Annotated in this window: 57 protein-coding genes and 2 pseudogenes (1 of these 59 running past the window's edge); 31 read left to right on the plus strand and 28 right to left on the minus strand. The window is 63.6% G+C overall.

All coding sequences use genetic code 11. The features are described from left to right. Positions 1–245: 245 nt before the first annotated feature. Positions 246–2,144 carry an ATP-binding cassette domain-containing protein gene (locus KYG_RS08050; RefSeq protein WP_008904367.1) on the plus strand — a complete coding sequence of 633 codons (1,899 nt, stop codon included), beginning with the start codon at positions 246–248 and terminating at the stop codon, positions 2,142–2,144. 83 nt (positions 2,145–2,227) lie between these two features. Here KYG_RS08050 and KYG_RS08055 read toward each other — a convergent pair whose 3' ends face one another. From KYG_RS08055 to KYG_RS08085, 7 genes are all read right to left on the minus strand, one after another. After that, on the minus strand, positions 2,228–3,325 hold the full coding sequence (locus KYG_RS08055; protein WP_008904368.1) for a chemotaxis response regulator protein-glutamate methylesterase: 1,098 nt from the start codon (positions 3,323–3,325) through the stop codon (positions 2,228–2,230). Between the two features lie 19 nt (positions 3,326–3,344). Next, the gene (gene cheD, locus KYG_RS08060) at positions 3,345–4,094 is read right to left on the minus strand and encodes a chemoreceptor glutamine deamidase CheD (RefSeq protein ID WP_034693756.1); all 750 of its coding nucleotides are present in this window, start codon (positions 4,092–4,094) and stop codon (positions 3,345–3,347) included. Between the two features lie 29 nt (positions 4,095–4,123). Further along, positions 4,124–5,020: a CheR family methyltransferase gene (locus KYG_RS08065; protein ID WP_008904370.1), complete on the minus strand. Its 897-nt coding sequence runs from the start codon at positions 5,018–5,020 to the stop codon at positions 4,124–4,126. Positions 5,021–5,119: 99 nt separating this feature from the next. Next, positions 5,120–5,608, minus strand: a complete 489-nt coding sequence (locus KYG_RS08070) for a chemotaxis protein CheW (protein WP_008904371.1) — start codon at positions 5,606–5,608, stop codon at positions 5,120–5,122. Between the two features lie 53 nt (positions 5,609–5,661). Next, positions 5,662–7,842, minus strand: coding sequence for a chemotaxis protein CheW (locus KYG_RS08075; protein ID WP_008904372.1), 2,181 nt, complete (start codon positions 7,840–7,842; stop codon positions 5,662–5,664). A gap of 39 nt (positions 7,843–7,881) precedes the next feature. Continuing rightward, the gene (locus KYG_RS08080) at positions 7,882–8,244 is read right to left on the minus strand and encodes a response regulator (RefSeq protein WP_008904373.1); all 363 of its coding nucleotides are present in this window, start codon (positions 8,242–8,244) and stop codon (positions 7,882–7,884) included. Positions 8,245–8,293: 49 nt separating this feature from the next. Further along, a complete protein-coding gene (locus KYG_RS08085; RefSeq protein ID WP_008904374.1) occupies positions 8,294–8,740 on the minus strand; it encodes a hypothetical protein in 447 nt (148 codons plus the stop codon). 170 nt (positions 8,741–8,910) lie between these two features. Between KYG_RS08085 and KYG_RS08090 the strand changes: the two genes are divergently transcribed. Together KYG_RS08090 and KYG_RS08095 are read left to right on the plus strand one after the other, a co-directional pair. After that, positions 8,911–10,023 carry an ATP-binding protein gene (locus KYG_RS08090; RefSeq protein WP_008904375.1) on the plus strand — a complete coding sequence of 371 codons (1,113 nt, stop codon included), beginning with the start codon at positions 8,911–8,913 and terminating at the stop codon, positions 10,021–10,023. Beyond that, positions 10,020–10,649, plus strand: coding sequence for a response regulator transcription factor (locus tag KYG_RS08095; RefSeq protein ID WP_008904376.1), 630 nt, complete (start codon positions 10,020–10,022; stop codon positions 10,647–10,649). Before KYG_RS08090 ends, KYG_RS08095 begins: the two co-directional genes overlap by 4 nt. A gap of 25 nt (positions 10,650–10,674) precedes the next feature. On the opposite strand, the gene fliR is transcribed toward KYG_RS08095, so the two are convergent. From fliR to fliF, 14 genes are all read right to left on the minus strand, one after another. After that, complete coding sequence (fliR, locus tag KYG_RS08100; protein ID WP_008904377.1) at positions 10,675–11,445, minus strand: flagellar biosynthetic protein FliR; 771 nt, start codon at positions 11,443–11,445, stop codon at positions 10,675–10,677. 77 nt (positions 11,446–11,522) lie between these two features. Continuing rightward, positions 11,523–11,792 (minus strand): flagellar biosynthesis protein FliQ, encoded by a 270-nt coding sequence (fliQ, locus tag KYG_RS08105; protein ID WP_008904378.1) that lies wholly within the window; start codon positions 11,790–11,792, stop codon positions 11,523–11,525. An 11-nt stretch (positions 11,793–11,803) separates the two neighbouring features. Then, a complete protein-coding gene (gene fliP, locus KYG_RS08110) occupies positions 11,804–12,574 on the minus strand; it encodes a flagellar type III secretion system pore protein FliP (protein WP_008904379.1) in 771 nt (256 codons plus the stop codon). Then, positions 12,567–12,929 carry a flagellar biosynthetic protein FliO gene (locus tag KYG_RS23685; RefSeq protein WP_085942530.1) on the minus strand — a complete coding sequence of 121 codons (363 nt, stop codon included), beginning with the start codon at positions 12,927–12,929 and terminating at the stop codon, positions 12,567–12,569. Before KYG_RS23685 ends, fliP begins: the two co-directional genes overlap by 8 nt. A 7-nt stretch (positions 12,930–12,936) precedes the next feature. After that, complete coding sequence (gene fliN, locus KYG_RS08115) at positions 12,937–13,374, minus strand: flagellar motor switch protein FliN (protein WP_008904381.1); 438 nt, start codon at positions 13,372–13,374, stop codon at positions 12,937–12,939. Continuing rightward, positions 13,364–14,368 (minus strand): flagellar motor switch protein FliM, encoded by a 1,005-nt coding sequence (gene fliM / locus KYG_RS08120; RefSeq protein WP_008904382.1) that lies wholly within the window; start codon positions 14,366–14,368, stop codon positions 13,364–13,366. The genes fliN and fliM overlap by 11 nt, the downstream gene beginning before the upstream one ends. Before the next feature lie 18 nt (positions 14,369–14,386). After that, positions 14,387–14,956 carry a flagellar basal body-associated protein FliL gene (gene fliL, locus KYG_RS08125; RefSeq protein ID WP_008904383.1) on the minus strand — a complete coding sequence of 190 codons (570 nt, stop codon included), beginning with the start codon at positions 14,954–14,956 and terminating at the stop codon, positions 14,387–14,389. Positions 14,957–15,155: 199 nt separating this feature from the next. Further along, positions 15,156–15,581 (minus strand): flagellar hook-length control protein FliK, encoded by a 426-nt coding sequence (locus KYG_RS08130; RefSeq protein WP_008904384.1) that lies wholly within the window; start codon positions 15,579–15,581, stop codon positions 15,156–15,158. Positions 15,582–15,643: 62 nt separating this feature from the next. Continuing rightward, on the minus strand, positions 15,644–16,480 hold the full coding sequence (locus KYG_RS08135; RefSeq protein ID WP_139019335.1) for a hypothetical protein: 837 nt from the start codon (positions 16,478–16,480) through the stop codon (positions 15,644–15,646). Beyond that, positions 16,477–16,941, minus strand: coding sequence for a flagellar export protein FliJ (gene fliJ / locus KYG_RS08140; protein WP_008904386.1), 465 nt, complete (start codon positions 16,939–16,941; stop codon positions 16,477–16,479). The genes KYG_RS08135 and fliJ overlap by 4 nt, the downstream gene beginning before the upstream one ends. 17 nt (positions 16,942–16,958) lie before the next feature. Beyond that, positions 16,959–18,353, minus strand: a complete 1,395-nt coding sequence (gene fliI / locus KYG_RS08145) for a flagellar protein export ATPase FliI (RefSeq protein ID WP_008904387.1) — start codon at positions 18,351–18,353, stop codon at positions 16,959–16,961. Further along, positions 18,343–19,065: a flagellar assembly protein FliH gene (locus tag KYG_RS08150; RefSeq protein WP_008904388.1), complete on the minus strand. Its 723-nt coding sequence runs from the start codon at positions 19,063–19,065 to the stop codon at positions 18,343–18,345. The genes fliI and KYG_RS08150 overlap by 11 nt, the downstream gene beginning before the upstream one ends. Then, positions 19,049–20,044: a flagellar motor switch protein FliG gene (gene fliG / locus KYG_RS08155; protein WP_008904389.1), complete on the minus strand. Its 996-nt coding sequence runs from the start codon at positions 20,042–20,044 to the stop codon at positions 19,049–19,051. The genes KYG_RS08150 and fliG overlap by 17 nt, the downstream gene beginning before the upstream one ends. A gap of 24 nt (positions 20,045–20,068) precedes the next feature. Beyond that, the gene (gene fliF, locus KYG_RS08160) at positions 20,069–21,760 is read right to left on the minus strand and encodes a flagellar basal-body MS-ring/collar protein FliF (protein WP_008904390.1); all 1,692 of its coding nucleotides are present in this window, start codon (positions 21,758–21,760) and stop codon (positions 20,069–20,071) included. 172 nt (positions 21,761–21,932) lie between these two features. Here fliF and fliE point away from each other — a divergent pair, with 172 nt between their 5' ends. Beyond that, positions 21,933–22,244, plus strand: coding sequence for a flagellar hook-basal body complex protein FliE (gene fliE / locus KYG_RS08165; protein ID WP_008904391.1), 312 nt, complete (start codon positions 21,933–21,935; stop codon positions 22,242–22,244). A 191-nt stretch (positions 22,245–22,435) separates the two neighbouring features. On the opposite strand, the gene KYG_RS08170 is transcribed toward fliE, so the two are convergent. The 4 genes from KYG_RS08170 to KYG_RS08185 all read right to left on the minus strand — a co-directional run bounded on the left by KYG_RS08170 (position 22,436) and on the right by KYG_RS08185 (position 26,365). Then, a complete protein-coding gene (locus KYG_RS08170) occupies positions 22,436–22,735 on the minus strand; it encodes a flagellar protein FliT (RefSeq protein ID WP_008904392.1) in 300 nt (99 codons plus the stop codon). 2 nt (positions 22,736–22,737) lie between these two features. Beyond that, complete coding sequence (gene fliS, locus KYG_RS08175; RefSeq protein ID WP_008904393.1) at positions 22,738–23,193, minus strand: flagellar export chaperone FliS; 456 nt, start codon at positions 23,191–23,193, stop codon at positions 22,738–22,740. A gap of 61 nt (positions 23,194–23,254) precedes the next feature. After that, positions 23,255–24,691, minus strand: a complete 1,437-nt coding sequence (fliD, locus tag KYG_RS08180) for a flagellar filament capping protein FliD (protein WP_008904394.1) — start codon at positions 24,689–24,691, stop codon at positions 23,255–23,257. A gap of 198 nt (positions 24,692–24,889) precedes the next feature. Further along, entirely contained in the window at positions 24,890–26,365 is a 1,476-nt protein-coding gene (locus KYG_RS08185) for a flagellin (protein WP_008904395.1), read from the minus strand. Positions 26,366–26,687: 322 nt separating this feature from the next. Between KYG_RS08185 and KYG_RS08190 the strand changes: the two genes are divergently transcribed. The 18 genes and pseudogenes from KYG_RS08190 (at position 26,688) to KYG_RS08270 (ending at position 49,073) form a co-directional block, all read left to right on the plus strand. Further along, the gene (locus KYG_RS08190) at positions 26,688–28,166 is read left to right on the plus strand and encodes a flagellin (protein WP_008904396.1); all 1,479 of its coding nucleotides are present in this window, start codon (positions 26,688–26,690) and stop codon (positions 28,164–28,166) included. A 97-nt stretch (positions 28,167–28,263) separates the two neighbouring features. Next, the gene (locus tag KYG_RS08195; protein WP_008904397.1) at positions 28,264–28,974 is read left to right on the plus strand and encodes a WbqC family protein; all 711 of its coding nucleotides are present in this window, start codon (positions 28,264–28,266) and stop codon (positions 28,972–28,974) included. After that, complete coding sequence (locus tag KYG_RS08200) at positions 28,971–29,621, plus strand: class I SAM-dependent methyltransferase (protein ID WP_008904398.1); 651 nt, start codon at positions 28,971–28,973, stop codon at positions 29,619–29,621. The genes KYG_RS08195 and KYG_RS08200 overlap by 4 nt, the downstream gene beginning before the upstream one ends. An 11-nt stretch (positions 29,622–29,632) precedes the next feature. Continuing rightward, entirely contained in the window at positions 29,633–30,412 is a 780-nt protein-coding gene (locus KYG_RS08205) for a class I SAM-dependent methyltransferase (RefSeq protein ID WP_008904399.1), read from the plus strand. 115 nt (positions 30,413–30,527) lie between these two features. Next, a pseudogene (locus KYG_RS25465) lies at positions 30,528–31,028 on the plus strand (hypothetical protein); the annotation flags it as partial. Positions 31,029–31,227: 199 nt separating this feature from the next. After that, a complete protein-coding gene (locus KYG_RS08215; RefSeq protein ID WP_008904401.1) occupies positions 31,228–32,694 on the plus strand; it encodes an FAD-binding oxidoreductase in 1,467 nt (488 codons plus the stop codon). Between the two features lie 13 nt (positions 32,695–32,707). Then, complete coding sequence (gene rffA / locus KYG_RS08220; protein ID WP_034693786.1) at positions 32,708–33,862, plus strand: dTDP-4-amino-4,6-dideoxygalactose transaminase; 1,155 nt, start codon at positions 32,708–32,710, stop codon at positions 33,860–33,862. Further along, positions 33,846–38,735 carry a glycoside hydrolase family 99-like domain-containing protein gene (locus KYG_RS08225; protein ID WP_139019336.1) on the plus strand — a complete coding sequence of 1,630 codons (4,890 nt, stop codon included), beginning with the start codon at positions 33,846–33,848 and terminating at the stop codon, positions 38,733–38,735. Before rffA ends, KYG_RS08225 begins: the two co-directional genes overlap by 17 nt. After that, positions 38,648–39,109, plus strand: a complete 462-nt coding sequence (locus KYG_RS23235; RefSeq protein WP_050813821.1) for a hypothetical protein — start codon at positions 38,648–38,650, stop codon at positions 39,107–39,109. Before KYG_RS08225 ends, KYG_RS23235 begins: the two co-directional genes overlap by 88 nt. Positions 39,110–39,374: 265 nt before the next feature. Further along, positions 39,375–40,235 (plus strand): flagellar motor stator protein MotA, encoded by an 861-nt coding sequence (gene motA / locus KYG_RS08230; RefSeq protein ID WP_008904403.1) that lies wholly within the window; start codon positions 39,375–39,377, stop codon positions 40,233–40,235. A 33-nt stretch (positions 40,236–40,268) separates the two neighbouring features. Further along, positions 40,269–41,201, plus strand: coding sequence for a flagellar motor protein MotB (gene motB, locus KYG_RS08235; RefSeq protein WP_008904404.1), 933 nt, complete (start codon positions 40,269–40,271; stop codon positions 41,199–41,201). A gap of 72 nt (positions 41,202–41,273) precedes the next feature. Then, the gene (cheY, locus tag KYG_RS08240) at positions 41,274–41,660 is read left to right on the plus strand and encodes a chemotaxis response regulator CheY (protein ID WP_008904405.1); all 387 of its coding nucleotides are present in this window, start codon (positions 41,274–41,276) and stop codon (positions 41,658–41,660) included. A 4-nt stretch (positions 41,661–41,664) separates the two neighbouring features. Beyond that, positions 41,665–42,288: a protein phosphatase CheZ gene (locus KYG_RS08245; RefSeq protein ID WP_008904406.1), complete on the plus strand. Its 624-nt coding sequence runs from the start codon at positions 41,665–41,667 to the stop codon at positions 42,286–42,288. Between the two features lie 235 nt (positions 42,289–42,523). Beyond that, positions 42,524–43,678, plus strand: a complete 1,155-nt coding sequence (locus tag KYG_RS08250) for a flagellar biosynthesis protein FlhB (RefSeq protein ID WP_008904407.1) — start codon at positions 42,524–42,526, stop codon at positions 43,676–43,678. Continuing rightward, positions 43,675–45,756, plus strand: coding sequence for a flagellar biosynthesis protein FlhA (flhA, locus tag KYG_RS08255; protein WP_008904408.1), 2,082 nt, complete (start codon positions 43,675–43,677; stop codon positions 45,754–45,756). Before KYG_RS08250 ends, flhA begins: the two co-directional genes overlap by 4 nt. Continuing rightward, positions 45,753–47,264 carry a flagellar biosynthesis protein FlhF gene (gene flhF / locus KYG_RS08260; protein WP_008904409.1) on the plus strand — a complete coding sequence of 504 codons (1,512 nt, stop codon included), beginning with the start codon at positions 45,753–45,755 and terminating at the stop codon, positions 47,262–47,264. Before flhA ends, flhF begins: the two co-directional genes overlap by 4 nt. Further along, complete coding sequence (locus KYG_RS08265) at positions 47,257–48,063, plus strand: hypothetical protein (RefSeq protein ID WP_008904410.1); 807 nt, start codon at positions 47,257–47,259, stop codon at positions 48,061–48,063. The genes flhF and KYG_RS08265 overlap by 8 nt, the downstream gene beginning before the upstream one ends. Before the next feature lie 293 nt (positions 48,064–48,356). Then, positions 48,357–49,073, plus strand: a complete 717-nt coding sequence (locus KYG_RS08270; RefSeq protein WP_008904411.1) for an RNA polymerase sigma factor FliA — start codon at positions 48,357–48,359, stop codon at positions 49,071–49,073. A gap of 226 nt (positions 49,074–49,299) precedes the next feature. Here KYG_RS08270 and KYG_RS08275 read toward each other — a convergent pair whose 3' ends face one another. The 3 genes and pseudogenes from KYG_RS08275 to flgA form a co-directional block, all read right to left on the minus strand. Continuing rightward, positions 49,300–49,674, minus strand: a complete 375-nt coding sequence (locus tag KYG_RS08275; RefSeq protein ID WP_008904412.1) for a hypothetical protein — start codon at positions 49,672–49,674, stop codon at positions 49,300–49,302. 62 nt (positions 49,675–49,736) lie between these two features. Beyond that, positions 49,737–50,056 (minus strand): annotated as a pseudogene (gene flgM, locus KYG_RS08280) (flagellar biosynthesis anti-sigma factor FlgM). Between the two features lie 93 nt (positions 50,057–50,149). Continuing rightward, complete coding sequence (flgA, locus tag KYG_RS08285; RefSeq protein WP_008904414.1) at positions 50,150–50,908, minus strand: flagellar basal body P-ring formation chaperone FlgA; 759 nt, start codon at positions 50,906–50,908, stop codon at positions 50,150–50,152. Between the two features lie 214 nt (positions 50,909–51,122). On the opposite strand from flgA, the gene flgB reads away from it, so the two are divergent. The 9 genes in view from flgB to KYG_RS08325 are tightly spaced (at most 34 nt apart) and all read left to right on the plus strand, a layout consistent with a single transcriptional unit that may run on beyond the window. After that, positions 51,123–51,557: a flagellar basal body rod protein FlgB gene (gene flgB / locus KYG_RS08290; protein ID WP_008904415.1), complete on the plus strand. Its 435-nt coding sequence runs from the start codon at positions 51,123–51,125 to the stop codon at positions 51,555–51,557. A gap of 34 nt (positions 51,558–51,591) precedes the next feature. Continuing rightward, complete coding sequence (gene flgC / locus KYG_RS08295; protein WP_008904416.1) at positions 51,592–51,996, plus strand: flagellar basal body rod protein FlgC; 405 nt, start codon at positions 51,592–51,594, stop codon at positions 51,994–51,996. Between the two features lie 15 nt (positions 51,997–52,011). Next, positions 52,012–52,671: a flagellar hook assembly protein FlgD gene (locus KYG_RS08300; protein ID WP_008904417.1), complete on the plus strand. Its 660-nt coding sequence runs from the start codon at positions 52,012–52,014 to the stop codon at positions 52,669–52,671. Positions 52,672–52,696: 25 nt separating this feature from the next. Beyond that, the gene (gene flgE, locus KYG_RS08305) at positions 52,697–53,956 is read left to right on the plus strand and encodes a flagellar hook protein FlgE (RefSeq protein WP_008904418.1); all 1,260 of its coding nucleotides are present in this window, start codon (positions 52,697–52,699) and stop codon (positions 53,954–53,956) included. Further along, positions 53,953–54,126: a hypothetical protein gene (locus tag KYG_RS24325; protein WP_008904419.1), complete on the plus strand. Its 174-nt coding sequence runs from the start codon at positions 53,953–53,955 to the stop codon at positions 54,124–54,126. The genes flgE and KYG_RS24325 overlap by 4 nt, the downstream gene beginning before the upstream one ends. Positions 54,127–54,141: 15 nt before the next feature. Then, positions 54,142–54,882, plus strand: coding sequence for a flagellar basal-body rod protein FlgF (flgF, locus tag KYG_RS08310; RefSeq protein ID WP_008904420.1), 741 nt, complete (start codon positions 54,142–54,144; stop codon positions 54,880–54,882). Between the two features lie 18 nt (positions 54,883–54,900). Next, positions 54,901–55,674 carry a flagellar basal-body rod protein FlgG gene (gene flgG / locus KYG_RS08315; protein ID WP_008904421.1) on the plus strand — a complete coding sequence of 258 codons (774 nt, stop codon included), beginning with the start codon at positions 54,901–54,903 and terminating at the stop codon, positions 55,672–55,674. Positions 55,675–55,685: 11 nt separating this feature from the next. Next, a complete protein-coding gene (locus KYG_RS08320) occupies positions 55,686–56,402 on the plus strand; it encodes a flagellar basal body L-ring protein FlgH (protein ID WP_008904422.1) in 717 nt (238 codons plus the stop codon). Beyond that, positions 56,403–56,669, plus strand: partial view of a hypothetical protein gene (locus tag KYG_RS08325; RefSeq protein ID WP_008904423.1) — the beginning only. Its footprint extends 723 nt past the window's final position; the window shows 267 of its 990 coding nt (coding positions 1–267); it begins with the start codon at positions 56,403–56,405; its stop codon lies off the right edge, out of view.

A 56,669-nucleotide genomic window follows, 5' to 3' on the forward strand; every position in this document is an offset into this window, starting at 1 on the left:
ACAGCACTCGGCCCGTCACAGATCTGCGCCTTCAGCAACGCCGCGTTTTCTGCAGCATCGCATCGGTAGCGAAGCCCTCGACTATAGCACTGTTTTGGTGACAAGAAGGATGACCTCGCAGAAAAATCAAGGACGCCGCTGCCCTGACATGTACCCCATCAGCAGTACCCCATCAGCACGCTGCGTACTCTCACAGCGAGGGTAGTCGCAGCTTACCCTCCGGGGCGACTGATAATTCAGCCCCTATGGCACTTATCACCTTACTGGACGCCCAACTCGCATTTGGGCATGTTGCATTGCTGGACCACGCCGGCTTTTCTCTGGAATCTGCAGAACGTGTGGGTCTTATCGGCCGCAACGGAGCAGGCAAATCCTCGCTACTCAGGATTCTCGGCGGCCTTGCGAAGCCGGACGATGGTTCACTGCAGGTTCAACAAGGGGTGCGGATCGCTTTTGTGGCCCAGGAGCCTTCTCTGGACCCGGACTCGACCATATTCAAAGCGGCCTCGGAAGGACTGCAAAGGGTGATTGCGATCCGTGACCAGTACCTGTCGGGTGATGAAGGGCTCGACCTGAATGCGCTGCAGTCAGAGATTGAGGCCTACGATGCATGGAACTGGGAGCAAAGGGTTGAGGAGACGCTGCAGCGCCTGCACCTCGACCCGGACGCGGTGGTGGGCACGCTCTCGGGCGGGACCAAGAAACGCGTAGCTTTGGCACAGGCCCTGGTGGCCCGCCCCGATGTGCTGCTGCTGGATGAGCCCACCAACCATCTGGATCTGGATTCCATCGAATGGCTGGAGGACCTCCTGCTCGACTTCCCTGGCAGTGTGGTCACCATCACCCATGACCGCTCGTTCCTCGACCGGGTGGCCACGCGCATTGTGGAGCTCGATCGCGGGCAACTGCGCTCGTACCCGGGCAACTTTGCGCAATACCAGATCCAGAAAGAAGAACAGCTGGCACAGGAAGCCGTCATATCGGCCAAGGCCGATAAGCTTCTCGCGCAAGAAGAAGTCTGGATCCGGCGCGGCGTCGAAGCGCGACGCACCCGCAGTCAAAGCCGCATCACCCGCCTTGAGCATTTGCGGGCGCGGCGCGAAGCGCGGCGGGAGGTGGTCGGCAGCGTTCGCATGGATGTAGCAACCGGCGGCTCCAATGGCTATCAGGGCAAGATCGTGGCCGAGCTGACAGGCGTTGGCAAAACGTTCGGAGACAAGATCATTGTCCGTAACTTCACCGGAACCATCCTGCGCGGGGACAAGGTAGGCCTGATCGGCCCCAACGGGGCGGGCAAGACGACGCTGCTCAAGATGATTCTTGGTGAACTGGCGTCTGACGAGGGCACCATCCGCCAGGGAGCGAACCTGCAGGTTGCATATTTCGACCAGATGCGCCACGCCGTCAATCTGGATGCAACGCTGGAGGACTTCATCAGTCCAGGCAGCGAATGGATTGAAATCGGCAGCCAGCGCAAGCATGTCAAAAGCTACCTCAGCGATTTCCTCTTTTCGCCGGCTCGTGCGCACTCTCCCGTGCGTTCGCTGTCTGGCGGGGAGCGCAACCGGCTGCTGCTGGCACGCCTTTTCGCACGCCCGGCCAATGTGCTGGTGCTGGATGAACCCACCAACGATCTGGACATTGATACGCTGGATCTCCTGGAAGAACTGCTGGAAAACTATGAAGGCACCGTCTTCCTGGTAAGCCATGACCGCACGTTCCTCGACAACGTGGTTACCAGCACCATTGCGTTTGAAGGTGATGGGCTGTGGCGCGAGTACGAGGGCGGCGTACAGGACTGGTTGCTGCAGTCGAAACGCAGCCGCACCCTCGGCGCATCCGCAGGCACTCCCAAGAAAGCCGAGTCGGATAATGGCAACAAAAAAGCCCCTCAGGGCTTATCCAGCAAGCGCGAGCAGCTATCAAAAAAGAAGCTTAGCTACAAGGAGCAGCGCGAGCTGGAGCAACTGCCCGTGCAGATCGCCGCATTGGAGACCGAGCAACAGGCGCTGCAGGACGCGCTGGCTGATGGGAGTCTCTACAGCACCGACCCTGCCCGCGCCGCCGCCATGACAGCACGGGCGGGAGCGATCGAAGACGCGCTCATGACGGCCCTGGAGCGCTGGACAGCCCTCTCCGCCTGACCGACCGGGCCACGCGGTGAACTCCCTGCAGCCTGCCTTCGTCGTGGAGTACCCGCTGGCTTGGCAGGCTGAACCGCCGTGCGTCAGATGCGGTGGTGCAGGCGGTCTGTCGCACCGCGCAGGCGCGCTATCAAAGCGGGCGCAATCTGACCCAGAGGCAGTACTTCATCCGCGGCGCCATGGGCAATGGCCTCGCGCGGCATGCCAAAGACAATGCAGGATGCTTCGTCCTGCACGTAGTTGTAGCTGCCCGCATCTTTCATCTCCCGCATCGCAGCCGCGCCATCGTTGCCCATCCCGGTGAGCATGATGCCGAAGGCATTGCGCCCCACCACAGCAGCAGCGGACTTGAAGAGCACTTCCACCGAAGGTTTGTGGCGATTCACAGCTGGACTATCGTCGACCACAGCCACATAGTTCGCCCCACTGCGTGCGACCCGAAACTGGGTGCCTCCCGGTGCAATGTAGGCGTGGCCCGGCAGAATCCGCTCGCCATTGGCCGCTTCCTTGACCGTGATCTGGCACAGCCCGTTCAACCGCGCGGCAAAGCTGGTGGTGAAACCTGGGGGCATGTGCTGGGTGATGACAATGGCCGGCGAATCCGCGGGCATGTGCACGAGCACTTCCTTGATTGCCTCAGTGCCACCCGTCGAAGCCCCGATACAGATCAATTTTTCGGTAGACAAGCGCCCCAGGAGGGCTGAGGCAGGCGGGGCCACCGCCACGCCCGCGGCACTCGCGCCAGCGGTGGCCTCGCGCGCAGGCGCACGGCGCACCTGGGCCACAGCGGCCACCCGTATCTTCTCCACAATCTGCGTCGCAAGCTCGTTCAGACCGCTGGCCAGACCCACCCGAGGCTTGGCCACGAAATCCACCGCACCCAGTTCCAGCGCCTTCATGGTCACTTCAGCGCCGCGCTCCGTCAGGGTGGAAATCATCACCACAGGCATAGGACGCAGCCGCATCAGCCGCCCCAGAAAGTCGATCCCGTCCATGCGCGGCATCTCCACATCGAGGGTGATGACGTCGGGATTGAGCTCACGAATCATTTCGCGCGCCACCAGCGGATCGTTGGCCGTGCCGATGCACTCCATGTCCCGCTGCCGGTTGATGATCTCGGACAGCAGACTTCGGACCAATGCCGAATCGTCCACCACGATCACCCGGATTTTCCTGCTCATTTTTTAACCCACGCTTTCCTCAAAACAGATCCACAGAGCCGCCCGAGGTGGTTTTTGCCACGGTCACCGCATTGCCCCGCACCTCCTGGGCCACCAGGGCTTCGGGGTGCGCGTGGGCAAGCCGCTTGACCATGGCCTTGCCGGTTACCGGGAAAAACACCACCTTGCGCGGATAGATGTCCAGCACGTCCTCGGAAACGATAGGGATGCGCTCCGTGTGCAGGTAGTTCAGTACAAAGTTGGTATTGCGCTCGCCCACGTTCATCGTGGTGAAGTTGTGCATGACCTGCGCTCCACCAAAAATCTTGGCCTGCATCGTCTCGCGGCGAGCTCCCAGCTTGAGCATTTCATTGATCAACAACTCCATGGCGTACGAGCCATAGCGCCCCGATGCATCCGCCATATCGCCATCAGGAAGCATGAAATGGTTCATGCCACCTATTCGCGCACGGCTGTCCCACAGGCAGGCCGCAATGCATGACCCCAGCACGGTCATGATGATCATGTTCTCGTTGGCAACAAAGTACTCGCCAGGAAGTACCTTCACCGCGTTGTGCTGGAAGTGGTGGTCCAGATAGAAGAACGCAGCTTCTCCAGGCTTTCTGCTCCCGGCCTTGAGCTCCTGCAAGGAAGAATCGCGCGCGGGTCCGGAGCCGGCAGCATAGATGTCTGCACTCAAGGGGGCGATGCGCGGCGCTCGGCGGCGCTCGGGCGTGCCTGGCGAGGCATTGTCTTGGGGCGGGAAGGAGCCTGGAGGAGTTTGCGTCATGGATGCTAGGTGCTATGCGACATGGCAACTCAGCGGCGCTCGTAGACCGTTTTGCCGCGCAAGGTAAACAAGTCTCTGGATTCGCTAAAGTTTTCGGCATGACCCACAAACAGCATGCCGCCTGGCTTGAGGACTCGATGAATCCTTTCCAGCACGCGCCGCTGTGTGGGTGCGTCAAAGTAGATCATCACGTTGCGGCAGAACACAACGTCGAAAGGCTCCTTGAACGGCCAGTCGTCACGGATGAGATTCACACTCATGAAATCAATCACCCGGCGCAGCTCGGGCTTGACCCGCACCATGCCCAGGTTACCGGCTTTCCCACGCAAAAAAAACTTCTGGAGGCGTTCCGGACTCAGACCCTTGAGACTGTCCAGGCGATACACCCCCTGTGCCGCCGTCGCCAGCACCCGGGAATCAATGTCACTGGCCGTCAGCTTGAAAGACGTATTGGGGCCGAGGGCCTCGAACGCTGTCATGACAATGGAATAAGGCTCTTCCCCCGTCGACGCAGCGTTGCACCACACCCGCCAGCTGGCCGATGGCTTCGTTCGAAGATGCGACGCAAAGATCTCGAAGTGGTGCTGCTCCCGGAAAAAGGCCGTGAGGTTGGTGGTCAGTGCGTTGACAAACTCCTGCCACTCCGGGCCGTCATGTGTCTCCAGCCACCCCAGGTAGTCATGAAAACTGTTGTGCCCGGTGTCTCGCAGCCGACGGGACAGACGGCTGTACACCATCGCATGCTTGCCATCGTGCAGGCTGATGCCCGCGCGCTGATAGATCAGCGCCTGAACGCGGGCGAAATCCGCATTGGTCCAGACGAACTCGCGCCCCTGCGCCAGTGGCCCGGGGGGCGTGGGGCCATCCGCATCCGCACGCGAAGCGGAATTCCTGACAGTAGTTGATGCACTCGGGGGTTGGGCCATATTGATCGTACGACGGGATATCCTGTTCGCTCCTAGAGATCTTCAAGCCACACCTGCATATCTGCAGGCCGTGAATCCACCACGGTCGTCAAACAGGCCCTATTCGTTCGACGCCACCAATCCCATGTCGAGACCGGACATGAGTTTCTCGATGTCGAGCAGGATCAGCATGCGCTCGCCCACCGAACCCAGCCCCAAAATGCAGCTGTTATCAATGGCGCTTTCAATGTCGGGGGCGGAACGAATGCTTTCCGGCGTGAGCTCCATTACGTCACTGACGGAGTCCACCACGATGCCGACCACACGATTGCGAAGGTTCAGGATGATGACCACCGTAAAGCTGTTGTAGTCAGCCTGCGCACAGTTGAATTTGAGGCGCATATCCACAATGGGCACGATCGTTCCACGCAGATTGACCACCCCTTTGATGAAAGGAGGGGCGTTCGCAATCCGTGTAGGAGGCTCGTACCCCCGGATCTCCTGCACTTTCAGGATGTCGATCCCGTACTCTTCCTGATCGAGACGGAATGTCAGATATTCACGGGTGCCCGTGGGTACCGCTGCTGCGGTGTTGGCCATCACACTCATGGTGCATCTCCTTTCATGACAGCGCTGCGCTATGGAGCCGCAGGCGCCTAAACTCAATGGCGCGCACGACGCACCAGCCCGCCCGTATCGAGAATCAGCGCCACGGTCCCATCACCCAGTATGGTGGCGCCTGATACGTTGGGAACCTTGCGGTAATTCGACTCCAGGTTCTTGACCACCACCTGGTGCTGGCCCAGCAACTCATCGACCAGCAGCGCAACGCGGCTACCGTCGGCCTCCACCACCACCATGATGTTGCTGGACTTGTTGGGATCGAAGCGCGGCACCTGAAAAATCTTCTCCAGCGCAATCACCGGCATGTACTCGTCGCGGACTTTGACGAGCTGCGAGCCCTGCGCCACCGTGCTGACATCGTCGGCATTGACCTGGAACGATTCCACCACCGAAGACAGCGGAAGAATGTAGACCTCGTCACTGACGCCTACTGACATGCCGTCCATGATGGCAAGTGTCAGCGGCAGCCTGACGGACACTTTCATTCCGTAACCTTCCGCCGAATCTATCTCCACGGTGCCGTTCAGGGCAGCGATGTTGCGCTTGACGACGTCCATGCCGACGCCGCGTCCGGAAACATCGGTCACTTCGTCCGCCGTGGAGAAGCCCGGCGCAAAGATCAGCTGCCAGACTTCCGCATCGGTCATCTGCTCGGACACTTCGATGCCGCGCTCCTGCGCCTTGCTGAGAATTTTTTCGCGCGACAACCCCCGGCCGTCGTCGCGCACCTCGATCACGATGGAGCCGCCCTGGTGGGAGGCAGACAGTGTGATGGTTCCATGCTCGGATTTACCCTTGGCCAGTCGGTCCGCAGGCATTTCAATTCCGTGGTCGCAGCTGTTGCGCACGAGATGGGTGAGCGGGTCGGTGATTTTTTCAACCAGGCCCTTGTCGAGTTCGGTTGCTTCACCCAACGTCACGAGCTCCACCTTTTTGCCCAACTTGTTGGCCAGATCCCGCAGCATCCGAGGGAAGCGGCTGAAAACGATGGACATGGGGATCATTCGGATCGACATGACCGATTCCTGGAGGTCGCGGGTATTGCGATCGAGGTCGGCAAGCCCGGCCAGCAGCTGCTGGTAGGCGCCCGCGTCCAGGCCTCTGCTGTTCTGCGCCAGCATGGCCTGGGTGATGACGAGTTCACCCACCAGGTTGATGAGCTGATCCACTTTCTTGACGTCCACACGAATCGTCGTGGATTCCATCTGCGCCTGCATCGCGACCTTGGGCTCACCGGCCTTGGGTGCACTGGCGGTTTTCACCGCCTGGGCTGGGGCGTTGCCTGCGCCTTGCGGCCCGCCTGCACGTGGCGCACCCGGCGCCTCGCTGAAGAAGCCGTAAGCTTCTCCTTCAGGCACCACGGCGGCGGCGATACCCTCTTCCGGATCCACCGAAGCGCTTACAGCGTTTGCCGTGTCGCGGATGCGCACTTGCTCCTTGGATACGTGGAACGCAAACAGATCCAGCAGGTCATCGTCAGTAGATGTTGTTTCGACCCCAAACAGCCGGGTGTCCGGTTGCGCACACTCCATGTCCCGGATGGTGCCAAGGCCAGGGATATCGCGAAACAGTTCCTTGATGGCATCCGCCTGCGCAGGCCGCTCCAAAGGACCAATCTGGATCTCCAGCGTACGGGGCTGTCCCGCCACCGGTTTGGGTGTTGAAGGGGATGGCTGAATTGCCGGGGCCACTGCTGCCTGAGGGACTGGTGCAGATGGCGCGGGAGCCGGAGCCGGAGCCGGAGCCGGAGCCGGGGGCGGCGTTGACGCCGCAGCCTGATCTTCACCAGGTACACGCCCCGCGGCAAGTTCACTGATACGACGAACCAGCGAGGCAGTGGAGACAGCCTCGCCCTGACCGCCCGCCTGATGGCGCGCCAGCAAGCTGCGGGAAGCGTCTGCGGACTCCAGCAGCACGTCGACCATCTGAGGGATAGGTTGCAGCTCGTGGCGGCGCAGGCGGTCCAGCAGCGACTCCATCTGGTGCGTGAGTTCCGCAACATCCGCGAATCCGAAAGTCGCTGATCCGCCCTTGATCGAGTGCGCGCACCGGAAAATTCCGTTGAGCTCCTCGTCGTTGGCACTGCTCAAATCAAGATCCAGAAGCATTTGCTCCATCTGGTCCAGATTTTCGCCCGCTTCCTCGAAAAAGATCTGATAGAACTGGCTCAGGTCGAAGTCAGCGCCTGCACCTGATCCTTCTTGGTAGGTTTCCGCCATCGTGGGCTCCTGTGTATTGGTGGTCCCGAACAACCCGACTCAGCGGATCACTTTCTGGATGACTTCAATAAGCCGGTTGGGATCGAAAGGCTTGACCAGCCAGCCCGTCGCCCCTGCAGTTCGACCCGCCTGCTTCATCTGATCACTGGACTCGGTTGTGAGGATCAGGATGGGAATGGTCTTGAATTTGGGGTTTTCTCTCAGCTTGCGGGTGAGGCCGATACCATCGAGACGCGGCATGTTCTGGTCCGCCAGCACAAGATGGATCTCATGGCTCTCGGCCTTTTCCAGGGCGTCCTGCCCGTCCACCGCCTCCACCACGTGGTATCCGGCACCCGTGAGAGTGAATGACACCATTTTTCGCATGGACGGTGAATCATCTACGGCAAGGATCGATTGCATGTAAGGCTCCAACTGACTTGAATAGAGAGGTTAACCAGTTACTTGATGTTCAAAACAGGTCGATAGAGCCTGCATCCATCTCGCTTTGAGTGACGGGATTGGGCCGGTCGGGGGCCATTTCTGCAAATGGCGCGGCCTCTTCGCCATCTTCATTACCCATGGCCTCGGAGGCCAGCCGGAACGCGCACCCCTGCAATACCTTGGTGGTGTGCCATATCAACTGCGACGCCATGTCCTGGAACTGCAGTTCGGTCACCGCACTGCGCAGAGCCGCACGGGCGGCAATCAACTCGGGAGAATCGGCGACAACGGTATCAGTCAGCACGGCATTGGCTTCGCCAAAACGCTCCAGCAGATTGTCTGTAGCGTGGTTGAGCAAACCCTCGAGGCGATGCAGATCATGCATGACAACCAGCAACGAATCCTGCAGTTCTGCCGCCACCATGACAGGAACCTGGACAGCAGGTCCTCCAGATGTTGTTAGCGTAGATTGCATCGTTTCTCCATCGCAGCACGCAGCAGCAAAGCACGCAAAATTGACCCGCCCAAGATCCCCAGGCCCGTGTGCACCGTGGTGTCACCATCCATTGGACGCCGACGCCGAAACCCTCCCAATCGGACAAACACCCTTGTTTGTTCCAATTTGTATCCTATGATAGCGCTCCTATGGTCACCATAGCACCAGACCGGCATCTGAGAGTTCTGCATCTTGAAGATTCACCGGCAGACCACGAGCTGACCACACTGGTTCTCCGCAGGGCCGACCTGCGGTGTGATTTACGGCGTGTAGACACGCTCGCCGAGTTCCAGCATCTCATCGACGCTCATATTTTTGATGTCATCCTGGCAGACTACCGGCTGCCAGGCTTCACCGCGCTGGACGCTTGGGCGTATGTAGCGCAAAAGCCGCAACACCCACCCTTTATCCTGCTTTCGGGCGCGATCGGCGAAGCCGCAGCCGTTGATGCGATTCGCTTGGGTATTGCCGACTATCTGCTCAAAGACAACCTTCAGCGCCTGCCGCACGTAGTCGCGCGCGCGCTGGAGGTGCATGAGGCACGCCAGGCGCGGGAGCAAGCCTCGGCCGAGCTGGAGGCTTCCCAGCGCTGCCTGGCGGAACTGACGGAACACCTGCAAACATCGATTGAGCAGGAACGTGCATCCATCGCCCGCGAGATCCATGACGACATTGGAGGCGCGTTGACTGCCGTGAGGTTCGATGTAGCCTGGATCGGCCGTCACAGCACCGACCCGGAAATGCGGGAACACGCCGCTTCGGCGGCCGAGATGTTGCAACACGCCATTGGCGCCAGCCAGCGCATCATGATGAACCTGCGCCCCCCGATCCTGGAGCAAGGGCTGGTGGCAGCAGTGCAGTGGCTTGCTGCAGGATTCGAGCGCCGCTCGGGGGTCGCTGCACGCGTTATCAGTAGCAGCGAAACCATTGAAGCCACCGCCGCTGTCCAGCTCGTCGCGTACCGAACGGCGCAAGAGGCCCTGACCAACATTTCCAAGCACGCAGAATCGAGCGCGGTGCGCATTGATCTCTCGGACAGGGAGGGCGTGCTGACACTGGAAATTACCGATGACGGCAAGGGTATTGATCCCGCAATGCTCAATAAGCCCAAGGCCTTCGGGCTGAAGGGCCTGCAAGAGCGCGCCCGTACCGTCGGAGGCTGGCTCGATATCAGCAGCCGGCCCGGCCAAGGCACCTCCGTCATCCTTTCCATACCGCTAACATCAGCACCCACCCAACCCGTCTCTGGAGATGCACATTGATACATGTGGTCCTGTGCGATGACCATGCCGTGTTGCGGCGCGGGATACGCGACACGCTGGCCGACGCGCCTGATATCCAGGTGACCGGCGAGGCCGGGGGCTATTCCGAGCTGCGCGAAGTGCTGCGCTCTGCGCCGTGCGACGTCCTCCTCCTGGACCTGAACATGCCGGGCCGAAGCGGCCTGGAGGTGCTGACCAGCCTGCGCGAAACCCACTCGGCCATCAAGGTGCTCGTAGTATCGATGTACCCGGAAGACCAATACGCCTTGCGGTGCCTGAAGGCTGGTGCCCAAGGGTATGCCAACAAGGCGGGCGATCCCGTCGAGCTGATCTCCGCCGTGCGCACGGTCATGCAAGGGCGCAAGTACCTCACGGCGGAGGTGGCACAAATGCTGGCCGACAGCCTCGCGCAACCTGCGCTGGAGGCTCCACACACCGCCCTGTCCGAGCGGGAGCTTCAGACACTGGTGAAAATTGCGTCCGGACGCAGGTTGTCGGATATCGCGGAGGAGTTGATGCTCAGCCCCAAGACGGTCAGCGTGTACCGCGCGCGCGTTCTGGAAAAGCTCAAGCTCTCCAACAACGCAGAACTCACCGTTTACGCCATTCGCAACCAATTGGTCTGACTGCGCACCCTGATCCAGTCCCGGCTCAACGCTGGGCGGCAAACAGGTCAACGGCCTGCTGCATCAGCGCCAGCACCGGCTGTTCAAGCAAAGGCAGTGTGGCCGCAATGCCAAGCATTCCCACCGTCAGCGTCACCGGGAAGCCCACGGCATAGATGTTCATTTGTGGCGCTACGCGCGAAATGATGCCAAGGGTCAAATTGACAAACAGCAGCAAGGCAATCATCGGCAAGGCAATCCACAATGCACTGGAGAACAGTGACGAGCCCAGCTCGTGCAGACGCATTTGCCCAAGGGATTGTAAAAAGTTACCGTCGACCGGAAAACGATCAAAGCTCTTTACCACGGCCATCAGAATCAACAGGTGGCCATTGATCACGATGAACAGCAGCATGGCCATGTGCCCGAAAAATCGTGCGACCGCACTGATCTGGGCATTGGAGGATGGGTCGAAAAAGGACGCGAAGTTCAGGCCCATCTGCAAACCGATGATTTCCCCCGCCAGCTCCACCGCCGCGAACACAAGCCGGACAGAAAAGCCGATCGCAAGCCCCACTGCGACCTGCTGGGCCACCGCCCCGAACGCCTCGCGCCCATTGACACTGATCACAGGCTGGTCACCCAGAACCCCTTGCGCGCAAAGCGCCACCAGGAATGCCAAGCCGATCTTGAGGCGCATCGGGATGGTCCGCATGGAGAAGATCGGAGCGACCGAGAACACGGCGAGCACGCGCAAAAACGGCCAAAGGATGGGAGACAGCCAAGCCATGAGCTGGGCCTCAGAAAACGTGATCACGTCATCCTCACAGGTGCGCGGAATCCAAGCCGAGGGACCATCCGGCTGTAAAAACCCGTTGCTCCCCAGTCACGGTGCTAGCCGATCATCGAAGGGATGGATTCGATGGTCCTGCGGATGAAGTCCACCAGGGTACTGAGCATCCATGGCCCTGCAATGGCAAACACGACCATGGCAGCAATCAGCTTGGGGACAAAGGCAAGCGTCGCTTCATGGATCTGGGTGACGGCTTGAAATATGCTCACCAGCAACCCCACCGCCATGACAACCCCCAGCACGGGCATGGCGATCATTAGAAGCAATGTGAGCGCATCGCGCCCGATGGTCAGCACCATTTGTGCAGTCATTGACAGCTCCTTCAGGGTACAAAACTGGCCGCCAGCGAGCCGATCAACAAATTCCAGCCGTCTGCCAGCACAAAAAGCATGAGTTTGAACGGAAGTGCCACCAGCACAGGAGACAACATCATCATGCCCAGCGACATGAGAATGCTCGACACCACCATGTCGATCACCAGAAACGGAATGAAGATCATGAAGCCGATCTGAAATGCAGACTTCAGCTCGCTCGTGACAAATGCAGGCACCAGAACCCTCAGGGGTGCGGTTTCCGCAGTCACACTGGCATCCAGCCGGGCCAGTCTGGAGAAGAGTGCAAAGTCCGATTGGCGGGTCTGCTTGAGCATGAAGCTGCGCATCGGCGCCTCGGCCTTGTCCAGCGCCTCTTCAAAACTGATGGCGTTGTTGGTGTAAGGCACATACGCATCCTGGTACACACGGTCCAGGGTCGGGCCCATCACAAAAAAAGTGAGAAACAGCGACAGCCCGATGATGACCTGATTGGGGGGCGCTGACTGGGTGCCCAGCGCCTGGCGCAACAAGGACAAAACAATCACGATGCGGGTAAAGCCCGTCATCATGAGCAGCACTGCCGGGAGGAAAGAAAGCGCCGTGAAAAACAGCAGCGTCTGGATAGGCACCGAATAGCTGTTGCCCGAAGGCCCGCTCCCCACCACCAGTGGCAGGGTCCCCCCCGAGGCCTGCGCGATAGCGGGCCCATGCGCGGTGAAGCCAACAGCAGCCAGCACCCCCAGCAACGCCCAACGACGGATGAGCATCCATTCACCCATTGGCACGGCTTCCTGGAGCCCCCACAGCAGAGGCGATCTCCTGCGCAAAAGAAGGTGCAGTATCCAATTTGGGCGCTGCAAGCGAAGCACCTGAAGGACTTGCAGGCAGCACATGCAGACAACTGACCTGCTGTGCCGTAACGCCCAATACGAGCCATGTGCGCGCGTGCTCAGGACCCACCTCCACCGTCACCACGCGCTGGTGCGGGCCCACCGCCACCGCTGACAAGACCCTGGACGCTCCCCCCACTCCCGCACCACCTGCTGCCTGACGCTGCTGCAAGCGGCGAATGAGCCATGGCAGCAGAGCCATGGCCCCCACAAAAAGGACCACGACGACCAAGGTCTGGGTCATGCTGCCACTATCCACGGCTGACCCGCCGCAGGCGCTCCGAGGGCGTGACCACATCGGTGAGGCGAATACCAAATTTGTCGTTCACCACCACCACCTCACCTTGGGCAATGAGATATCCGTTCACCAGAACGTCCATGGGCTCCCCCGCAAGCGCGTCCAGCTCGACCACAGAGCCCTGGGCCAGTTGAAGGATGTATTTGATCGGCACCTTGGTGCGTCCCAGCTCCACGGACAACTGGACGGGAATGTCCAGCACCATATTGATGTCGTTGACCGTTCCGTCACTCCCGCCAGAGAAAGGTCGTACGGGCTCGCCGGACAGCGGCCCGCCCTGCTCCGCATCGCCAGGCTTCTCGTCGGTGCGTTTTTGCTCTTCCAGAGCCTCAGCCCAACCTGCAAACGGGTCATCCGCGCCGGCATCCTTGTTATCTTCTTCAGTTGACATCTTTTTCTCCCAGCCAGCTCATGTCGGCATTGCGCAGGCATTCTTCGATACGAATGGCGTACTTGGAATTGTGCGTTCCGTACTGGCATTCAAAAATGGGGACCCCTCCGATCGAGGCGCGAATCCGGGGCTCGCGGTCAAGTTCGATGAAGTCGCCGGGCTTCATGGCCAGCAATTGCTCCACGGTAGCATCAGCGCGCGCAAGCTCCGCCACCAGAGTCACTTCAGCAGCCTGGATCTCACGGGTGAGCACGCGGACCCAGCGCCGGTCCACCTCAATGGAATCGCCCTGGGTGGACGAATACAGCACATCACGAATGGGTTCCAGCGTCGCATACGGCATGCAGATATGGATAGCACCCGACAGATCGCCGATTTCGAGTTGAAACGCGGTGGAAACCACAATCTCGCTGGGTGTTGCGATGTTGGCAAACTGGGGTTGCATCTCCGAGCGCTGGTACTCGAGTTCCAGCGGGTAGATCCCTTGCCACGCTTTTTTGTATTCGGCGCAGATGACATCCACCATGCGGTTGATGACCCTTTGCTCCGTGGGCGAGAAATCCCGCCCTTCAATTCGCGTCTGGAATTTTCCGACTCCGCCATACAGGGTGTCGATGATGCCGAACACCAACGAGGGTTCGCACACGATCAGTCCGCTGCCGCGCAGCGGGCGAATGGCCACAATGTTGAAGTTCGTAGGCACCGCCAGCTCGCGCAGAAAGGCGCTATAGCGCTGCACAGACACAGTCCCCACCGAAATTTCGGGGCTGCGTCGGATAAAGTTGAAAAGCCCGATCCGGAAATTGCGCGCAAACCGCTCGTTGACGATTTCCATGGTCGGCATGCGCCCACGGACGATGCGTTCCTGGCTGGAAATGTCATAGTTGCGTACCGAACCCGCCTCCGCCACTTCCTCGACAGATTTCTGGCTCTCGCCCGTCACACCCTCCAGGAGGGCATCGACTTCTTCCTGGGAAAGAAATGAATCACTCATGATGGATCCTTGCCCCGGTCACTGAATGATGAAGCTTGAAAAAAGCACACGGCGCACCGGGTTGCGCTCTGCGCGCCGACGCGACGGGCGATCTTGCGCGTCATCGTCCGCATCATCGGCAGCGGCGGGTGCGCGCTGCGCAGGGACTGCGTAACCCAAGGGGCGGGACACCTCCCTGAGGATGTCGGTCGCCAGTTTCTCCTTCCCCTCCCTCTGCAGAAGTTCGGTGGAAGTGCGCTGGGAAATCAGCATCAGTATGCCGCTGCGTATCGCCGGCAGATACAGCTTGACCTGATCGGCCGTCTTTGCATCTTCCAGCTCCAGGGTGATTCCTACCTGTGCAAACCGGTCACCGCCAGGGTCCGCCAGATTCACCACCATGTTTTCCATCGGCAGGAAGGTAGGAACCACCTTCACCGCCTCTTTGCGTGCCGGGGCCCCATCCTCGTCGTCCGCCTGAGCGCGGCTGGAAATGAGCCACGCCGCTGCGCCGCCGCCGATCACCAGCACTGCCAGCACAATGCCGACGACGATGATGAGCATCTTCTTGCTCTTGGCCGGGGCCGCTGCGGGGGTATTGGCTGACACGTTGCGGATCCTTGGGAATGGAGCGGGCGGTGTCCGCACAGTTCAAGGACTGGCAACACCGGAGAACCCATTATTGGGTGAAGTCGAAATCAATAATAGCCAGAATAAAAGCCCAAAACCATGGCATTCAGCAAGCTCGTCGGAGTATGGGCGCACTTGCAAAAAAGTGCCGCGCTTGCGACTGCAGTGCCGCGCAGGCTCACACGAAAACGTCAATTGCGCGGTCTGATGCATGTCCACGTGGCACGGAGGCCGAACCGGCAGGAGCCGAGACGGCCACCTGCGCCTGTCGGGAGCCCTCGCGCTGTCCCTGGCGCTCGGTGTCTTTCGGGCTTGGGTGCTGGCCTCCCGATGTGCTGACCGACATGCCCGAAAGGACGAGTCCTTCATTCTGGAGCAATTCGCGCAACTGCTCCATGCTGCGGTCCAGCAGCTCACGGGTCTGCAGTTGATCACTGCGGAACGTCACATGTGCCTCGTTGCCGGACAGGGAAACCAGAACCTCCACCGGCTGCCCGTCCCGGTTGATCGATAGTTCCGCGTTCTGTGTCTTCTGATTCACCCAGTACGCCACCTGCTCGGCAATCTGCTCTTCGGCTCCCGCAGGGGCGGACTCGGCATACATCGTGGCCCCATCCAGTGCGCCCGGTTCCACCGGAGCTGCGGCACTGCCGCTATCCAGCGCAGCTACCGTGGCAAAGCGGCCCTCCCCCGAGCTGCTGCCGCCAAAAGCCCCGCCAGCCTGGCGGGCATCCCCCCAGATGACAGCAGTTGCTCTGTCCCCGTAGCGATAGCGCCACCCGCTTCCAACCCGGGTACTTCTCCTGCCACACGGCTCGGGGTGCCCATGGCCGTTGAACCGGCTGCAGCCGGAGCGCCCAGCACCTGAAAGGCCGCGGCCCATCCAGCCTGAGGGCTCGCCGACGCCAGGCTCGCAACGCTGCTCTGGGAACGCGCAGAAGACGATTCGACGACATCTGCCTTCTGGGTCAACGCATTGTGCAAGCGGGAAAATGTCCGGCCAAAGGCCGTGCCCCCGCTTTGCAGCGCCCCCGGCCTCAGGTCAGCGGAGGTATCCAGCATCGCCGTTTCAGCCACGAGCCCGCCGGGCAAACCATTCGCGCCGTTCAGCATGGCGGTGGCAAGTTCTCCGCCCATCTGGATACCCAAGGCGCCCTGCGCACCAGCACCAGCACCAGCACCAGCCACGTCAACTGGTTGCGGTGCAGCTGCCACCGCGGGCGCCAAAAGGCCCTGCCATGCGGCCAGTTCCGAAACCTCCAAGGCCTCTTTCGCTGCATCGGTCGGGGCCAACAAATTCGGGTCGCCGGCACTACCGGCCTGGTCAAACGGAGCGCCGCCATCCTGACCCTCGGTCATGTCGCCCAGCGCAGCCAACAATGCGAGAAATCCACCCGCACCAGCATCGGCGGCCTCAGGTGCCTGCGACGCGGCACGGGACCGCACGGAATGGCTTGGCGGAGTGCCCTGGGGCGAAGAAATTTTCGGGGATTCCATCATCAATACTCCCGGCCTGCTGAGCCATCCATTGCACTGCGGTACTGCAAGGCAGCCCGCTCGTCCGTTTGTTTCTGATCTCTTCGCATCTGGACCAAGTCCAGATCTGCCTTTCGCTTGTCCATCACCTTGCGCAGACTGGCCAGGCGCAACTCGGCTTCCAGCAAGGTTCGCCTGGCCCTGTCCACGCGGCCGGCATGGTCGCCAACTACCGTGGTTTGAACACCTGCCGCATGACCGAGACGATCCATGAACTGGTAGTGGTGGTACATCACCTCAGGCTTCATGGTGGTATCGGTCTTTGCGCCCCACCGCGCCTGAATCTCGTCCGCATAGTCTTGCAGTTCGTCCAGCTGGGCCCGCGCTGCCTGTTGCGCTGCCAAGACGTCCTGCAACACCTTGCGTGCATCGTCACGTTTACGCGACGCGGCCTCCACGGCAACGGCAAGAGAGTTCAGGCTGGACATGACACGTTACCCATCACTCAGTGGTCAAGCACAGCTGCCATGTGCGCCACGCTGTCATCGAGGGACGCGGCCTCAAACATGTCCTGCTGCAAATACGCAGCCATCTGGGGCTGCAGCCGGATCGCTTCATCCAGGGCAGGGTCCGAGCCGCTCATGTACGCCCCCACCTGCACCAGGTCCCGGCTCTTCTGGTAGCGCGAATACACCGCCCGGAACCGCCGCGCCAGGTCAAAGTGCTCGCGCGCAACCACGTTGTGCATCACGCGGGATGCCGACTGTTCGATATCAATGGCCGGAAAGTGCCCTGTTTCGGCCAGAGCGCGGGACAGAACGATGTGCCCATCCAGAATGGCGCGCGCGGCATCGGCGATAGGGTCCTGCTGATCGTCGCCTTCCGACAACACGGTGTAAAAAGCAGTGATCGAGCCCACACCGTGAAGCCCGTTGCCACTGCGTTCCACCAACTGGGGGAGTTTGGCAAAGCACGATGGCGGGTAACCCTTGGTGGCGGGCGGCTCACCAATGGCCAGCGCGATTTCCCGTTGTGCCATGGCGTAGCGGGTCAGTGAATCCATGAGCAACAGCACATGCTTGCCCTTGTCCCGAAAATGCTCGGCCACGGCGGTGGCATAGGCAGCCCCCTGCATGCGCAGAAGCGGCGGCGCATCAGCGGGTGCCGCCACCACCACCGAGCGTGCACGGCCATCTTCACCCAGGATGTCTTCCACAAACTCCTTGACCTCACGCCCCCGCTCTCCGATGAGCCCCACCACGATCACATCGGCCCGTGTGTAGCGCGCCATCATGCCCAGCAAGACGCTCTTGCCCACACCCGAACCGGCGAACAGGCCCAGCCGCTGGCCCCGCCCCACCGTGAGCAAGGCATTGATGGCACGCACCCCGGTGTCCAGTGGTTCGCGCACAGGATCACGGTCCATGGCATTGATCTGGCTGCGCCCCATGGGCTCCGACACCACGTCCTGCACCGGCCCGCCATGGTCCAGCGGAAACCCCTGCGCATCCACCACCCGCCCGAGCAGGCCTTCGCCCATGGGCAGACGCAGTACTCCAGCTCGCTGAAGGGGCCGAGGCGGCTCGCCAAGGCGCGGAACCGGAATGTAAGGCGCTGCGGGCACCACGCTGGCACCGCTGGACAGTCCATGGATGTCCCCTGCCGGCATCAGAAACGCGCGATCGGCGGAGAACCCGACCACTTCTGCCAGCACCGGTGCATGGCCCGGCATCTGAACCATGCACTGCGAACCCACCGGGACGCGAATGCCCACAGCTTCCAGCACCAGACCGGTGAGCCGCGTCAGCGTGCCGCGCGTCTCCAAGGGCGTGCCCTCAGCCACACGCGCACGCGCATCGTCCATCAGGCGTGTCCAGGCAGAAGGGGCGTCAATGCTCATCGCCACCCTCCTCGTCCCACGGGGACTGCAGTCCAAGGGCTGCAATGGCGCGCTGCCAACGCTTGTCCAGACTGCCATCCACCACGGTACCGGCAGACTCCACCAGGCACCCGCCCGGCGGCACGGACGCATCGGCCATCCATTGCACCCCGGGGGAGTCCATTTCTTCCCTCAGAGGCTGGGCCATCGCCTCCATGTCGTCGGGGTGAAGGCGCACCAGCGCCGGGCGCCCTTCTGTTACGAGCATGCCCACCGCTTCCCGTACCACGGGTTGCAACGCGTTGGGGTTGACGGACAGTTCCTGCCGCACCACCTGGCGCGCTATGTCGCAGGCCAGCTCCAGCACCTGCTGCGCCATGTCCTGCTGCATGTCTATCAGGCTTGCATCCAGCGTCTGCACCACACCTTGCAGGCGCTGTGCCATCTCACGCCCTTGCTGGGCGATGTACGCGTCCAGGCGCTGCTGCCACTCAAGGGCCGTCTGGGCCTGGCCTTGGGCAAAACCCTCGGCATAGGCATCGTCACACGCCTGCTGAACCAACGCCTGCTGCGCGGCCTCGTCCACCTCAACCGGAATCTCGACCTCGGGCTCCGGCTCGGGTTCGATCAGATCGGAGCCGTCTACCGCGCCAAACTTCCACTGTGTGAAGTCACCCACTTCCTCACTGGGAATGAAGCGCGAATACGAACGCTGGTTAGACGAAGGCATCATCACCGCCAGATCCAATCACGATCTGCCCCTCGTCGGACAGGCGCCGTACCGTCTTCAGGATTTCCTTCTGCTGCGCCTCCACCTCGGACAGACGCATCGGCCCACGCGATTCCAGATCCTCGCGCAGGGCCTCTGCCGCGCGCGAAGACATGTTGGACAGGAACTTCTCGCGCAGTTCCGGCACCGCGCCCTTGAGCGCCACGATGAGCGTCTCGGACGCAACCTCCTTGAGCACCGTCTGGATGGCCTTGTCGTCGAGCTTGAGGACATCCTCAAACACGAACATCTTGTCCATGATCTTTTGTGCCAGATCGGGGTCGTAGCCACGGATGGACTCCAGCACCACCGTATCCATGTTGCCGCCCAGCAAATTGATGATTTCCGCCGCAGCCTTGACACCGCCCAGCGAGCTCTTGCGGATCTTGTCTCCGCCCGCCAACACCTTGAACAGCACCTCGTTCAGGTCCTTGAGCGCCGTGGGCTGGATGCCCTCCAGCGTGGCCACGCGCAGCAGGATTTCGCTGCGCTGGCGGTCGGTCAGGTGCATCAGGATGCCTGAGGCCTGGTCTGCGTCCAGATGCACCAGGATGGCAGCCACGATCTGCGGGTGTTCGTTGCGCAAGAGCTCGGCCACCGACAGCGGATCCATCCACTTGAGGCTCTCGATACCCGATACATCCCCGCCCTGCAGGATGCGGTCAATCAGCAGCCCGGCCTTGTCGTCACCCAGCGCACGCCGCAGCACCGCCCGCACGTAGTTGCCGGTGTCCGACACCAGCAGGCTCTGCGCTGCGGCGGCATTGGAGAACTTGTTGATGACCTGGTCCACCTTGTCGCGCGACACCGAGCGCATGCGCGCAATGGTCTCGCCCAGCTTTTGCACCTCTTTGGGCGAAAAATGCTTGAAGACTTCGGCTGCCTCTTCCTCGCCGAGGGACATCAGCATGATGGCTGCGTCGTTGAGTCCTTGGTCGTCCATGGTTGTCGTCCGGGGTGTCGGTGATCAGACGGGGTCGCCGTTCAGCCAGGTTTTCAGGATGTTGGCCACAGCCACGGGGTTCTCCTTGGCCAGCACGCGCGCTTCTTCCAGGCGCAGTTGCTCTGGCGTGGCGGGCAACACTTCGTCCTTCTTGGAGGGCGCTGGCAGCGCAGGGCGCTCGGGGGTTTCCGACTCCAGGGCGTCCAGCTGGCCGCCCGCCACCGGGATGGCGCGGGGCTTGGGCGCAGCGCCACCCTTCAGGGCAGGCCGCACCATGAAGATCAGCACCAGCGCGGCGAAGAGCACCGCCCCCACAGGCCATGCAAAGGTCTTCGCCAGCTCGATCATTTCAGGCTGCTTCCACAGCGGCACCTCCGTGTTGGGCGCCACGTCCACCTGGAAGGGGGTGTTCATCAGATTGACAGAGTCACCGCGCTCACGGTTGAAGCCGATGGTTTCGCGCACCAGCGCGGTCATCTGCTCCAGCTGCTCCGGCGTGAGTGCCTTGGACACGGTCTTGCCCTTGTCTTCGGCAGACTGGTAGTTCACCACCACCGCAGCGCTGACCCGCTTGAGGCTTCCGCTCCCACCCCGCGTCACACGCACCGTCTTGTCCACCTCGTAGTTGGTGATGGACTCGCGCTTGCCGCCCGCGGCCAGCGCGCCCTGGGCCTGCTGTCCGGCTGCCGTGGGCGCAGGGTTGGCGCCATTGACCGGTGCTGCCGCCGCAGCGGGAGGCTGGTTGGTGGTGGCACCCGGCACCCCGGTGGGCAGGGCGCTACCTTGGGCGCCCATGCTTTCCACCACCTGCTGGCTGCGGATGGCGCTGGCGTCGGCCGCCAGGTTGGGGCGGTGCTGCTCGGATGTGGACTCGGTCTGGGTAAAGTCCACCTCGGCGGTCACCTGGGCCTTGACGTTGTTGCGGCCGACCACAGGCTCCAGAATGTCCAGAATCCGGCGGGTGTACTGCTGCTCGATCTGCTGCACATACAAGAGTTGTTGCGCGTCTACACCGGTTCCAGCCGCGGTATCGGGCGACTGGGACAGCAGCTTGCCCGTGTCATCCAGCACGCTCACGGCAGAAGGCGCGAGCTCTGGCACGCTGGAGGCCACCAGATGCACGATGCCCGCAAGCTGCGAGCGATCAAGGATACGGCCGGGGTGCAGGCTCACCAGCACAGATGCTGACGGCTTTTGCTGTTCGCGGAAAAAACCGTTCTGGTTGGGCAGCGCCAGATGCACACGCGCCCCCTGCACCGACGACAGCGCCTGGATCGAGCGGGTGAGCTCCCCCTCTAGCCCGCGCTGGAAATTAAGCCGCTCCTGGAACTGCGTCATCCCGAATTTGCTGGCCTCCATCAGCTCAAACCCTGCCACCGAACCCTTGGGCAGGCCCTGGGTGGCCAGGCGCAGGCGCACGTCATGCACCCGGTCTGCAGGAATCAATATGGCGCCACCGCCGTCGGCATGCTTGTAGGGCACGTTCATCTGCGACAGCTGGGCCACGATGGCACCGCCATCCTTGTCGTTCAGATTGGCAAACAGCACCCGGTAGTCCGGCTGGCGCCCCAGCACAATGGCCGCAATGGCCACCGCCACCAGCAGCGCCGCGCCCACACCCAGCCGCATGCGCTGCGCCCTGTCGAGGGCAGACAGCCGCTGCAGCCAGTTCGGGCTGGCAGGGGGAGTGAGAGGAATTTCGGCAACTGCAGACATCTTGCTTTCCAGTAGGGTGGCCCGGCAAGGACCACAGCGTGGGGTCGATTATTCGGTCATGCCCCCGAAATGTTCGCTGGATAAGCCGCGCGTTTGGCCATCAATTCAGGGGGATGAACCGCGGCGCGATGGCTAGGATACGCAGCATACCGCCATTCCCACGGACACCGCCATGGACCTTCGCATCTCAAGCTCTACCACCCCGCTCACGGGTGCCGGCCTGGCGCGCCGTGCTGCAGCGCCGCAAAACGACGCCAATGAAGTGGGATTCTCGGGCGCGCTCAAAGGCGCGCTGCAGTCCGTGAGCGCCGCGCAGAACCGCTCCACCAACCTGCAAAACGAAGTACAGATGGAAAACCCTTCTGTGAGCCTGGAAGAAACCATGGTGGCCATCCAGAAGGCCCAGATCGGGTTTCAGGCCACGCTGCATGTGCGCAACCGCATGGTGCAGGCCTATACCGACATCATGAACATGCAGGTGTAGGGGTAATGCCACCAGCCTGAGCGGCGCCGCCCCATCTGCCCCTTCTACCGCCTGCCACTCCAATCGACGCCAGGGCGCTTTTACTCCTGATTTTGTAGCTACTCGCGCTTTATGGATAAGCGCTAGAGGCATTTTTGACCATAAAAAACCGACCCCATGGGTCGGCTTTTTTTGCGTGCCTGGTCCCGCCCTCAGTGCACCATCTGCGGCTGGCCATCGAACATGTGCTCAAACTGCGCCAGCCAGGGCTCGGCCAGGCAACGGATCTGCGCATCGTTGCGCAGGATGCGCTGCATGATGCGGGTTTTCTCGCGTTTGTGCTCAGGCAGCAGCTCGTGCTCTTGCGACTTGAAACGCAACTGCTCGATCAGCACCGCGCAGGCGCCTTCGTAGCGCACCACACCATCCCAGTCTTTCAGACGCGCGGCCTCCAACATTTTGGAACTGCTGTCTTCAATGGCTTTGTAGTAGTCAATCAACATGTGGGACATGGTTATGCCTCCACCAGCACAGGCTGGCCAGTGGTGGCTGGCACAGCGGCAGATGCCGCAGCGCCGTTCTTCTTGATTTCATTCCAGCCCTGTGCCACGGGCTCAATCAATCGCATGACTTCCTGCATCATGGCGTCATCGTTGCGGGCGTTGGCCAGAATCAGGCGACGCATGCAGTAGTCGTACAGGGCGCCCAGGTTTTGGGCCAGCTCGCCGCCATCCACCTTGTCCAGCGAAGTGCTTAAACCCTCTTCCAGGATTCGAATGGCCTTGGAAATGGCGTTGACCTTGCCCAACACGTCGCCACGTGCCATGGCGCCGCGGGCGGTGGCGATGGAATTGAGCACACCCTCATACAACAGATTCACCAGCTGGTGCTGGTCAATCGTGTGCATGCTGGTTTCAACATTGATGCGCTGGTAAGCGTTGGCTGCACGGGGGCTGTAGGCGCTGAACATGCTGACAATCCTTCCGAGGTATTACTTAAGTTATCGGCTGGCGCCAGAAAAACTGAAGCCCTTATCCACCCGTCGATTTGTTCCATGCAGACACCTGCTGCGAAATATAGGCATTCAGTCCGTTCAAGCTACTCAACTGCGTATCCAGAGCGTTGTACCGTCTGGTGATCCGCTTTTCAAAGGCATCCACCTTCTCGTTCACCCGCGCCTGATCCTGGCTGTTGCGTTTCAGACTCAGCTGCAAGGAGTCGTCCTTGGACTTGAAGAACCCATCATTCGACAGAAGGTTGGTGGCAAGCGCCTTGATCTTGACTGCGACCCCGTCTGCGGCACCTCCGCCGGTACTGCGAAAGAAGTTCTTCACATCTTCTGGGGTTTCGGTGAGCGCCTTGTTCAGCTTTGCACTGTCGACTGCCAGATCGCCGCCCCGCTGCTGGGTGATCCCAAGATCCACCAAGCGCTGAAATGGCCCCCCGGAGGAGGTAACCGACTGGATCGCGTTGCGCAGGGAGTTCTGAAGGGCCACAGTCGTGGAGTCACCTTGAAACAGACCAGCGGAATTCGTTTTAGGATCGAACTTCGTGGCCTCTTGCAACAGTTGGTTGATGTCGTTGTAAGCCTTCACAAACGCATCGATATTGGCCTTGATAGCCGAATCGTCTTTGCTGACAGTGATATCCACAGCCGCAGTCGTAACCTGCTCGGCCTTGAAGGTAACCCCCGAAATCGTGGAGGCAAACGTGTTGGTGGCAGACGTGACGGCAATGCCATTGACGGTTGCCTTGGCGTTGGCCGCCACCTGGGTCATGGTGCTACCAGCTACCAAACGCGACAAACCTGAAGCATCTGTGTTACCCGGACTGGTGATATCTGTATCACCGCCTTCCATGACACTGAGACGAAAGCCAAACTCCTCGCCGGTGGATTTGCTGCGCAGCAGCAGGCGCTCTCCGGAGGCATCCGACAAGATCGAAGCAGTCACCCCGGCATTGGCGCCGTTGATTTTGCTGGCCACATCCGACAGCTTGTCAGTGGCGGTGATGGCAATGTCCACGGGCTGGCCGCTGCTGGGGGTGAACGAAGCGGGTGCCACACTCCACTTGCCCAGCTCAAGGCGCAGTGTGCCTGCGCCCAGTGCACCACCTACCGGTAGCAGCGCCGCAGAGGCTGTTGCCTGGGCCTTGGCCAAGCCCTGCACCTCCACACTGAAAGTGGTGGGCAACGTGCCCCCAATAGCGGTGGCCGATACAAACTTAGAGTCTGAAGACGTAGTTGAAACGCCGTTCCAGCCCGTCAGGCTGGCCAGTTTTCCAGCAGCGTCTGAGAAGGCGGAGACCAGCGACTTGATCTGACCAAAGGCAGAAATTTTGGTACTGACCGTTGCAGCCTGGAGTTTCAGTGTGTCCAGGGGCTTTTTTTCCAGAGCGACCAGCTGGGTGATGATGCTTTTGACATCAAGCCCGTTTGTGCCTACGCCTGGGGATGAAATGGTTGCCATACAAACCTCCTGAACTGGTTCAACGGAAATTATGGCGCCGAATGGCGTCAACGAACATCCGTAAACACGCCAGGAAAACCTGTCTTATCCAGCGGTCCTGGCACCCGCCTTCCAAAAAGCCAAATGGCGGCGACAGAAATCTGCCGCCGCCTGAGGTTCGCCAGGGCGCTGCAACGCCCTGGCTGCCATGCCCGCCGCTTAACGCAGCAGGGCCAACACACCTTGGGGCAGCTGGTTGGCCTGGGCCACCATTGCCGTACCGGCCTGTTGCAGGATCTGCGAGCGCGAAAGGTTGGCGGTTTCTGCAGCGAAATCAGCATCCAAGATGCGGCTGCGCGAAGCAGCAAGGTTTTCAGAGGTCACTTGCAAATTGGCAATCGACGTTTCGAAGCGCGACTGTAGGGCGCCAAGCTTGGCGCGCTCGCTGCTCACATACGAAAGCGCCGAATCCACGGTCTTGAGCGCCTCTGTAGCTTTCTTGAAGGTGGTGACGTCCAGGTCGGAGACCTTCTGCAGCGACGAGCCCGCATCCGTGAACGCGTTGGAAGTGGTCACGTCCGTCGAGAAGGACTTTGCCGAATCCAGTACCACATAACCGCTGGTGAGCGAGTTATTGGCGACGGTGTCGGCTGCCAGGACGACATCACCCGCTACAGCGGTGCCGTCGGCCTGAAGCTTGGTGACCGTCACAGCGCCAGCGTTTTGGACTGCGGTATCTGCCACACGGATGTCATTGCCGGTCGCGTTCGTCAGCTCGATCGCGGTTCCTGCGGCATTCACCGTAGCCGTCACGCCGGTCTTCGACGACTGCTCGTTGATCGCCGAGACCGCAGCAGTAAGCCCCTCGGAAGTATTGGACGCCGAAAGCGTGAACGACACGTTCAGGTCAGCACTGTTGTCCGAGCGCAGTGCCAGGGTATAAGAGCCAGCAGCGCCGAAGCTCACTTGCGCAGTCGTGCGCGCGGTGGCGCTCACCCCGGTGTCTGCCTGGACGGCATTAATGTTGCCGGCGATGGTCTTGGCCGTAGCGTTGTCCGCGATGTTCACCGTCTTGCTGCCGAGGGAGCCGTTGATAGCCACCGTGCCCGACGTCGTGCTGTTGGCACCCCACGCCGCGCCCGAGGCGGCACCGCCCGCACCGTTGACTGACGTATTCTGGTTGTTACCGTACGTGGTGGTGCGCATGTTCGCAGTAGCAGCCGTGATGGTCTGGTTGGCATTGGCGCCGACCTGGAACTGCTGGGTGCCGAAGCTGCCGTCCAGCAGCTTGGAGCCGTTGAATTCGGTGGTCTGCGAAATGCGGTCCAGTTCGGATACGAGTTGCGAGACTTCCTGCTGCAGGGCTTGGCGGTCGCTGGCGCTGTTGGAGGCGTTGGCCGATTGCACCGCCAGCTCACGCACGCGCTGCAAGATGTCGCCGGACGCCTTCATTGCACCTTCTGCCGTCTGGGCCAGCGAAATTCCATCGTTGGCATTGCGCACAGCTTGGTTCATGCCACGGATCTGGCCCGTGAAACGTTCAGAGATGGCCAGGCCTGCCGCGTCGTCCTTGGCGCTGTTGATGCGCAGCCCCGAAGACAGGCGCTGGATGGATGTATTGAGCGAAGACTGGCTGGTGCCGAGGTTGCGCTGGGCGGTAAGCGATGCGACGTTGGTATTGATGGTGGAAGCCATTGCAAATCTCCTGAAAGAACTGACTGAATATGGCGTTGCCGCCAGCCGGGGCGCCAGCACCACGCTGGCCTCCTGGGTTCGCCGGTGCCTTCAAGCAACCTGGTGAACGGCGGGCCACTGAGGGACCGTTGCAATTGTTTTCGGACCACATCCGGAAAACTTGAGGGGCAAACGCACAAGTTGCGCGACTTTTTTGCCGCTTATCTCCCCTACACCAGAAATCGGCGTCTCCACAATCCAACCATCGTTCCCCCATTGACAGCCGGACGGGTGCGCTTGAACCGGCAAACAGATCCGTCTCGCGACGTTAAGGAGTTTCGCCATGGCCGCAACTATCAACACCAATGTCAGTTCGCTCACCGCGCAGCGCAACCTCGGCACCAGCCAGTCTTCGCTCAATACATCCATCCAGCGCCTGTCTTCGGGCCTGCGCATCAACAGCGCCAAGGACGACGCGGCAGGCCTGGCCATCTCCGAGCGATTTACCAGCCAGATCCGCGGCCTGAACCAGGCGGCCCGCAATGCCAACGACGGGATCTCCCTGGCCCAGGTGACGGAAGGCGCCATGAAGTCCGCCGGCGACATCCTGCAGCGCGTGCGTGAGCTGGCGGTGCAATCGGCCAACGCCTCCAACAGCGCCAGCGACCGCCAAGCCTTGCAGCAGGAGGTCGGCCAATTGGTGGCAGAGCTTGACCGGATTTCGCAAACCACCGAGTTCAACGGCCAGAAATTGCTGGATGGCACCTTTGGTACTGCTCAGTTCCAAGTGGGCGCCAATGCCAACCAGACCATCATCGCCGCCACTGCCAACTTGCGCACCAATACCTACGGCAACAACCAGAACACCTCGGCCAACGGCGCGGGCGCTCCGACCTCGGGCGCGGCCTGGGGCGCCAACAGCACCACCTCTGGAAGCGTGGTCATCAATGGCTCACGGGGTTCGGCCACGGTGAACATTGCGGCAAACCAGACAGCCAAGACCATTGCCGACAATATCAACCTGGTGGGCGCCACCACCGGCGTGAATGCCACTGCCCGTACTGAGACGGTGGTAGCATTTGTTGCCGCCGGGTCGTACACCCTGGCGTTGCGCTCCGACAACGGTGCAGACCAGACCGTGTCTTTCACACTGTCGGCCGCTACTGGCGCCGATGGACTCTCGGCGGGTATTGCCTCCATCAACGAACAGTCCTCCAAGACCGGCGTGACCGCTTCGCTCAACGCGGCGGGCACGGCGATTGTGCTGACCAACGCCACAGGCAACGACATCCGGGTGGGCGACACGACGGTGACCAACGCCGGCGACGTTTCTGTGACCAAGCTGCAGGCCGACGGCACCGCCGTGACTGGCACCGTTACCCTGACGGCAGACACCACTGCCGACAACTCTCTGACCAGCGGCTACGTGGTGCTGGACTCCGACAAGTCCTTCTCCACGGATGTGACCACCTCCAACGCGTTTACGGACGCCGGCTCCTCGCTGCAAAAAGTCTCCGACCTGGACGTGACTACCTTCAAGAAGGCGACCGAAGCGCTCAAGACCGTGGACTCTGCCCTGTCTTTTGTCAGCAGCGAGCGCGCCAAGCTCGGTGCACTTCAATCACGCTTCGAAACCAGCATTGCGGCTCTGAACATCACCTCCGAGAATCTGTCGGCCTCGCGTTCGCGCATCCTGGATGCCGACTTCGCAGCCGAGACGGCCAACCTGTCGCGCGCGCAGATCCTGCAACAAGCCGGCACGGCAATGGTGGCCCAGGCCAACCAGATTCCGCAGGGCGTGCTAGCACTCCTGAACGGCTAAGCCGCGCGGCGGCCGGCGCGGATACCGCACAATAGACGGCTTCACAGGCCAGCCCAGCTTATTCCGGCAGTGCGCGCCCGCCAGTAGAACACCGACCATGCCGCTCACCGTCGCCATCGTTCAGTCGAACTACATTCCTTGGAAGGGGTATTTCGACCTCATGCGCGCGGTAGACATCTTCGTTCTCTACGACGACGTGCAATACACCAAGCGCGACTGGCGCAACCGCAACCGCATCAAGACCTCCCAGGGCGTGCAATGGCTGACCCTGCCCGTGCGAGTCAAGAGCCGCTATCTGCAGCAGATCCGCGAGGTGGAAATTGCAGAGCCGCTCTGGCATGAGCGGCACTGGGCCAGCTTGCATGCAAACTACCGCGCGGCGGCGCACTACGACACCGTGGGCCCGCCGCTCGCAGAGCTGTATGCCCGCTGCGCTGGCCTTACGCACTTGTCTCAGGTCAACGCCTTGCTGCTGCGCGGCATGGCCGACCTGCTGGGTGTGCATACTCCGTTGGTGAACTCATCCACCCTGGGCCGCTGCCCGGGCCGCACGGAAAATCTGGTGCACCTGTGCCAGGCCCTGGGGGCGACCACGTATCTCACCGGCCCCGCTGCACGAAGCTACCTGGACCAGCACCTTTTTGAAGAGGCCGGTATCGCGGTGCAAGAGTTTGACTACACAGGCTACCCCCCGTATCCCCAGCTCCACGGCCCGTTCGATCACCACGTGAGCGCGGTGGATCTGCTGATGAACACTGGCGCCCAGGCAGTACGCTACCTGGATCGACCAGCGCCCGCAGCCCCATGAACAGTCCCATCGCCGCTACCCGCACTTATTACGAGGACAAGTTCCGCGCCCACGGCCCCGTTCCGAACGGCGTCGATTGGGGCCACGCGCGCGCCCAGGCATTGCGCTTTGAACAACTGTGCAAACTCCTGCCTCAGAGCCGCGCCCGTGCATCGCCCCCCTCGCTGAACGACTTGGGTTGCGGGTACGGGGCCCTGCTGGACCACCTGGGTGCTGCGGGTGAGCTGGTCGACTACCTGGGCATCGACCTGGTGCCGGACATGGTGGACGCGGCCAGGCAGCGCCATGGCGCGCAGGGCGCGTTCGCTGTAGGCAGCGGATGCCCCCGCGTGGCGGACTACGCGGTCGCCAGCGGCCTCTTCAACGTGCGCGGCCAGGTGCCCGAGGCGGCGTGGCAGGAATTCATCCTCGGTGTGCTGGACGACCTGAACACGCACAGCCGGCTGGGCTTTGCCTTCAATGCGCTGACCCGGTATTCAGATCCCGACCGCATGCGGCCCGACCTGTACTACGCCGATCCGCTGTGGCTCTTTGACTGGTGCAAACGGAAATACGCCCGGAATGTCGCGCTTTTGCATGACTATGATCTTTATGATTTCACGATCATCGTGCGCAAGGATGCGGCTTTTTCCGAGCCCGCAGATTGAGAAGGAAACGCATGAAAGTCTGCGACATCGATCGCAACCTGATGTACTCGGTGCTGCAGCATGGTTTCCGCGCCCTGCAGGTACAGCCCCATGTGGTGGAGTTGGGGGTGTGCAAGGGCGACAACGCCCAGCAGTTGCTGCAGCGCCTGAACCCCGCGCAGTTGGTGCTGGTGGACAGCTGGAGCACGGCGTCGAACCGCGACTATTGTCCCTTCGACCCCCTGCCCTCCTGGATCGACCCGCCTGAGGCCTACGACTTTTATTTTGGTGGCCCCACCTGGGAGCAAGCTACCTGGGACCGGCTGCACGATGGGTGCCAGCAGCGTTTTGCCGCAGAACCCCGCGTGTCCATCGTGCGCTCGCCCACGGCAGATGCCCTGCCCGCCGTACGCCAGCTCAACCAGGGTGCGCCCTACGACCTGATTTACGTCGATGCCAGCCACCAATATGAATATGTGCTGCGCGACCTGATGCTTTACCAGGAGCTGGTGGGCGCCAACGGCGCTTTCATGCTCAATGACTGCTGCTTCAGCGACGCTGGCCTGCGCCAGAACCTCGGCGTGCTGGAGGCGGTGGGAAACTTTCTCAAGCGCAGCGATTTCACACCCGTGGCCATCACCAGCACCGATTGGTCCGACGTCATCCTCGCGCGCAAAGGCAGCCTGCTGGAGCAGGCACTGCACTGGAGCCTGGTGAATTCCGACGTCGCGTTTGTCGATATTCCCGCCCAGCTGCTGCCCGCCGCCCGTCTGGTGCACGGCGACCAGCGCGCCCACCTGAGCTTTGTCTGAGCCTTCGCCCGCTATGCCCTCTCCCACCTCCACTGCCAGCCACGCGACCCACGAGTCGTCGGCGCTCACATACTCCAACAGCGACAGCCTGGCGGCGCGCGAGCAACTCTTCGGCATGCTGCAAGACTACCGCGCCACGCCCGAGGAAAAAGAGCGCTCGCTCGGCCTGTTCCTGCGCGGATCGCTGCTGGCGCGCATCCTCGCCATCGATGGGATCTACCGGCAGATCGTGGACATTCCGGGCTGCATTCTGGACATAGGCACCTGGCGCGGGCAGACCGCCGTGCTGTGCGAGAACCTGCGCGCCATCCACGAGCCCCTGCACTTCACGCGGCGCATCGTGTGCTTCGACACCTTTGAGGGCTATGCCGGCTTCTCCGACTCCGACCGAGCCAGCACCACCCATACGGAGGGCACCTACGCCGTGGGCGGGGACTATGCCCAATACCTGACCGAGTTGCTGACGGTGCACGAGCGCTGCAATGCCATGGGGCAGAACCATGGCAAGCACCGCGTGATCGCTGGCGACTGCCGGCAGACCCTGCCGGACTTCTTTGCCCAGCATCCCAACGAGTTCGTGGCCCTGGCGTTCTTCGACGTGAACGCGTACGACCCCACCCGCCAGGGCCTCGCACAGGTTTGGGACCGCCTGGTGCCCGGCGGCATCGTCGCCTTCTGGCAGCTGACGCGCGATGCCATCGTGGCCGAAGGGCGCGCGTATGCCGAGCAGTTCCTGCACGGGCGAGCCCACACGCTGCATCGCGCCGCCACCTACCCTGGCCTGTGCTACGCACGCAAGGCCTGAGCCACGCCCCATGCACACCGTCGTCCTCGGCAATGGCATCGTCGCGCTGAGCACCGCCTTCCGGCTGGTGCAGCGCTGGACCGCACAATCCACCGACACGCTGACCATCGTGGGCCGCTTCGCAAGGCCTGGCTCCGCCACGCTGGCCGCCGCGGCCATGTTCAATTCCTTTGCCGAAATCGAGGCCGGATCGCTGGACCACCCCCTGGACCTGTACCGCTTCGAACTCAGCCACCTCGCTACACAGATGTGGCCGGATTTCGAGCGCGCTCTGATCGCGGCTGCTGGCGAGGCCCTGCCGGCCGGCTGCCAGGGTTGCCAGGGCTTCAACTGCGGTGGATGCATCACCAGCGGCACCTATGTGGTCAACAACAACGCCGCCGACGACCTGGACGACGAGAACTTCGACGCCATCGTGCAGGCGCTGCGCGACTTCAACGAACCGCACTCGCTGGTGTCGCCGCGCGACATCCCCAACTACGCACCCGAACAGCGCCAGCGTGCCACCCGGGCGGTGTACATCCCTGGCGAAGGCTGGGCCAATCCCCGCCTCATGCTGGAGAAAATCGACGCCATTCTGCGGCGCGATGCACGGGTGCGCTTCCTGGATACCAGCGTCGACCGGCTGGAGGCCAGCGCCCCGGGTGCGGCCATCGCGGCCGCCGTGCTGGCCGACGGTACGCGCGTGGAAGGCGACCGGTTCCTGCTGGCCACCGGCGCCAGCGCCACGGATGTGCTTGCGCGCAGCCAGCTGGGCCTGCCCGTGCAGCGCATCTTCTATGGTGTGGGGGTGTCGCTGGAACTGGACAGCCCCGAGCACCCGCACACGCACTGCATCCGAACGCCCAACCGGGGCCTGGCCTGCGGCGTGTACAGCGTGCCCTACTACACCGGCCCCGAGGTTCCCCGCGGGTCGCGCATCCTCGTCGGCGCCAGCAACTTCACCTCGCCCACGCCCGTGCACCACGGTCGTGTCGGCAGCGTGGAAGCCCTGCTCAAGGCGAGCATGGAGCAGATCAACCGCAATTTCTATCGCGCCGGCCTGGTCCGCGTGAACGTGGGCTGGCGCCCTACCAGCCAGGACACCTACCCGCTGCTGGGGCGCACATCACTGCCCAACCTGCTGGTCGCCACCGGCACCAAACGCGACGGCTTTCATCTGGCGCCCGTTATTTCGCAGTACATGGCGGCACTGCTGCATGGCGAGGCCGTGGACGAGCGCTTCGCAAGCTTCGCGCCGGAACGCGCTCCCCTGCGCCTGCTCACGCGCGAGCAGGCGGTGGACAAAGCCGTGCGGCACCAGTTGAGCGCCGCGTACCAGCATGGCTTTTCGCCCGCGAAGAGCCGCATGCCCGAACAGGTGGCCCAGATGCTGCGCGACCAGGTAGAGAGGTTGCACGACGAGGTCGGTGCCATAGACTGGGGCATTCCCCCTGAAATGCTGGACATGTACCGCTACGGCCATGCCCGCGCCTGAACCGACATACCTCATGCAGCCACACGACCACGCGCCCATCCCCTTTGGCAAGCCCTTCATCGTCGGCAAGGAGCTGTTCTATATTGCCCAGGCCGTCATGAACGGCTCCATCGCGGGCGACGGCGCTTTCACCCGGCGCTGCCAGGAATGGCTGGAGGAGCACCTCGGCTGCTACAAGGCCTTGCTGACCACTTCGTGCACCACGGCCCTGGAGATGGCGGCCATCCTGGCCGACATCGGCGCGGGCGACGAAGTGGTGATGCCTTCGTTCACGTTTGTGTCCACCGCCAACGCCTTTGTGCTGCGCGGCGGGGTGCCGGTCTTCGTGGACGTCCGGCGCGACACGCTGAACATCGACGAGACACTGATCGAGCAGGCCATCACACCGAGCACCAGGGCCATCGTGGCGGTGCACTACGCGGGCGTTCCGTGCGCCATGGCGGTGATCAAGACCATTTGCCAGCGGCACGGCCTGCTGCTCATCGAGGATGCCGCCCAGGCGATCCTCGCCCACGACGAAGGCACGGCGCTGGGCACCATTGGTGACCTGGGCTGCCTGAGTTTCCACGAAACCAAGAACGTGATCAGCGGCGAGGGCGGCGCGCTGCTCGTCAACAACCCTGCGTTGGCCGAGCGCGCCGAAGTCATCTGGCAAAAGGGCACGAACCGCAAAGCGTTCTACCGCGGCGAGGTGGACAAGTACTCCTGGGTGGACGTGGGCTCGTCTTTCCTGCCCAACGAGCTGACGGCGGCCTTCCTGTATGCCCAGCTGGAACACGCCAAGCGCATCAACGCCCACCGGCGCGCGTTGTACGAAAAATATGTGCAGCTGCTGCGCCCGCTCGAAGAAGAGCACCTCGCCATGCTGCCCGCGGCCACATCCCAGCGGGCCAACGGACACATCTTCTACATGCTGTGCCGCTCTGCCGAAGAGCGCGCCGCCCTCATGGCGCATCTGCGCGCGCACCAGATCCATGCGGTCTTCCACTATGTGCCATTGCACGACGCGCCCGCAGGCCGCCGCTTCGGTCGCGCGCACGCCGAACTGCCCGTCACGGTGGACATCTCCGCACGGCTGCTGCGCCTGCCCATGTATTCGAGCATGGGCAATGAGGATGTGCGGGTGGTGGCAACGGCCGTGAAGCAGTTCTATGGCCTCCACAAGTAACGCGACCGACCTCCTCCCCGGCTCCGCCCCGGCCGACGGGGCCCAAGCCCACCCTCTGGCAACACGGGTTGCCGCGAACCACGACGCCTTTGCCGCGGCCCTGGACCAGGTGCGCCAGCGCATCGCCGAGGGCGACCTTGAGGCCGCTTTGCAAGCTGCCAGCGACTGCGCCCACGGCGCCTGGATGCGGCACAGCGGCCTGTTCGCTTCGCCCGCCCTGGAGTCGCTGCTGGCGCAGGTCGGGCAGGCGTTACCGGCGAGCGAACACGCACCGCCGCCAGGGGCAACCGCCACGCCACGCCGCGTGTTGACCGTGCTCACCAGCGTGCACGCCGTGGGCGGCCACAGCCGCATTGCCTGGCGCTGGATTGGCATCGACACGGGTTCGCAGCATACGCTGGTGCTCACGCAGCAGGAAGGCCGCCCGCTGCCCGAACCGCTGCAGGCGCTGGCGCAGGCCGGACGGGTGCGCATCGTGCAACTCGACGCTCCCTCCTGGCTGGGGCGGGCCGTGGCGCTGCGGGATCTGGTGACCCAGGCAGACCAGGTGGTGTTGCTCACCCACCCGCACGACGTGCTGCCCTGCACCGCTGTGCCCGCCGTGCGCAACGCACCACCGGTGCTGGCCATGGACCATGCCTCGCACGTGTTCTGGCTGGGTGTGGGCATTTCCACACTAGCCATCAACACGGCCACCATGGTGCTGGAGCACCGCCGGGGCATTGCGCGCGCGCACATCGGCTGGGCCTTGCTGCCCATGGACTTCTCGCGGCTCGAACACCCCTCAGGGCTCGACGTTCGCGCGGCCTTCGGCATTCCGGCCGAGGCGCCGCTGCTGCTGTCGGCGGGCTCCCCGTTCAAATACTGGCCCATTGAGGGCACCGATCTGGCGGCACTGCTCACGCCCGTGCTGGAACAACACCCCGACGCCCATCTGCTGGTAGTGGGGGTGGCCGAAGCACCCTTCTGGCAGTCCTTCCTGCAACACTTTGCCGGGCGCGTGCACCTGTCGGGCTACTTGCCGGAGTCCGACCTGGCCGCCTGCTACCACGCCTGCGACGTATATGTAGACTCGGTCCCGCTGTCTTCGCCCACCACCGTGCTGGAGGCCGCAGCGCTGGGCAAGCCCATCGTCCGCTATGCACCCGCCGATTGGCGCGGCACGGGCTTCTCGCTGGAGTTCGACTGCATTCCGGCGGATTTCTACCTCTGGTCCACACCCGAGGCCTACGCGGCAGACATCCACCGCCTGCTAAGCGACGCCGAACTGCGCAGCTGGCGCGGCAGTTTCGGCCGCGCCGCCGTGCGGCTGTATTACTCCGACGACACCTTCCGCCACAGCATCGAAGCACTGTACGCCAAGGCGGCCACTTTGCCGCGCATCGCCCCCGACGCGCAGGCTACTGCGGCACGCTGCGAGCGCATCGACACCCTGCTGGTGCAGCTGGCCGACAACATGGCGGCACAGCAGGCGCTCGAGGCCGCCCGCCCGCGGCCCAGCCAGCGCCCCCGCGTGCTGGCCTTCCACTTGCCGCAGTTCCACGCCATTCCCGAGAACGACGCCTGGTGGGGCGCCGGCTTCACCGAATGGGACAACGTGCGCGCCGGGCAACCATTGTTTGACGGCCATGCCCAGCCCTTTGTGCCCACGGAACTCGGCTACTACGACCTGTCCTCGGTCGATGTGCTGGCGGCCCAGGCGCGCCTGGCACGCGAGCACGGCCTGCATGGGTTCTGTTTCCACTACTACTGGTTCGACGGCCGCCGCCTGCTGGAAAAGCCAGTGGACCAGCTGCTGGCCCACCCCGAGATCGACCTCCCCTTCTGCCTGTGCTGGGCCAACGAGAACTGGACGCGCCGCTGGGACGGCGGGGAGCACGACGTTCTCATGCAGCAGTCCTACGCCCCTGGCCTGCACGGGCGCTTCGCCAGCGATTTGGCGCGCTACTTCGCCGATCCCCGCTATGTCCGCATCGGCGGCCGGCCGGTGCTGCTGGTCTACCGCACGGACGTGATTCCCGATCTGGCCGAAACCACCGCCGCCTGGCGCGACGCCTGGCGCGAGCTGGGCGTGGGCGAGGTGTACCTGGTGGCGGTGGAGAGCTTTGTGCCCATCGACCCCACGGAGCACGGTTTTGACGCAGCCGCAGAGTTTCCACCGCACCAGGTCCATGCCGCCACCCTGCCGCCCAACAGCCCGCCCAATCTGCTGGCCGACCCGGATGCCCGCGTGGGCGACTACGGCAAACTGGCCCACACCTGGCTGACGCGGCCGCGCCCGAACTACAAGCGCTTCCATGGCCTGCTGCCGGGCTGGGACAACAGCGCCCGCCGCCGGCGCGGCGGTGCCACCCTGTTTGTGGGGGCAAATCCAGACGCTTATGAAGACTGGCTGGGCCAGGCCGTAGGCCGCACGCTGGACGAGTTTGAGGGCGATGAGCGCCTGGTCTTCGTGAACGCCTGGAACGAGTGGGGCGAGGGCTGCACCCTGGAGCCCGACGCCCGCTGGGGCCGCGCCTACCTGGAGGCGACCCGCCGCGTGCTGCAGCGGCCGGAAAACGAGCTGCGCGCGCTGGCACGGGAGAGCGCACCGCCTTCGGAATACGTGCGCTGGCTGGAAGGCGCCTCTGCGGCATCGGATGATGCGCTGCTGCCCGCCCTAAGGGCTGCAAGCGCCGGCGTGGTGCTGGCCGTGGCGGTGAGCGATAGTGCCGATGGCCCGGCCGGCATGGCCACTACCCGCGCGTCGCTGGCCGCACAACTGCGGCCGGCCAACCGGATTGCGACCCCAACCGCGGGCGAACCGCTGCCTGCACTCCTAGATGGGCTGGAGGGAAGCGACTGGGCGCTGTGCCTGTGCGCTGGCGACACGCTGGCGCACGATGCATTGGCCCAGCTCGCCCGCGCGCTGGCGGCAGCGCCAGACACCGCGCTCATTGCCTACCTGGACCACGATGAGCGCGACGCAGGTGGCCACCTGGGCGCACCCTGCCTGAAGCCCGCCTTCAACCAGGACCTGCTGCTCTCCTGCGCCTACATGGGCCGGGCGCTAGCGGTGCGCACGGGCTGGCTGGCAGAACATCTGGCGCAGGCGCCAGGCGCAACCCGCTTCGGTCTGGCCTTTGCCTATGGACTGGCGCTGGCTGCGTTGCGGGAACGGGGCGCCGCCGCCTTCCTCCCCGTGCCTGTGCCGGCCCTGCACCTCACGACCGCCGAGCCCGCAGTCTTCGCCACCGACAGCGCCACGTGGCAGGCCATGGCCCAGCAACTGGCCGAACATGCCGCGCAGGCAGAGCCCGGCAGCCAGGTGCTCGAAGGCCCGCTGCCCGGCAGTTTCCACCTGCTGCCGCCGCTGCCCCGCACGCCGCTGGTGAGCATCATCATCCCCACGCGGGACCAGCTGCCCTTTCTCAGCCGCTGCATCGAGTCGCTGCTCGCCAAGACAGCCTACCCCGCGTTCGAGTTGCTGGTGGTGGACAACGACAGCCAGACGGCCGAAGCGCGCGAGTTCCTGGCCGGCCTCGAAGGCGTGATGCCCGACCGCATCCGCGTGCTGCGCGCCCCGGGCCCGTTCAACTTCTCGCGCATGAACAACCTGGCGGCGCGGGAAGCGCGGGGCGAATACCTGCTGCTGCTCAACAACGATACGGCCGCGCTCCAGGCCGACTGGCTCACGCACCTGGTACGCCAGGGACTGCGGCCAGGCGTGGGCGCCGTGGGCGCGCGGCTGCTGTTCCCGGATGGGCGCGTGCAGCACGCTGGGGTGGTGCTGGGCCTGTGCGGCCCGGCGGACCACCCCCTTTTGGGGCTGCCCGGGGACCAGCCGGGCTACCAGGGGCGCGCCCAGCTCACGCAGGACTTCTCGGCCGTCACTGCAGCCTGCCTGCTGGTGTCCCGGGCCGTGTACGACGAAGTGGGCGGGCTGGACGAGGCGCAGTTCGGCGTGAGCTACAACGACGTGGACTTCTGCCTGCGCATTGGCGCCACGGGCCGGCGCATTGTCTGGACGCCCCTGGCCACCCTGCTGCACGAGGGCAGCGCCAGCCAGCGCGCCGCCGTGGAGGGCAAGACCCAGCAGCAAAAGCAGGAGCGCTTTTCTGCCGAGCAGGCGGCCTTCTATGCCCGCTGGCCCGCATGGGTGGCACACGACCCGCACTACAGCCCCCACCTTTCGCTGTCGGAGCGCAATTACGAGATCGAAACCCGCACCGTGCTGCGGCCCGACCCGCTGCAGGGCCTGACGCCGCACCATATCGCCGTCTTCGCGGCCGATGCCACCGGGTGCGGCCAGTACCGCATCCTGCAGCCCTTGGCGGCCATGCGCGATGCCGGCCTGTGCACCGGTGCGCCCTCACCCGAGTTGCTGCCCACCCACCTGCTGCTGCGCACTGGGGCGGATACGCTGGTCTTCCAGCGCCCCTACACCGAAGCCGGGCTGGCCGCCCTTGCAGCCGCCCGTGCCGTACCCGGGGTGCGCACCATCTACGAGGTGGACGACCACATGGCCCAGGTGCCCGTGAAGAGCATCCATCACCAGGACATGCCCAAGGACCTGCGCGGGCGCATTCTCAAGGGCATCGGCCTGTGCGACCGGCTTGTGGTGTCCACCGAACCGCTGGCACAGGCGCTCGGCCCCCACGCCGCAGAGGTGCGCGTGGCCCCCAACCGGCTGCCCCCGCGCATGTGGGGCAGCGCGCCGCCCGTGCGCCCGCCCGTGGACGGCGCCCTGCCCCGCAAGCCGCGCATTGGCTGGGCCGGGGGGCGGGGCACCTGGGGGACCTGGAGATGGTTGCCGACGTGGTGCGCGAACTGGCCGACGAAGTGGAGTGGGTGTTCTTTGGCATGTGCCCCCCCACGCTGCGCCGCTACGTGAGCACCTACTACGCGGGCGTGCCCACGCTGGAGTACCCACGCCAGCTCATGGCGGTGACCCAAGGATGGGACCTGGCGATTGCCCCCCTGGAGGCCAACGCCTTCAACGAGTGCAAATCCAACCTTCGGCTGCTCGAATACGGCTGGTGCGGCGTGCCCGTAGTCTGCTCCGACGTGCTGCCCTACCAGGACGGCGGCCTGCCCGTGCGGCGTGTGCGGAACCGGTTCAAGGACTGGGTGGCGGCACTGCGCGAGCGGCTGGCCGATTTGCCCGCGGCTCGCCAAGAGGGTGCGGCGCTGCAGCAGCAGGTGGCCGCACACTGGTTGCTGCGCGGTGCTCCGCTCCAGGATTGGTACCGCGCCTGGACAGACTGAAAAGCTCTTTGTGTATGGAATTGCCCGTTTGCCCAAGTATTTCTTGACTGGCAGCTATTACTAGAGGAGCAGCCTCAAAGATGAAGGCACTGAATGATTAGACTGACCACGCCGCCAACGCTCCCTCAGACGGGCCGGAAAAGCTGGTTGTTGGCTGCTAAATGGCGCCATCGACGCCAGAGGGGCTGAAGTACATTTAAGCCATCCTTGCCCGTCGACTGCGGACCGTACCGAGAACCCAGTCTGAACCCACTCCTTTTCAACCATGCTCGTCATCATCGGTTACATCGTTTGCTTCGGATGCATCTTCGGCGTGTACGTGCTGCACGGCGGGAACATCCAGGTGATCCTGAAGGCTTTGCCCTTTGAAATTGTCACCATCATGGGCGGTGCGCTGGGCGCGTTTGTCGTCAACAACCAGCCCAAGGTGCTCAAGGCCACGATGGCGGCGATTCCCATGGCGCTCAAGGGGTCCAAGTACACGAAGGCGCGTTACATGGAGCTGATGGCGATGCTCTATGACATCTTGCAAAAGGCCCGCAAAGAAGGGCTGATGGCCATCGAGAAAGATGTGGATACGCCCGCCGAGTCGGAAATCTTCAAGAAATACCCCACGGTGGGCAGTGATCACCACGTGATCGAGTTCCTCACGGACTACCTGCGCATGATGGTGTCGGGCAACCTCAATTCGCACGAAATCGAAGCGCTGATGGACAGCGAAATTGAAACCCATCACCAGGAGGCCCATGCCCCGGTGGCAGCCCTTGCCCGGCTGGCGGGTGCGCTGCCGGCCTTCGGCATCATTGCTGCGGTGCTGGGTGTGGTGAACACCATGGGCTCGGTGGGGCAGCCGCCATCGGTGCTGGGCGGCATGATCGGCTCGGCGCTGGTGGGCACGTTTCTGGGCATTTTGCTGGCCTACGGGGTGGTGGAGCCCCTGGGCGGGCTGGTGGAGCAAAAGACCGAAGATGCCGCCAAGGAGCTGCAGTGCATCAAATCGACCCTGCTGGCCAGCATGCAGGGCTACAACCCTGCTACCGCCATCGAATTTGGCCGCAAGGTGCTCTTCTCGACAGACCGGCCCTCGTTTATTGAACTGGAAGGGCATGTAAAGGGCAAGAAGTAACGCCAGCGCAGCTTCCTGCACGGGCCCCACACCATGGCAGAAAAGAAACTCCAGCCGATCATCGTCAAGCGCATCAAGAAGGGCGGGCACAAGCCGCATGGCGGCGCCTGGAAGATTGCCTATGCCGACTTCGTGACGGCGATGATGGCGTTTTTTCTGCTGATGTGGCTGCTCGGCTCCACCGCCAAGGGGGAGCTGCAGGGCATTGCGGCGTATTTCGCATCGCCGCTCAAGGTGGCGATGACGGGGGGCGATGGTGCGGGCAACAGCTCCAGCGTGATTCCGGGCGGTGGCAATGATTTGTCGAAGGTGCACGGCCAGGTGCGGCGCTCTGACGAGGAGGCGGCCAAGCAGCGCCGCATGAGCATCGATGCCGCACGTGCCGAACGTGCCAAGGAGGACCTGGCCCGCATCAAGGCGCTGGAGGCCAAGATCGACGCCCTCATCACCGAAAACCCGCGCCTGAACGAATACAAGTCGCAGATCCGCATCGACATCACGCCGGACGGCCTGCAGATCCAGATCATTGATGACCAGAACCGCCCCATGTTCGACAGCGGCAGCGCGCTGGTAAAGCCCTACATGCGCGACATCCTGCGCGAGATTGGCGCCGCCTTGGGCGGGGTGGAAAACCGCATCAGCCTGGCCGGGCACACCGATGCCGTGCCCTATGGCAACAGCGACCGGGGCTACAGCAACTGGGAGCTGTCGGCCGACCGGGCCAATGCCTCGCGCCGCGAATTGGTATCGGCCGGCATGCCAGACGCTAAACTGGGCCGTGTGGTGGGCCTGGCGGCCAGCGATCTGCTGGAGCCAGACAACCCGCGCTCACCCTCCAACCGGCGCATCACCATCACGGTGCTGACCCGCGAGGCGGAAGAACGACTCATGGGCAAGGGGATTCCCGAAATCACATCCACAGAACTTCTGCAAGATTCGCGGGAGAATCCCCCTCCGGGCCGGTAGAAGTTACGACTTGTCACACTCCCCGTCACCCCTGACAATATCCCTAGCCATTTCCGACTGAAAGGGTCCCACGTGACCACAGCCCTTCGTTTTTTGATCGTTGACGACTTCTCCACCATGCGGCGCATTGTGCGCAACCTGCTCAAGGAAAGCGGTTTTGCCGATGCCGACGAGGCCGAAGATGGCGTGGCCGCATTGAACAAGCTGCGCAGCAGCAAGTTCGACTTTGTGGTCACCGACATCAACATGCCCAACATGAACGGGTTTCAGTTGCTCGCCGAAATCAAGAAGGACGACAAGCTCAAGCACCTGCCCGTTCTGATGGTGACTGCCGAAGCCCGCAAGGAAGACATCGTGGCGGCCGCCCAGGGCGGTGCAGCGGGCTACATCGTCAAGCCTTTCACCAAAGCGACCCTGGAAGAGAAGGTGACCTTGATCCTCAAGAAGATGGGGCTATGACGCCATGGATGCCACACCGGACAACAGCCAGACGCCGGCCAACGTACACCACAAGATTGGTCTGCTGACACGCCAGCTGCACGACTCGCTCAACGAGCTGGGCTACGCCGAGAAGCTGCGCGGCTCCATGGGCGAGCTGCCCGATGCGCAAAGCCGCCTGTCGTACATTGCCCGCCTCACGGGCGAAGCGGCCGAGAAGGTGCTCAACCGTGTGGAGCAGGCCAAGGCCCAGCACGACTACATCGCCTCTGAAACGCGCCGGGTGGTCAACGCACTGGTGGCCGACCCGGTGGCCGCCGTGGCCAAGGGCGAGATCTTCAACTTCCTGACCGATGTGGAGCGGGTGACCAAGGAAGCCGATACGCACCTCACCGAAATCATGATGGCGCAGGATTTCCACGATCTCACCGGCCAGGTGATTGCCCGGGTGGTGAACCTGGCGGCCACCATTGAAGACCAGCTGGTGCAGCTGCTCATCCAGACGGCTCCGCCAAACGCGCAGATTCCGGTGGCCGAGGCACCCCGCGCCCAGCACCTGCAGGGCCCGGTGGTGGACCCCGAAAGCACCCCGGATGTGGTGACCGACCAGTCCCAGGTGGACGACCTGCTGGCCAGCCTCGGCTTCTGAGGCTGAAATATTGGTCAAAATGGGCTCCGGCGCTTATGCAGCAAGCGCTGACAGCTATCATTTTTGAATAATTTGCTTCACATTCCGTAGTGCCTGCCAAGGGGGGCCAGGCGGTGGGAGCCGTCGCCCGCAGCGTGCACTGCGGTGCGGATAAGAAGGGGCTGCGCCCCCCTTATCCCGCTTTAGATTTCCGGGTCGCTCACGACAATGGCATGACACCAGCCGTCATGCCACCATGGAATCCAGCCAAGAAAAAAGCCTCCCCGCAACCGAGCGCAAGTTGCAGAAAACGCGCCAGGACGGTCAGGGAGCGCGCTCGCGCGACCTGTCGCACCTGGCGATACTGGGCGCAGGGGCGGCCTGCCTGCTGGTGCTGGCCCCCGAGCTGATGGCGCGCATGGAATGGGCCATGGGCCAGCAGCTGGCGTTTGACGCCGCCACCGTGATGGCGCCGGGCAGCATGCTCAAGCGCCTGAAGGACATGGTCATGGTCGGGCTGATCGCCAGCGCGGTATTCGCCATTCTTACCAGCACGGCCGCCCTCGTCAGCGCGATCGGGGCGGGCGGCTGGATCTTCAGCCTCAAGCCCATCACACCGCAGTTCAACCGCCTGAACCCCATCTCGGGGTTTGCCAACCTGTTTTCCAAGCAGCAGATGGCCAACGTGGCCAAGATGGTGCTGATGACGGCGATCCTGAGCTACGTCGCCTGGAAGTTCATCGGCAGCAGCATCGAGAGCGTGGCCATGCTGGTGCTGCAACCCTCCCCCATTGCCATCCGCCAGCTGGCGGACTGGCTGACGTCGGGGATGAGCCTGCTGCTGTTGGTGGTGTTTCTGGCGGCCCTGATCGACGTGCCCCTGCAAGCCTACTTCTTCAAGGACCGGCTCAAGATGTCGCACGAAGAAGTCAAGCAGGAGCACAAGGAGTCGGAAGGCAGCCCCCACACCAAGGGCCGCATCCGCCAGAAGCAGCGCGAGATTGCCGACCGCGCCAGCGTGGGTGCCGTGCCCAAGGCCGACTTTGTGGTGATGAACCCCACCCACTATGCGGTGGCGCTCAAGTACGACGAAAAAACCATGAGCGCGCCGCAGGTCATCTCGCGCGGTACCGACCTCGTCGCCATGAAGATCCGCGATGTGGCCAAGGCGCACGACGTGCCCGTGCTGCAGTCGCCCATGCTGGCGCGCGCGCTGTATGCCCACGCCGAGCTCGACCAGGCCATTCCCGCCACGCTGTACACCGCCGTGGCCCAGGTGCTGGCCTATGTGTACCGCCTGAAGGCCGCACTGCGCGGCGAAGGCCGCATGCCCGACAGCCTGGTGGAGCCTTTTGTGCCGCCTGAGCTCGATCCGTTGAACCGCACTCCTGCACAAGGCGCTGCCGTATGAACACCTCCGTAAAGTCCCTTCAGCAATGGGCGGGCAGCCACTCGGGCGCCTTGCAGGGCCTGTCGGCCCCGCTGCTGGTGGTTGCCATCCTGGCCCTGATGGTGCTGCCCATCCCGCCGTGGATGCTCGATGCATTTTTCACGCTGAACATCGCCGTGGCCCTGATGGTGATGATGGTGGCCGCCTACATGCTGCGGCCGCTGGATTTTGCGGCGTTCCCCTCGGTGCTGCTGCTCACCACGCTGATGCGCCTGTCGCTGAACGTGGCCTCCACGCGCGTGGTTCTGCTCGAAGGCCACCAGGGCCCGGGTGCTGCGGGCGCAGTGATCGAGGCCTTCGGCCACTTCCTGATCGGCGGCAACTTTGCCGTCGGCCTGATCGTGTTTGCCATTCTGGTGGTGATCAACTTTGTGGTGATCACCAAGGGCGCCGAGCGCATTGCCGAGGTGTCGGCCCGCTTCACGCTGGATGCCATGCCGGGCAAGCAGATGGCCGTGGACGCCGACCTGAATGCCGGGCTGATCGACGAGAAAGAAGCCAAACGCCGCCGCGCCGAGGTGTCGGAAGAAGCGAACTTCTTCGGCTCGATGGACGGCGCCTCCAAATTTGTGCGCGGCGATGCGATTGCCGGCATCCTGATCCTGATCATCAACATCGTGGGCGGCTTCGCCATCGGCATGCTGCAGCACGGCCTTTCTGCCGGGCAGGCGGCCGACAGCTACATCCTGCTGGCCATCGGCGATGCGCTGGTGGCGCAGATTCCGGGCCTGCTGATCTCGGTGGCGGCTGCCATGGTGATCTCGCGCGTGGGCAAGGAGCACGACATGGGCCGCCAGATCGTGCAGCAGCTGTTCATGTCGCCCCGCGTGCTGGGCGTGACGGCGGGCATCCTGATCTTGCTGGGCGTCATTCCGGGCATGCCGCACGTGGTGTTTCTGACCATGGGCAGCCTGCTCGGCTACGTGGCCTGGGTGCTGTACGAACGCCAGAAGGTACCCCCCGAAGTGGAGGCCCCGCCCGCCCCCGTGAGCGACGGCGAAGCCACCTGGGACGACCTGCAGCCGGTGGACCTGCTGGGCCTGGAGCTGGGTTACCGCCTGATCAGCCTGGTGGACAAGAGCCGCCAGGGCGACCTGCTCACCCGCATCAAGGGTGTGCGCCGCAAGTTTGCGCAGGAGGTGGGCTTTTTGCCGCCCGCCGTGCACGTGCGCGACAACCTCGAACTCAAGCCCAGCGGCTACCGCATCACGCTGCGTGGCGTGGTGGTGGGCGAAGGCGAGGCCTTCCCCGGCATGTTCCTGGCGATCAACCCCGGCGGCATCAGCACGCCGCTGATTGGCACGCCCACCACCGACCCGGCGTTTGGCCTGCCTGCGCACTGGATCGACGACCGGCAGAAGGAAGCGGCACAAATGGCGGGTTTTACGGTGGTTGATTCCGAAACCGTGATGGCCACCCATTTGTCACACTTGATGCAAGTGCAAGCCGCCAAGCTTCTGAGTCGTACCGAGACCCAGCAACTGGTGGAACACGTGGCCAAGCTGGCCCCCAAGCTCATCGAAGAAGTGGTTCCGAAAATGGTCTCCATCGCAACGTTCCAGAAAGTCCTGCAGCTGCTGCTGGAAGAGTCTGTGCACATCCGCGATATCCGCACCATCATCGAAACGCTGGCCGAGTTTGCCGGTGGCATCTCCGACCCGGTCGAGCTGGCCCGCCGCGTGCGCATTGCGCTGTCGCCCGCCATCGTGCAGCAGATCTACGGCCCCACCCGCGAACTCAACGTGATTGCCATCGAGCCCGGCCTGGAGCGCCTTCTGGTGCAGGCGCTGGGCAATGCGGCCGGCCCTGCGCTCGACCCTGGCGTGGCCGACATCCTCACGCAAAAGGCCGCCGAAGTGGCCCTGAAGCAGGAAGAGATGGGCCTGCCCGCCTGCCTGCTGGTTCCCGACCAGATCCGCAACGCCATCTCCCGCCTGGTGCGCCGCGTGGCGCCCCGGCTGCAGGTGCTTGCGCACAGTGAAATCCCCGAGACCCACACCATCCGTATTGGGCCGATCCTTAAAGGTGCATCAGCATGAACATCAAACGCTTTACCGCCCCCACCTCCCGGGAGGCTCTGGCCAAGGCGCGCATGGCCTTTGGCGACGGCACACTGATCCTGTCCAACCGCCCCACGGCCAACGGCGTCGAGGTGGTGGCCACGGCGGAAGACACCCTGTCGGCACTGGATGGCGGGGCCGCACCGTCCAGCAACCCGCCCCTGCTCGCCCCCAAGCCTGCCCGCACCGCACCGCAGCGCGCCAGCCAGCCCGCCGCCAGCACCCTGGACCGCAACCCGGTCGAGGAAGACACCGAGCAGCTGGCGATGAGCACGCTGTCGTTCCAGGACTACGTGCGCGAGCGCATGCTGCGCCGCCGCCACGAGGCACTCAACGGCCCGGCCGAACCACAAACCCTGTCGGAACGCAGCCGCGACCAGGAGCCCGAGCGTGAACGCATGCCCGCGCCCGCCGTGGTACGCCACAACCCGCTGCGCAGCATCCCCATGGACATTCCACCAGAGCCTCCACGCCGCCGGCAGGAAGCCGTCAGCACCCACCTGGCTGCGTCGAACAGCAACCAGCAAAGCGTGATGAACGAACTCCATGCCGTGAAGGAGTTGATCGAAGACCGCTTCAACACGCTGGCCTGGCTCGGGCAGGCGCGCCAGAACCCGATCCAGTCCAACCTCATGCTCAAGATGATCCGCGCGGGCTACTCGCCCTCGCTGGCCCGCGCCGTGCTCGAGCGCATGCCCGAAGACCTGTCGGCCGCCGAATCGGTGCGCTGGCTGATGGAAGTGCTGGAGCGCAACCTCAAGACCGACCAGGCCGAGGCACCGCTGTATGAGCAAGGCGGCATCTTTGCCATGGTGGGCTCCACCGGCGTGGGCAAGACCACCACCACGGCCAAGCTGGCCGCGCTGTGTGCGCGCATCCATGGCCCCGGCAGCGTGGGCCTGATCACCCTGGACACCTACCGCGTGGGTGCGCACGAGCAGCTGCGCAGCTATGGCCGCATGCTGGGCATCGTGGCCCACCTGGCGCATGACCGCGCCGCGCTGCAAGACCTGCTGGGCTTGCTCAGCGGCAAGAAGATGGTGCTGATCGACACCACCGGCGTGGCCCCCCGCGACCCGCGCAAGCGCGACATGCTGGACGTGCTGGACCTGCCCCACGTCAACCGCCTGCTGGTGCTCAACGCGGGCTGCCATGGCGACACGCTGGACGACGTGCTCACCGCATTCAAGACCGAAGGCTCGCAGCAGGCCATCCTGTCCAAGGTGGATGAGGCCGTGAAGCTGGGCCCCGCCATCGACGCACTGATCCGCCACCAGATGGTGCTGCGCGGCGTGACCAACGGCCAGCGCGTGCCGGAAGACTGGGAACGTGCCGACGCGCACAAGCTCATCAGCACCTCCATGCGCGCGCCCGCCAAGTCGGCCTTCGACCCCAAGGCGACGGACCTGAACTTCTTCTTCTCGCATTCGCCCGACAGCGTGGGCGTGAACATGAACATGAACGAGCGGGGGCTGGTCGATGCTTGATATCGGCTTTCACCAGGCGGCCGGCCTGCACAGCTTCACCCCGCAGTCAGAACTGCGCGTGGTGGCTGTTGCCAGCCAGGACAACGCGGGCACTGGCCTGGAGACGCTCTGGCAGATCTGCGCGAGCCTGCAGCGCCTGGGCTACCCGGTGGTAGTGCTTGACGGCACTGCGCAGGAGACGGACGAGTACCCGGGCCTGCTGCACCTGCTGCAACAGGCGCCGTGGAACGAGGGCGTGAGCCTGAACATGGGGGCCATGGCCTCATCACTGGCGGTGATTCCCGCAGCCAAAGGCCTGCAGCGCATCAGCCGCGAGGCCAGCCGCAACGAGACCGCGCCCCTGCCCAGCCTGCTGCCCTACTTCAGAACCTATGGGTTGATCGTGCTGCACGCGCCTGCTGCCACGCTCGGGCCGCTGCTGACGCACACCGCCACCGTGCCGCTGGTGGTGATGGGCGACGGCTCGGCCGGGGTGCTGAGCAGCTACAAGAGCCTCAAACAGATCGCTGTCCACACCGGGCTGCCCTGCATGGTGGCCGCTTTGCTGCGGGGCAACACGCCCGCAGAGCGGCGCAAGACCCAGCATGCGCTGATGACGCTGCAGGACTGCGCGGAGCGCCACCTGGGCGGCCCCGTGCGCACCACCACCATCGCCACGCAGAACCCCCAGGACGTTCAGCGCCTTGCCTTGCAACTGCTGGAGAATGCGGGCACTATCAGTGAACCGCTGACTGCGCTGACTGCACTGCCTGCCGGCAACTTGACAGGCACGCCCGCGCATTTTGTCCGGAGCCATTGACCTGAATTGTCCGGAGCTGTTGACCAGAGCGTGTTATGCACTTATACGTACCCACGTTGACCCCAGAGGCCGGTGATCGCAAGGCGCAGTGCGCAGCCAAGCCGTGGCGTTGGCAAGTGCTGCAACGCGGCGAGTGCCTGCCTCTGGGGTCAGCCCGGAGGGAAAGCCGGGGCAAGGCCCGGCCACGTCGTTGCAGGCCGCTGGCAGTATGGATACTGCGACGCGTCCTGCGTCTCGTTGTCGGGCCTTGCCCCGGCTTTCGTGGGCACGTATAAGTGCATAACACGCTCTCTATGTACACCTCCAAAGGCCAGCTCGATCGTGATGCGACCATCCGCCAGCACGTGCCGCTGGTGCGAAGGATTGCGCACCACATGATCGCCAAGCTGCCCCCCAATGTGGAGCTGGACGACCTGATCCAGGTGGGCATGATGGGCCTGGCGGAAGCCCTGTCGCGCTACGAAGTGACCCAGGGTGTGCAGTTCGAAACCTTTGCCACCCAGCGCATCCGGGGCGCCATGCTCGACGAGTTGCGCGAGGGCGACTGGATGAGCCGCAGCTCGCGCAAAAGCCAGAAAGACATCGAGCACGCGGTGCAGCGGCTGGAGCAAAAACTCGGCCGCAGCCCGCTGGAGTCGGAAATCGCCAGCGAATTGGGCATGGGCCTGCCCGAATACCAGAGCCTGCTGGGCAAGGTGCGGGGCACGCAGCTGGTGTACCTGGAAGACATGACCCGCGGCAACGAGGACGATGACGGTTTCCTCGACCGCCATGTGGCCGACAGCGACGCCGACCCGATGGAATTGCTGCGCGACCAGCGCCTCAAGATATCGCTGGTCAACGCCATCAAGACCCTGCCCGAGCGCGAGCAGCACATCATGGGCATGTACTACGAGCACGACATGAACCTCAAGGAGATTGCCGCCGTGCTGGGGGTCACCGAATCCCGCGTGTGTCAGCTGCACAGCCAGTCCATCGCCCGCCTGCGGGCCAAAATGCGGGCGCACTGAGCGCGACCCGTCTCCCGGCTGCGCCGGGTGGGCATTCAGAAGCACTCACGAGTACTTTTGAGTCGGCACGAACCCCATTGAACCGTTCGGGCTTTTAAAGCATCAACAGGGTGCCGACTCCATAAAACAATAGCTGCTTGCGCTTGTCAGTCAATGGTTTCAGACAGTTATCTATCTGAAACTCAATAACGACAAGCGCAAGCAGCTATCTTTTTTGGGTTTGAGCTTATCCCGCCGACTTGTAGATGCGTGCCACGCCCGCTTTGCCGGGCTGCACCGCCCTACCGTCACCATAGGTGGCGGGTGTGCCGGCCTCGGGCAGCAGGCCTGCAACCTGCCGGTCGGCGTTGGCGGACAGCCTTGCCAACCCTTCGCGCTGGTTGGCCAGCATGGCGCCAATGGCCTCTACACGCTGTTGCAGCGGCGCGGGCAAGGGCTGGCCCCGTTGCGCAGACTGCTCCAGCGCGTAGGTCAACTGCGCCGCCGCGTCACGCAGCGCGGTGCTGCTCTTTTCCAGGGATTGGGGATCTGCCGCCAGAAGGGCGGCAGAGACTTTTTCGATCAGCTGCTCAACAGCCGAGAGGGATTCTTCCAGTGGCATGGCGCATTGTGCGGTGGATGGCGCCTGCCTGCCAGAGAAGTTGCGATGCGATGGGGGATCAATCAGCCGCGCGAGCGGGCCAGGATTTCTGCGGCGTTGGAGAGCATCTTGTCGGCAATGGCGTCAGCGTTCACCGAGAACGTGCCTTTCTCGATGGCGGTGCGCACAGCCTGGACCTTGCCAGCATCAAAATCGGCAGTGGAGCGTGCCGTCTGGTTCAGCGCACGCGCAGCAGTGGAAACGGTGACAGGCACACCGGCGGATGACACCGCCGCAGCATCTTTGGCAGCCCCTTCAGCAGCGCTGGGGGGCTTTTGACTTGCTTGGCAAGCCCCGTCTGCGCCAAGGCGCCCGGGAGTTCCGGTTGTTGACCAATCTTCATCGCTCTCTCCACCACCCCGTTTGATGTGGGGCACAGTAGCAATGTTTTCGACCCATTTGGCCGGGACTTTAGCGATTTATCGCGCCAACGTCATCACAGCGCGACCACAACAGTCCCAGATTCATTCACAGTGCCGCTAATGATTCGACCATTGTCCATGCGAATGCGAACAATCTGCCCTGCGACACCAGCCGACATGGCCTGCCCGGCCGAAGTGACCGCATAGCCCGGGCCCTGCGCCTGGACCTTGACCTGGGCCCCGGCCCGGAACAGCTGGGGCGCCCGGACCATGCTTTGGCGCAGCGCCTGGCCCGCAACCAGCGGGCGCGCAGCCACCTGCCCCACCCACATTTCCGGGTTGGCCATGACGGGCGCCGATTCCTCGGCCCAGTCCACCTCGGCCTCCATGGCGTCCTGGGCGGAGAGCACCGTGCCCGTCGCCACCGGGCCGGTCAACACCCACGCCGGGCCGAAGGCCTTGACGGTGACCGGCAGGAACACGTTCCAGGCGGTGGGCCCTTCGACACACCGCAGCCCCAGCCGGGTACGCCCCCAAAGCTTGGCGCCCGTTGGCAGATAGGGCTCGACCCGCGCGCACGGCGCCAGCCGCAGGCGCGAATCCAGCGAGCCAACGCTCACTTCCATGCGCAGGGGCAATCCAGCGGCCTGGTTGCGCGACATGGCGTCGTCCAGCCAGCGCTCGGTCAGTGGGCCGAGATCGGTGCCCGGGTCTGGAGCGGCCTGGGCCAGAGCGGCGCCGCTGCCCGCCAAGGCCAGCACCCCCAGGGCGCACGCGCGAACCAGGCGGGCGGCACGGCGGGGCATGGCAGAAGAAAAACGGATTGATGGCATGGGGGCCTCCTGGGCATTGCTGCACTGCCCGCACGGGCGGCAAAGACTATTTCACGACTGGAACTATAGGCACGCCGGGCGCGGGCAAAACCCGGAACTGCGCGTGCAATGGCGCGTTCTTCGCGCTTTAGCAAAACGCACCGGCTTTCACAATCGAACCACGCCGGAACCTGTCCCCGGCTCTGTTGAATGCAACCCAGGGTGTAAGGCCAACATGCTTGACAAGATGACCAACCGGATGGACTTCCTCGGAAACGCGCTGATCCTGCGCGCCGAGCGCCAGCGCGCCATCGCAAGCAACATTGCCAACGCAGACACCCCCGGTTATGTGGCCCGCGACTTCCGTTTTGCAGATGCCATGCGCGAGGCCACCGGCTCCGGCGACAGCCGCATGGCGGCAGGCACTCCCGTCGGCACCCGGGGCGCCACCGACCCCCGCCACATCCCGCTGCCCGCTGCCAGCTCAGGCACAGGCGCCCCCGGCACGCTGGGCTACTCCGTGCAGTCACAGCCCAGCCTGGACAACAACACGGTCGATCTGGACCGCGAGCGGGCCAACTTTGTCGACAACGCGGTGCGCTACGAGACCACGCTGCGCTTTATCAATGGCAACGCCAAAACCATGCTCAGCGCGATCCAGGGCCAGTAACCGATAGCCCCGCCGCGCAGAAAGCGAGTTCCCCATGTCCATGTTCTCCATCTTCAGCGTCTCTGGAAGTGCCGTCAGTGCCCAGTCCCAGCGGCTCAACGTGGTGGCCAGCAACCTGGCCAACGTCGACGCCGTGGCCGGGCCCGATGGCCAGGCCTACAAGGCCCGACAGGTGGTGTTCCAGACCGCACCCATGGGCCCGGAAAGCTCGGCCGGTGTGCGCGTGAGCGCCATCAGCGAAAGCGACTCGCCGGGCCGCCGGGTGCACGACCCCAGCCACCCGCTGGCCGACGACCAGGGCTACGTGACCCATTCCAACGTCAACGCCGTGGAGGAGATGGTCAACATGATCTCGGCCTCCCGCTCCTACCAGAACAACGTCGAAGTCATGAACACGGCCAAGACGCTGCTCCTCAAGACCCTGCAGATGGGCCAGTAACACCAGGACACCGCCATGATTTCCAGCGTCACCTCCTCCACGGCCCCGGGCACCGCGGCTTCTTCCAAGGCGGAATCCGCCACCGACCCGGCTGCCGCGCAAGACCGGTTCCTGAAGCTGCTGGTTGCGCAGCTGAACAACCAGGACCCGATGAACCCCCTGGACAACGCCCAGATGACCTCGCAGATCGCGCAGATCAACACCGTCACCGGCATCCAGCAACTCAATGACACCGTGAAGGGGCTGGTCAGCCAGTTCGCCGCCCAGCAGCTGATGCAGGGCAGCGCCATGGTGGGCCGCCAGGTGCTGGTGGAAGGCAACAGCCTGGCGCTGGACAGCGAAACCAGCAAGGCTACGGGCGCCTTCGACCTCGCAGGCTCTGCGGCCAGCGTGAAGGTCCAGGTGCTGGACGCCACCGGCAAAGAGCTGGGCACCGTGGACATGGGTGCGCTGCCTGCGGGGCGCTACAACTTTGCATGGGACGCAGCCGGCTACGAGGGCGACAGCGCAGGCCTGCGTTTCAAGGTGCTGGCTGCCAATGGGGAGGTGCCTGTGGCGTCATCGTCCCTGACCATCGACACCGTGTCCGCCATCAGCATGGACAACGGCACGCTGCAAATGCAGCTGGCCCGCGGCGGCATGACCACCCAATCCGGCATCAAGGCCATTCTGTAATTTCGATTCCTCTCAGGAGCACACCATGGGTTTCCAACACGGCCTCTCGGGCCTGAACGCCTCCAGCAAGAACCTGGATGTGATCGGCCACAACATCGCCAATGCCAATACCACCGGTTTCAAGGCCTCGCGCGCCGAGTTTGCCGAGATGGTGGCCGCCTCGATGGGCGGCGGCGGCGGCAACTACGGTATCGGGGTGGAGGTGGCTGCTGTGGCCCAGCAGTTCTCCCAGGGCAACGTCAACGTCACGGGCAACAACCTGGATGTGGCCATCAACGGCAATGGCTTCTTCAAGGTGATGCAGACGGATGGCACCCCCGCGTACACGCGCGCTGGCAACTTCAAACTGGACAAGTCCGGCGATCTGGTAACCAACAACGGCGCGCAGGTGATGGGGTTCCGGGTGGACCCGGCCACGGGTCTGAGCACGTCGGAAGCACAGCCGCTGAGCTTTCCCACCGGGGCACCTATCGAGGCCAAGCAGACCCTGAACATGACCGCCACGCTGAACCTGGATGCGCGCGCCAAGGACGCAGCAGGTGACCCGGCCGCCACTCCGCCCATTCCACCCACACCGCGCTCCACCTATGGAACGTCCATCAATGTGTACGACACGCAGGGTGTGCCCATCCCCGTCAACCTTTACTTCGAGAAGAACGGCTCCAACACGTGGGATGTCTACACCCAGCTGGACGATCCGGCCGCTGTTCCCCCAGTCGTGGCGACTCCCATTGGCCAGCTTGTCTTCGACGGAAACGGAAAGTACGACCCGGCCGCCAGCACGGTCCCCATGGTGGTCAATGTTGATCCCGCCACCTCCAACCCGAACAACCCGCCCGCTCCCTGGGACGTGAACATCGATTTCGACAGCGTCACCCAGTTCGGCAGCAAGTTCGCCGTGGCCGACCTCACGCAGGACGGCTACGCCTCGGGCGACCTCACCAGCATCAATATCTCCAACAACGGGATGGTGATGGCCAGCTACTCCAACGGCGTGACCCGTGCTGAGGCGCAGGTGGCGCTGGCCAACTTCCGCAACCCGCAGGGCCTGCTGGCCGTGGGTGGCAACAACTGGGTGGAATCGTTTGACTCCGGCCCGGCCGTCATGGGCAAACCGGGCGATGGCAACTTCGGCGCACTGCGCTCCGGCGCACTCGAAGACTCCAACGTGGACCTCACGGCAGAGCTGGTGAACATGATGACCGCCCAACGTGCCTACCAGGCCAACGCCCAGACCATCAAGACGCAGGACCAGGTGATGTCCACCCTGGTGAATCTGCGATGAAGCAACACCCCCCTGTGGCGCTGCGCGCCTTCCCCCCGCTCTCGCAACGCTGCGCGCTGCGGGCGAGGGGACGCAGCCAGCGCGGCGGGGCGGCCCTTGCGCGGCTGCCCTCGCTCGGGGCGCGCCAGTTTCTGGCGTCGCGCGCACAGGGCGACCGGGTGAAAATCTGAAAGGAAAGCACGACCATGGACCGCATCATTTACACCGCGATGACCGGCGCCAACGCGGCCGCCCACCGGCAGGCCGTGCTGTCCAACAACCTCGCCAACGCCTCCACCCAGGGGTTCCGTGCAGAGATGTCCACCTTCCGCTCCGTGCCCATCCAGGGCGATGGCTCCACCACCCGCGTGTTTGCGCTGGAGGCCACGTCGGGCCATGTGAGCACACCCGGCCCCGCGCAGACCACGGGCCGCAACCTCGATGCCATGGCCCAGGGCAATGCCTGGTTCGCGGTGCAGGGGCTGGACGGCACGGAAGCCTACACACGCGCGGGCCAGTTCGAGGTGTCGAATGCCGGCCAGCTCGTGACACCGATGGGGCTGCCGGTGCTGTCGGACGGCGGTGCGCCCATCGACGTTCCCCCCAACGCCACGGTCACCCTGTCACCGGATGGCACCGTCTCGGCCCGGGTGGGCAACGAGCCGCCCGTGGCAGCCGGCCGCATCAAGCTGGCCACGGCGAACGCGGAGAACCCGGTGCGCCGCGGTGACGACGGCCTGTTCCGCGCGGCGAACGGCAATGCCCTTGCCGCCGACCCCAATGCCCGCATGCAGCCGGGCGCGCTGGAAGGCTCCAACGTCAACGCGGTGGAAAGCATGGTGGGAATGATTGCGGCCTCGCGCCAGTTCGAGCAGCAGATGCGCCTGTTGCAGACCGCCGAAACCAACGACAAGTCCGCCGGCCAGCTGCTCAGCCTCAACGGCTAAAGGAAAGGAAACCCTGCCATGATGAATTCCCTCTGGATTGCCAAGACCGGCATGACCGCCCAGCAGACCAACCTGGACGTGATCTCGCACAACCTGGCCAACGTCTCCACCACCGGCTTCAAACGCAACTTCGCGGTGTTCCAGGACTTGATGTACCAGAACCACCGGCAAGTGGGCGCGCAAACCGGCGACGATACGCAGCTCCCGACGGGCCTTCACCTGGGCCTGGGCGTCAATGTGGGCTCCACCTCGCGCAATTTCATGCAGGGCTCGCTGGCCAACACCGGCAACGCGCTGGACATTGCGGTCAACGGCCAGGGCTTCTTCCAGATCCAGATGCCCGACGGCACCACCGGCTACACGCGCGCCGGGAATTTCACGCGCAACGGCAACGGCGACGTGGTCACGAACGAGGGCTATCCGCTCATTCCGGCCATCAACCTGCAGATTGGCGACACCCTGGACATTGGCCCGAACGGTCAGGTCTCGATCACGCGCGCTGGCGTCACCACGGCGGGGCCGCAAATCGAGCTGGCCAATTTTGTGAATCCGGCCGGGCTGGAGCCGCTGGGCAACAACCTGTACCGCGAAACCGTGGCCTCCGGCGGGCCCGAGGCCGGCAACCCGCTGACCAATTCGCTGGGCGAAATCCGCCACAAGTTTCTGGAGAACTCGAACATCAACGTGGTGGAAGAGCTGGTCAGCATGATCCAGACGCAGCGTGCCTACGAGATGAACTCCAAGGCCATCCAGACATCCGACCAGATGCTGGCCAAGCTGTCCCAACTGTAAGGAGCACCGCGATGACCACCCTCCTGCGACTCACGGGCCCCATGGCCCTCGCGCTGCTCGCTACCGGCTGCGCCACCCTGAACCCGCCCCCGCCCGTGGACGTGCTGTCCACCGCGCCGCCGATGCTGGCCCCCGCCCAGCCGCGCAACGCAGCGCCTGCCACGGGCAGCCTGTTCCACACCGCCAGCTACCGGCCTCCGCTCGAAGACCAGCGCGCGCGCTTTGTGGGCGACATGGTCACCATCCGGGTCGAAGAGAAGATCGACGCCAAGCAGGACACCAAGTCCAACGTCACCCGCACCAGCGAAACGGGCGGTGCGATCACCGCGCTGCCCCTGCTGTCGGCCGCCACCAATGGCAAGCTGGCCGCACGCTCGGGCATTGGCGCCAACTCCTCCAACACGTTCGACGGCAGTGGCAACACGGCCAGCAAGAACGAGTTCACCGCCGACATCACCGCGATGGTCACCGACGTGCTGCCCAACGGCCACCTCGTCATTACCGGCGAAAAGCAGGTGGGTGTGAACCGCAGCGTGGATGTGCTGCGCTTTTCCGGCATCGTGGACCCGCGCAATCTGCGGCGCGGCGAGCGCGGGCACGCGGGCAGCGTCATCGACTCGCGCTATGTAGCCAACGTGCGTGTGATCTCGCGCGGCCTGGGCGAACAGGCCGATGCGCAGGCCATGGGCTGGCTGGCGCGCGCTTTCAACTCCATCACGCCGTTCTAAATGCTGCTCCTGGTCACACGGTGGGTGCGCCCGGCCGCCATGGCGCTGGCGCTGTGCTGCGGCCTGGCCACCGCGCAGGATCTGCGCGACCCGCCCGACCAGACCTTTACCGTCTGGCCCAACATCCCGGTGGTGCGCGCGTCGGACCTGGGCGACTATGGCCAGGACCGCAAAATCTTTGCCGACCTGCACACTGCCAAGGCCGACCCGGCCAAGACACTGGAAGCGCTGCAGGCGGTGGACCAGCTGCAGGCACACCACGAGCGC

Origin of the sequence: Acidovorax sp. NO-1, assembly GCF_000238595.1 — a bacterium.
GTDB lineage: Bacteria > Pseudomonadota > Gammaproteobacteria > Burkholderiales > Burkholderiaceae_C > Acidovorax.

Bases quoted from the DNA above. Each gene is read 5' to 3' on its own strand.
- flgE (WP_008904418.1), top strand. From the start codon at position 52,697: ATGGGTTTCCAACACGGCCTCTCGGGCCTGAACGCCTCCAGCAAGAAC.
- flgF (WP_008904420.1), top strand. From the start codon at position 54,142: ATGGACCGCATCATTTACACCGCGATGACCGGCGCCAACGCGGCCGCC.
- KYG_RS08190 (WP_008904396.1), top strand. From the start codon at position 26,688: ATGGCCGCAACTATCAACACCAATGTCAGTTCGCTCACCGCGCAGCGC.
- KYG_RS08050 (WP_008904367.1), top strand. From the start codon at position 246: ATGGCACTTATCACCTTACTGGACGCCCAACTCGCATTTGGGCATGTT.
- fliF (WP_008904390.1), bottom strand. From the start codon at position 21,760: ATGTCTGCAGTTGCCGAAATTCCTCTCACTCCCCCTGCCAGCCCGAAC.
- motB (WP_008904404.1), top strand. From the start codon at position 40,269: ATGGCAGAAAAGAAACTCCAGCCGATCATCGTCAAGCGCATCAAGAAG.
- KYG_RS08170 (WP_008904392.1), bottom strand. From the start codon at position 22,735: ATGTCCCACATGTTGATTGACTACTACAAAGCCATTGAAGACAGCAGT.
- flgG (WP_008904421.1), top strand. From the start codon at position 54,901: ATGATGAATTCCCTCTGGATTGCCAAGACCGGCATGACCGCCCAGCAG.
- fliG (WP_008904389.1), bottom strand. From the start codon at position 20,044: ATGGACGACCAAGGACTCAACGACGCAGCCATCATGCTGATGTCCCTC.
- KYG_RS24325 (WP_008904419.1), top strand. From the start codon at position 53,953: ATGAAGCAACACCCCCCTGTGGCGCTGCGCGCCTTCCCCCCGCTCTCG.
- fliD (WP_008904394.1), bottom strand. From the start codon at position 24,691: ATGGCAACCATTTCATCCCCAGGCGTAGGCACAAACGGGCTTGATGTC.
- fliN (WP_008904381.1), bottom strand. From the start codon at position 13,374: ATGTCAACTGAAGAAGATAACAAGGATGCCGGCGCGGATGACCCGTTT.
- KYG_RS08275 (WP_008904412.1), bottom strand. From the start codon at position 49,674: ATGCCACTGGAAGAATCCCTCTCGGCTGTTGAGCAGCTGATCGAAAAA.
- KYG_RS08265 (WP_008904410.1), top strand. From the start codon at position 47,257: ATGCTTGATATCGGCTTTCACCAGGCGGCCGGCCTGCACAGCTTCACC.
- KYG_RS08065 (WP_008904370.1), bottom strand. From the start codon at position 5,020: ATGGCCCAACCCCCGAGTGCATCAACTACTGTCAGGAATTCCGCTTCG.
- KYG_RS08270 (WP_008904411.1), top strand. From the start codon at position 48,357: ATGTACACCTCCAAAGGCCAGCTCGATCGTGATGCGACCATCCGCCAG.
- fliP (WP_008904379.1), bottom strand. From the start codon at position 12,574: ATGGGTGAATGGATGCTCATCCGTCGTTGGGCGTTGCTGGGGGTGCTG.
- KYG_RS08130 (WP_008904384.1), bottom strand. From the start codon at position 15,581: ATGTATGCCGAGTCCGCCCCTGCGGGAGCCGAAGAGCAGATTGCCGAG.
- KYG_RS08090 (WP_008904375.1), top strand. From the start codon at position 8,911: ATGGTCACCATAGCACCAGACCGGCATCTGAGAGTTCTGCATCTTGAA.
- KYG_RS08215 (WP_008904401.1), top strand. From the start codon at position 31,228: ATGCACACCGTCGTCCTCGGCAATGGCATCGTCGCGCTGAGCACCGCC.
- flgC (WP_008904416.1), top strand. From the start codon at position 51,592: ATGTCCATGTTCTCCATCTTCAGCGTCTCTGGAAGTGCCGTCAGTGCC.
- KYG_RS08300 (WP_008904417.1), top strand. From the start codon at position 52,012: ATGATTTCCAGCGTCACCTCCTCCACGGCCCCGGGCACCGCGGCTTCT.
- KYG_RS08150 (WP_008904388.1), bottom strand. From the start codon at position 19,065: ATGATGCCTTCGTCTAACCAGCGTTCGTATTCGCGCTTCATTCCCAGT.
- rffA (WP_034693786.1), top strand. From the start codon at position 32,708: ATGCAGCCACACGACCACGCGCCCATCCCCTTTGGCAAGCCCTTCATC.
- KYG_RS08205 (WP_008904399.1), top strand. From the start codon at position 29,633: ATGAAAGTCTGCGACATCGATCGCAACCTGATGTACTCGGTGCTGCAG.
- fliJ (WP_008904386.1), bottom strand. From the start codon at position 16,941: ATGTCCAGCCTGAACTCTCTTGCCGTTGCCGTGGAGGCCGCGTCGCGT.
- KYG_RS08320 (WP_008904422.1), top strand. From the start codon at position 55,686: ATGACCACCCTCCTGCGACTCACGGGCCCCATGGCCCTCGCGCTGCTC.
- KYG_RS08080 (WP_008904373.1), bottom strand. From the start codon at position 8,244: ATGCAATCGATCCTTGCCGTAGATGATTCACCGTCCATGCGAAAAATG.
- KYG_RS08225 (WP_139019336.1), top strand. From the start codon at position 33,846: ATGGCCTCCACAAGTAACGCGACCGACCTCCTCCCCGGCTCCGCCCCG.
- KYG_RS08200 (WP_008904398.1), top strand. From the start codon at position 28,971: ATGAACAGTCCCATCGCCGCTACCCGCACTTATTACGAGGACAAGTTC.
- flgA (WP_008904414.1), bottom strand. From the start codon at position 50,908: ATGCCATCAATCCGTTTTTCTTCTGCCATGCCCCGCCGTGCCGCCCGC.
- fliE (WP_008904391.1), top strand. From the start codon at position 21,933: ATGGACCTTCGCATCTCAAGCTCTACCACCCCGCTCACGGGTGCCGGC.
- KYG_RS08195 (WP_008904397.1), top strand. From the start codon at position 28,264: ATGCCGCTCACCGTCGCCATCGTTCAGTCGAACTACATTCCTTGGAAG.
- fliI (WP_008904387.1), bottom strand. From the start codon at position 18,353: ATGAGCATTGACGCCCCTTCTGCCTGGACACGCCTGATGGACGATGCG.
- KYG_RS08250 (WP_008904407.1), top strand. From the start codon at position 42,524: ATGGAATCCAGCCAAGAAAAAAGCCTCCCCGCAACCGAGCGCAAGTTG.
- KYG_RS08185 (WP_008904395.1), bottom strand. From the start codon at position 26,365: ATGGCTTCCACCATCAATACCAACGTCGCATCGCTTACCGCCCAGCGC.
- cheD (WP_034693756.1), bottom strand. From the start codon at position 4,094: ATGACGCAAACTCCTCCAGGCTCCTTCCCGCCCCAAGACAATGCCTCG.
- KYG_RS08070 (WP_008904371.1), bottom strand. From the start codon at position 5,608: ATGAGTGTGATGGCCAACACCGCAGCAGCGGTACCCACGGGCACCCGT.
- flgB (WP_008904415.1), top strand. From the start codon at position 51,123: ATGCTTGACAAGATGACCAACCGGATGGACTTCCTCGGAAACGCGCTG.
- fliM (WP_008904382.1), bottom strand. From the start codon at position 14,368: ATGAGTGATTCATTTCTTTCCCAGGAAGAAGTCGATGCCCTCCTGGAG.
- fliS (WP_008904393.1), bottom strand. From the start codon at position 23,193: ATGTTCAGCGCCTACAGCCCCCGTGCAGCCAACGCTTACCAGCGCATC.
- KYG_RS08055 (WP_008904368.1), bottom strand. From the start codon at position 3,325: ATGAGCAGGAAAATCCGGGTGATCGTGGTGGACGATTCGGCATTGGTC.
- KYG_RS08085 (WP_008904374.1), bottom strand. From the start codon at position 8,740: ATGCAATCTACGCTAACAACATCTGGAGGACCTGCTGTCCAGGTTCCT.
- flhF (WP_008904409.1), top strand. From the start codon at position 45,753: ATGAACATCAAACGCTTTACCGCCCCCACCTCCCGGGAGGCTCTGGCC.
- fliQ (WP_008904378.1), bottom strand. From the start codon at position 11,792: ATGACTGCACAAATGGTGCTGACCATCGGGCGCGATGCGCTCACATTG.
- KYG_RS08075 (WP_008904372.1), bottom strand. From the start codon at position 7,842: ATGGCGGAAACCTACCAAGAAGGATCAGGTGCAGGCGCTGACTTCGAC.
- flhA (WP_008904408.1), top strand. From the start codon at position 43,675: ATGAACACCTCCGTAAAGTCCCTTCAGCAATGGGCGGGCAGCCACTCG.
- KYG_RS23685 (WP_085942530.1), bottom strand. From the start codon at position 12,929: ATGACCCAGACCTTGGTCGTCGTGGTCCTTTTTGTGGGGGCCATGGCT.
- KYG_RS23235 (WP_050813821.1), top strand. From the start codon at position 38,648: ATGGTTGCCGACGTGGTGCGCGAACTGGCCGACGAAGTGGAGTGGGTG.
- motA (WP_008904403.1), top strand. From the start codon at position 39,375: ATGCTCGTCATCATCGGTTACATCGTTTGCTTCGGATGCATCTTCGGC.
- KYG_RS08245 (WP_008904406.1), top strand. From the start codon at position 41,665: ATGGATGCCACACCGGACAACAGCCAGACGCCGGCCAACGTACACCAC.